The 57433-nt window shown below is 73.3% G+C and carries 49 protein-coding genes (2 of these 49 running past the window's edge); 29 read left to right on the plus strand and 20 right to left on the minus strand.

The annotated features are described in order from the left end of the window. Positions 1-988, minus strand: the 5' portion of a protein-coding gene (locus J5Y05_RS01225) for an LLM class flavin-dependent oxidoreductase (RefSeq protein WP_210869603.1). The gene continues 131 nt to the left of window position 1, outside the view; only the first 988 of its 1119 coding nucleotides appear in the window; its start codon is at positions 986-988; its stop codon lies off the left edge, out of view. A 369-nt stretch (positions 989-1357) separates the two neighbouring features. On the opposite strand from J5Y05_RS01225, the gene J5Y05_RS01230 reads away from it, so the two are divergent. From J5Y05_RS01230 to J5Y05_RS01240, 3 genes are read left to right on the plus strand one after another with little or no spacing between them, the layout of a single operon-like run. Continuing rightward, complete coding sequence (locus J5Y05_RS01230; protein ID WP_210867841.1) at positions 1358-1693, plus strand: BatC protein; 336 nt, start codon at positions 1358-1360, stop codon at positions 1691-1693. Next, complete coding sequence (locus J5Y05_RS01235) at positions 1690-2904, plus strand: JmjC domain-containing protein (protein WP_210867842.1); 1215 nt, start codon at positions 1690-1692, stop codon at positions 2902-2904. Before J5Y05_RS01230 ends, J5Y05_RS01235 begins: the two co-directional genes overlap by 4 nt. Further along, complete coding sequence (locus J5Y05_RS01240) at positions 2901-3806, plus strand: ferredoxin family protein (RefSeq protein ID WP_210867843.1); 906 nt, start codon at positions 2901-2903, stop codon at positions 3804-3806. Before J5Y05_RS01235 ends, J5Y05_RS01240 begins: the two co-directional genes overlap by 4 nt. 24 nt (positions 3807-3830) lie before the next feature. Here J5Y05_RS01240 and J5Y05_RS01245 read toward each other — a convergent pair whose 3' ends face one another. Then, on the minus strand, positions 3831-4724 hold the full coding sequence (locus J5Y05_RS01245; RefSeq protein WP_210867844.1) for an alpha/beta fold hydrolase: 894 nt from the start codon (positions 4722-4724) through the stop codon (positions 3831-3833). 252 nt (positions 4725-4976) lie between these two features. Next, entirely contained in the window at positions 4977-7340 is a 2364-nt protein-coding gene (locus tag J5Y05_RS01250) for an ATP-binding protein (protein WP_210867845.1), read from the minus strand. A gap of 461 nt (positions 7341-7801) precedes the next feature. Between J5Y05_RS01250 and J5Y05_RS01255 the strand changes: the two genes are divergently transcribed. The 3 genes from J5Y05_RS01255 to J5Y05_RS01265 all read left to right on the plus strand — a co-directional run bounded on the left by J5Y05_RS01255 (position 7802) and on the right by J5Y05_RS01265 (position 10691). After that, complete coding sequence (locus tag J5Y05_RS01255; protein WP_210867846.1) at positions 7802-8374, plus strand: flavin reductase family protein; 573 nt, start codon at positions 7802-7804, stop codon at positions 8372-8374. A gap of 38 nt (positions 8375-8412) precedes the next feature. After that, a complete protein-coding gene (locus J5Y05_RS01260; protein WP_210867847.1) occupies positions 8413-9987 on the plus strand; it encodes a 4-hydroxyphenylacetate 3-hydroxylase family protein in 1575 nt (524 codons plus the stop codon). An 80-nt stretch (positions 9988-10067) separates the two neighbouring features. Next, on the plus strand, positions 10068-10691 hold the full coding sequence (locus J5Y05_RS01265) for an adenylyltransferase/cytidyltransferase family protein (protein ID WP_210867848.1): 624 nt from the start codon (positions 10068-10070) through the stop codon (positions 10689-10691). Between the two features lie 92 nt (positions 10692-10783). Here J5Y05_RS01265 and J5Y05_RS01270 read toward each other — a convergent pair whose 3' ends face one another. The 6 genes from J5Y05_RS01270 to fdh form a co-directional block, all read right to left on the minus strand. Then, positions 10784-11560 carry an alpha/beta fold hydrolase gene (locus J5Y05_RS01270; protein WP_210867849.1) on the minus strand — a complete coding sequence of 259 codons (777 nt, stop codon included), beginning with the start codon at positions 11558-11560 and terminating at the stop codon, positions 10784-10786. A gap of 140 nt (positions 11561-11700) precedes the next feature. Next, positions 11701-11985, minus strand: coding sequence for a muconolactone Delta-isomerase (gene catC / locus J5Y05_RS01275; RefSeq protein WP_307853634.1), 285 nt, complete (start codon positions 11983-11985; stop codon positions 11701-11703). 6 nt (positions 11986-11991) lie between these two features. After that, positions 11992-12849 (minus strand): catechol 1,2-dioxygenase, encoded by an 858-nt coding sequence (gene catA / locus J5Y05_RS01280; RefSeq protein WP_210867851.1) that lies wholly within the window; start codon positions 12847-12849, stop codon positions 11992-11994. A 26-nt stretch (positions 12850-12875) separates the two neighbouring features. After that, the gene (locus J5Y05_RS01285) at positions 12876-13979 is read right to left on the minus strand and encodes a mandelate racemase/muconate lactonizing enzyme family protein (RefSeq protein ID WP_210867852.1); all 1104 of its coding nucleotides are present in this window, start codon (positions 13977-13979) and stop codon (positions 12876-12878) included. Next, the gene (locus J5Y05_RS01290; RefSeq protein ID WP_210867853.1) at positions 13976-14875 is read right to left on the minus strand and encodes a LysR substrate-binding domain-containing protein; all 900 of its coding nucleotides are present in this window, start codon (positions 14873-14875) and stop codon (positions 13976-13978) included. Before J5Y05_RS01290 ends, J5Y05_RS01285 begins: the two co-directional genes overlap by 4 nt. Before the next feature lie 160 nt (positions 14876-15035). After that, on the minus strand, positions 15036-18293 hold the full coding sequence (gene fdh / locus J5Y05_RS01295) for a formate dehydrogenase (RefSeq protein WP_210867854.1): 3258 nt from the start codon (positions 18291-18293) through the stop codon (positions 15036-15038). Between the two features lie 697 nt (positions 18294-18990). On the opposite strand from fdh, the gene J5Y05_RS01300 reads away from it, so the two are divergent. The 13 genes from J5Y05_RS01300 to J5Y05_RS01360 all read left to right on the plus strand — a co-directional run bounded on the left by J5Y05_RS01300 (position 18991) and on the right by J5Y05_RS01360 (position 32195). Beyond that, on the plus strand, positions 18991-19971 hold the full coding sequence (locus J5Y05_RS01300) for a hypothetical protein (RefSeq protein WP_210867855.1): 981 nt from the start codon (positions 18991-18993) through the stop codon (positions 19969-19971). Between the two features lie 351 nt (positions 19972-20322). Beyond that, a complete protein-coding gene (locus J5Y05_RS01305) occupies positions 20323-21231 on the plus strand; it encodes an ABC transporter ATP-binding protein (RefSeq protein WP_307853635.1) in 909 nt (302 codons plus the stop codon). Next, complete coding sequence (locus J5Y05_RS01310; RefSeq protein WP_210867857.1) at positions 21228-22028, plus strand: ABC transporter permease; 801 nt, start codon at positions 21228-21230, stop codon at positions 22026-22028. Before J5Y05_RS01305 ends, J5Y05_RS01310 begins: the two co-directional genes overlap by 4 nt. Positions 22029-22039: 11 nt before the next feature. Further along, positions 22040-22843: an ABC transporter permease gene (locus tag J5Y05_RS01315; RefSeq protein ID WP_210867858.1), complete on the plus strand. Its 804-nt coding sequence runs from the start codon at positions 22040-22042 to the stop codon at positions 22841-22843. Positions 22844-22871: 28 nt separating this feature from the next. Next, positions 22872-23699, plus strand: a complete 828-nt coding sequence (locus J5Y05_RS01320) for an amino acid kinase family protein (RefSeq protein ID WP_210867859.1) — start codon at positions 22872-22874, stop codon at positions 23697-23699. Continuing rightward, on the plus strand, positions 23699-24739 hold the full coding sequence (locus tag J5Y05_RS01325; protein WP_210867860.1) for a FomB family phosphonate monophosphate kinase: 1041 nt from the start codon (positions 23699-23701) through the stop codon (positions 24737-24739). Before J5Y05_RS01320 ends, J5Y05_RS01325 begins: the two co-directional genes overlap by 1 nt. Positions 24740-24756: 17 nt before the next feature. Beyond that, positions 24757-25629, plus strand: a complete 873-nt coding sequence (locus J5Y05_RS01330) for a TauD/TfdA family dioxygenase (protein WP_210867861.1) — start codon at positions 24757-24759, stop codon at positions 25627-25629. A 32-nt stretch (positions 25630-25661) separates the two neighbouring features. After that, entirely contained in the window at positions 25662-26774 is a 1113-nt protein-coding gene (locus J5Y05_RS01335; protein ID WP_210867862.1) for a glycerate kinase family protein, read from the plus strand. Further along, a complete protein-coding gene (locus tag J5Y05_RS01340) occupies positions 26771-27847 on the plus strand; it encodes an Ldh family oxidoreductase (RefSeq protein ID WP_210867863.1) in 1077 nt (358 codons plus the stop codon). Before J5Y05_RS01335 ends, J5Y05_RS01340 begins: the two co-directional genes overlap by 4 nt. 41 nt (positions 27848-27888) lie before the next feature. Next, entirely contained in the window at positions 27889-28743 is an 855-nt protein-coding gene (locus J5Y05_RS01345) for an isocitrate lyase/phosphoenolpyruvate mutase family protein (protein ID WP_210867864.1), read from the plus strand. After that, positions 28740-29903 carry a phosphonopyruvate decarboxylase gene (gene aepY, locus J5Y05_RS01350; protein ID WP_210867865.1) on the plus strand — a complete coding sequence of 388 codons (1164 nt, stop codon included), beginning with the start codon at positions 28740-28742 and terminating at the stop codon, positions 29901-29903. Before J5Y05_RS01345 ends, aepY begins: the two co-directional genes overlap by 4 nt. Before the next feature lie 19 nt (positions 29904-29922). Beyond that, positions 29923-31062 carry a phosphonoacetaldehyde reductase gene (locus J5Y05_RS01355; protein WP_210867866.1) on the plus strand — a complete coding sequence of 380 codons (1140 nt, stop codon included), beginning with the start codon at positions 29923-29925 and terminating at the stop codon, positions 31060-31062. 32 nt (positions 31063-31094) lie between these two features. Next, positions 31095-32195 (plus strand): pyridoxal-phosphate-dependent aminotransferase family protein, encoded by a 1101-nt coding sequence (locus J5Y05_RS01360; RefSeq protein ID WP_210867867.1) that lies wholly within the window; start codon positions 31095-31097, stop codon positions 32193-32195. 25 nt (positions 32196-32220) lie between these two features. Here J5Y05_RS01360 and J5Y05_RS01365 read toward each other — a convergent pair whose 3' ends face one another. Beyond that, the gene (locus tag J5Y05_RS01365) at positions 32221-32964 is read right to left on the minus strand and encodes a metallophosphoesterase (protein ID WP_210867868.1); all 744 of its coding nucleotides are present in this window, start codon (positions 32962-32964) and stop codon (positions 32221-32223) included. Between the two features lie 1497 nt (positions 32965-34461). On the opposite strand from J5Y05_RS01365, the gene J5Y05_RS01370 reads away from it, so the two are divergent. From J5Y05_RS01370 to J5Y05_RS01410, 9 genes are all read left to right on the plus strand, one after another. Next, positions 34462-35304, plus strand: coding sequence for a polyphosphate polymerase domain-containing protein (locus tag J5Y05_RS01370; protein ID WP_210867869.1), 843 nt, complete (start codon positions 34462-34464; stop codon positions 35302-35304). After that, on the plus strand, positions 35301-35984 hold the full coding sequence (locus J5Y05_RS01375; protein ID WP_210867870.1) for a DUF4956 domain-containing protein: 684 nt from the start codon (positions 35301-35303) through the stop codon (positions 35982-35984). Before J5Y05_RS01370 ends, J5Y05_RS01375 begins: the two co-directional genes overlap by 4 nt. Beyond that, a complete protein-coding gene (locus J5Y05_RS01380; RefSeq protein WP_210867871.1) occupies positions 35984-37531 on the plus strand; it encodes a CotH kinase family protein in 1548 nt (515 codons plus the stop codon). Before J5Y05_RS01375 ends, J5Y05_RS01380 begins: the two co-directional genes overlap by 1 nt. Positions 37532-37691: 160 nt before the next feature. After that, positions 37692-38444, plus strand: a complete 753-nt coding sequence (locus tag J5Y05_RS01385; protein WP_210867872.1) for a response regulator transcription factor — start codon at positions 37692-37694, stop codon at positions 38442-38444. Further along, positions 38441-39991: a sensor histidine kinase gene (locus J5Y05_RS01390; protein WP_210867873.1), complete on the plus strand. Its 1551-nt coding sequence runs from the start codon at positions 38441-38443 to the stop codon at positions 39989-39991. The genes J5Y05_RS01385 and J5Y05_RS01390 overlap by 4 nt, the downstream gene beginning before the upstream one ends. A 94-nt stretch (positions 39992-40085) precedes the next feature. Then, positions 40086-40259 (plus strand): hypothetical protein, encoded by a 174-nt coding sequence (locus tag J5Y05_RS01395; RefSeq protein ID WP_210867874.1) that lies wholly within the window; start codon positions 40086-40088, stop codon positions 40257-40259. Positions 40260-40383: 124 nt separating this feature from the next. Further along, a complete protein-coding gene (locus tag J5Y05_RS01400; protein ID WP_210867875.1) occupies positions 40384-41856 on the plus strand; it encodes a hypothetical protein in 1473 nt (490 codons plus the stop codon). 82 nt (positions 41857-41938) lie between these two features. Further along, on the plus strand, positions 41939-42601 hold the full coding sequence (locus J5Y05_RS01405) for a phosphoribosyltransferase (protein WP_210867876.1): 663 nt from the start codon (positions 41939-41941) through the stop codon (positions 42599-42601). 232 nt (positions 42602-42833) lie between these two features. Continuing rightward, positions 42834-43490 carry an NADPH-dependent F420 reductase gene (locus J5Y05_RS01410; RefSeq protein WP_210867877.1) on the plus strand — a complete coding sequence of 219 codons (657 nt, stop codon included), beginning with the start codon at positions 42834-42836 and terminating at the stop codon, positions 43488-43490. Positions 43491-43578: 88 nt separating this feature from the next. Here J5Y05_RS01410 and J5Y05_RS01415 read toward each other — a convergent pair whose 3' ends face one another. Together J5Y05_RS01415 and J5Y05_RS01420 are read right to left on the minus strand one after the other, a co-directional pair. Continuing rightward, complete coding sequence (locus J5Y05_RS01415; RefSeq protein WP_210867878.1) at positions 43579-43794, minus strand: hypothetical protein; 216 nt, start codon at positions 43792-43794, stop codon at positions 43579-43581. Positions 43795-43914: 120 nt separating this feature from the next. Continuing rightward, a complete protein-coding gene (locus J5Y05_RS01420; RefSeq protein ID WP_210867879.1) occupies positions 43915-44337 on the minus strand; it encodes a YunG family protein in 423 nt (140 codons plus the stop codon). A 269-nt stretch (positions 44338-44606) separates the two neighbouring features. On the opposite strand from J5Y05_RS01420, the gene J5Y05_RS01425 reads away from it, so the two are divergent. After that, positions 44607-45803 (plus strand): acyltransferase family protein, encoded by a 1197-nt coding sequence (locus tag J5Y05_RS01425; RefSeq protein WP_307853636.1) that lies wholly within the window; start codon positions 44607-44609, stop codon positions 45801-45803. A 36-nt stretch (positions 45804-45839) separates the two neighbouring features. Here the strand turns inward: J5Y05_RS01425 and J5Y05_RS01430 are convergent, their stop codons facing one another. The 8 genes from J5Y05_RS01430 to J5Y05_RS01465 form a co-directional block, all read right to left on the minus strand. Next, positions 45840-47156, minus strand: a complete 1317-nt coding sequence (locus J5Y05_RS01430) for an amidohydrolase (RefSeq protein WP_210867880.1) — start codon at positions 47154-47156, stop codon at positions 45840-45842. Between the two features lie 254 nt (positions 47157-47410). Next, a complete protein-coding gene (locus J5Y05_RS01435) occupies positions 47411-49378 on the minus strand; it encodes a TOMM precursor leader peptide-binding protein (protein ID WP_210867881.1) in 1968 nt (655 codons plus the stop codon). Next, the gene (locus J5Y05_RS01440) at positions 49375-50130 is read right to left on the minus strand and encodes an ABC transporter permease (RefSeq protein ID WP_210867882.1); all 756 of its coding nucleotides are present in this window, start codon (positions 50128-50130) and stop codon (positions 49375-49377) included. Before J5Y05_RS01440 ends, J5Y05_RS01435 begins: the two co-directional genes overlap by 4 nt. After that, positions 50127-51095, minus strand: a complete 969-nt coding sequence (locus J5Y05_RS01445) for an ABC transporter ATP-binding protein (RefSeq protein ID WP_210867883.1) — start codon at positions 51093-51095, stop codon at positions 50127-50129. The genes J5Y05_RS01440 and J5Y05_RS01445 overlap by 4 nt, the downstream gene beginning before the upstream one ends. Positions 51096-51140: 45 nt before the next feature. After that, positions 51141-52457: a metalloprotease gene (locus J5Y05_RS01450; RefSeq protein WP_247613990.1), complete on the minus strand. Its 1317-nt coding sequence runs from the start codon at positions 52455-52457 to the stop codon at positions 51141-51143. Then, a complete protein-coding gene (locus J5Y05_RS01455) occupies positions 52454-53581 on the minus strand; it encodes a lantibiotic dehydratase C-terminal domain-containing protein (RefSeq protein ID WP_210867884.1) in 1128 nt (375 codons plus the stop codon). The genes J5Y05_RS01450 and J5Y05_RS01455 overlap by 4 nt, the downstream gene beginning before the upstream one ends. Then, the gene (locus J5Y05_RS01460; RefSeq protein ID WP_210867885.1) at positions 53569-56406 is read right to left on the minus strand and encodes a lantibiotic dehydratase; all 2838 of its coding nucleotides are present in this window, start codon (positions 56404-56406) and stop codon (positions 53569-53571) included. Before J5Y05_RS01460 ends, J5Y05_RS01455 begins: the two co-directional genes overlap by 13 nt. A gap of 17 nt (positions 56407-56423) precedes the next feature. Beyond that, positions 56424-57433, minus strand: partial view of a nitroreductase family protein gene (locus tag J5Y05_RS01465; protein ID WP_210867886.1) — the 3' portion only. Its footprint extends 625 nt past the window's final position; only the last 1010 of its 1635 coding nucleotides appear in the window; the start codon falls outside the window, past its right edge; its stop codon occupies positions 56424-56426.

Consider the following 57433-nt stretch of genomic DNA (forward strand, 5'->3'; position numbering starts at 1 on the left):
CGGGCACGACCTCCTCGCCGAGCAGGTCGAGCTGTTCCAGGACGGTCTTCAGCGGCAGCCCGGCGTGGTCGATCAGGAAGAGCTGGCGCTGGTAGTCGCCGGCGTACTCGCGGAAGCCCAGGGTGCGTTCGACGACCTGCGCCGGGGAGCCGACCGTCAGGGGCGTGAGCGCGCTGAAGTCCTCCAGCGACGGTCCGTGCCCGTACACCGGCGCGTTGTCGAAGTACGGGCGGAACTCGTTCACCGCGTCCTGGCTGTTGCGCCGCATGAAGACCTGTCCGCCGAGGCCCACGACGGCCTGCCGGGCGCTCCCGTGCCCGTAGTGCTCGAAGCGCTGCCGGTACAGCTCCACCAGGCGCCGGGTGTGGGAGGCGGGCCAGAAGATGTGGTTGGCGAAGAACCCGTCGCCGAAGTGGGCGGCGAGTTCGGCGACCGCCGGGGTCCGGATGGAGGCGTGCCACACGAAGGGCGGGACGTCGTCCAACGGGCGCGGGGCGAGGGTGAATCCCTGGAGGGGGCTCCTGAACGTCCCTTCCCAGTCGACCACTTCCTCGCGCCACAGCCTCCGCAGCAGCCCGTAGTTCTCGACGGTCAGCGGCATCGCCTGGCGGATGTCCTGCCCGAACCACGGGTAGACCGGGCCGGTGTTGCCACGGCCCAGCATCAGGTCGGCGCGTCCGCCCGACAGGTGCTGGAGCACCGAGAAGTCCTCCGCGATCTTCACCGGGTCGTTGGTGGTGATCAGCGTCGTCGCCGTGGAGAGCACGATCCGCTCGGTCAGCGCGGCGATGTGGCCGAGCAGCGTGGTCGGTGAGGACGGGACGAACGGCGGGTTGTGGTGCTCGCCGGTGGCGAAGACGTCCAGGCCGACTTCCTCGGCCTTCCGCGCGATGGCCACGGTGTCCGAGATGCGCCGCGCTTCGCCGGGGGTGGTGCCCGTCGTGGGGTCGGTGGTGACGTCCCCGACGGTGAACACGCCGAACTGCATTGCGGGTGCCGGGCTGGGTGCCATGAGGGGTCTCTCCCGATCACACGAGCGACCGCGCCACCCGCTCCGTCCGGGCGCCGCGCTTCCCCCTGGTGTGCTGGTGCCTGCACGGCCACCGTCCCGCGCCGGGTGCCGTCCCGCAACCGCGGGGGTACGGGAACGCGGCGGTGGCGAGGGACCCGCGCGGGCCACGCCGGGCGGGGCGCCCCACCAGGGCGTTCCCTCTCGGATCGAGACTTTCCGCCGACGGTACTAGCCTGGCGAAAAGGGATGGACGGGGCATAGCCGGCCATGTCCGGGTGTTCGCACCCGGACCTCGCCCCGTCCTGGCCTCAGCCCAGTCAGTCGACGCGATGCGCGGGAGGAACCATGCCTGACCCCGAGCAGGACCCGAACCGGCAGGAAGGCCCGGCCGACGGCGGAGCCGCGGGCACCCCCGGTGTCCACGACGGCGGTGCGGACGGCGCGGCGGAGGGCCCCGCCGACGGTGGCGCGGCCGGTACCCCCGGTGTGCACGACGGTGGCGCGGACGGCGCGGCGGAGGGCCCGGCGGACGGCGGAGCCGCGGGCACCCCCGGTGTGCACGATGGTGGCGCGGACGGCGCGGCGGAGGGCCCGGCCGACGGCGGAGCCGCAGGCACCCCCGGTGTCCACGACGGCGGAGCCGACGGCAGCGCGGACGACGACCCCGGCAACCGCTCTTGACGTCCCCGTCCCACCCGCGGGACCCCGGCACCACCACGGACGCCGGGGTCCTGCGGGACCGCCTGACCCGCCGGCCCCGCGAGGAGTTCGCCCGCGAGGTCTGGGGCCGGACGGCGCTGCTCACCCGCCGCGCGAGCGACTTCACCGACCTCTTCTCCGCCCGCGCCGTGGACGAACTGATCGCGCGCCGGGGACTGCGCGCCCCCTTCCTCCGCGTCGCCAAGGACGGCGCCACCCTCCCCGAGGCGTCCTACACCTCCCCCGCCGGCGTCGGCGCGACCATCGCCGACCAGCTCGACGACACCCTGCTGTGGCGGGAGTTCGCCGACGGCGCCACCCTCGTGCTTCAGGCACTGCACCGCACCTGGGCCCCCGTCGCCGGCCTCGTCCGCGCGCTCGGCGCGGAGCTGGGCCACCCGGTGCAGGCCAACGCCTACGTCACCCCGCCGCAGAACCGCGGGTTCGACGACCACTACGACGTCCACGACGTCTTCGTCCTCCAGATCGAGGGCACCAAGCGCTGGCTCGTCCACCGGCCCGTCCACCCCGACCCGCTGCGCGACGAACCCTGGACCGGGCGCCGTACCGCGGTCGCCGAGGCCGCGCAGGGCCCGCCCCACATCGACGCCGTACTGGAGCCCGGCGACGTCCTCTACCTGCCCCGGGGATGGCTGCACGCCGCGCGGGCCCAGGGCGAGGTCTCCCTCCACCTGACCCTCGGCGTCCACGGCTGGACCCGCCACGCCCTCGCCGAACACCTGGCACGCGCCGCGCTGGCCGCGCTGCGCGACGACCCCTGGGCGCGCGGCACGCTCCCCCTCGGCGTCGACGACCCCGCCGACGAGATCGCCGCGGTCCGCGAGCGCCTCGCCGAGGCCGTCGCCCAGGCCGACCCGGCCCCGCTCTTCCACCGCGCGCGCCGGCGGCAGGGGCGCCCCGCGCCGCTCGGCCCGCTGGCCCAGCTCGCGGCCGTCGACGCCCTCGGGCCCGACTCGCCGGTCCGGCTCAGGCCGGCCCTGGAAGCCCGGCTGGACGGTACGCGGCTGACCACGCGGGTCGGCTGGCTGGACTTCCCGCAGGACGAACTCCCCTCGGTCGCCCGCCTGTTGGACGGTACGGTCCACACCGCCGGGGACCTCGGTCTCCCGCTCGCCGCCCGGCTGCTGCGCGCGGGTGTCCTGGTGCCGGCGCCCGGTGATCCGCCCTGGTGACCGCGGCGCGTCGCTTCTTCTGCGCCGACGCCGCCGAGGCCCGCGGCGACCCGCTCCTCGGCACGGCACCGTACGGCGTGGTCTGGGTGCTGCTGGAGTACCGGGGCGGCTGGCCGGCCAACGGCTTCGACGGGCTCGCCCTGGACCCGGGCGCCAAGGCCCTGCTCTACTCCGCCGCGCAGGCGGTGCGGGCCCGCATCCTGCTGGTCAGACGGCACGGGCGGGAGCGGCCGGAGGGGCCACAGGGGCCGAACCGCTGGGCCGTCCTGCGCCACGACCGCTCCGGCGCCCACCGCCAGCAGTGGGGCACCTGGCGCCGCGACGAGGACCTGGCCCGGGTCGCCGAGGCCCTGGGCCGCCCCGGCGGGCTCGGCCACCCGCCCGTCGTCCTGGTCTGCACCCACGGCCGCCACGACACGTGCTGCGCCGTACGGGGCCGGCCCGTGGTGCGCGCTCTGAGCGAGCGGTGGCCCGACCTGGTGTGGGAGTGCACGCACATCGGCGGCGACCGCTTCGCCGCCAACGTCGTCGTCGCACCGGACGGCACCTACTACGGGCGCCTCGACGCCGACTCCTCCCTCGCCGTGGTCGAAGAGCACCTGGCCGGCCGCATCGGCCCAGACCACCTGCGGGGATACACCGACCTGTCCCCGCCCCACCAGGCGGCCGTCACCGCCGTGCTCAGGCGCTTCGGCCCGGCGGGGCGGCACGACTACGCCGTCACCGCGACCACCCGCGTCGGCGACCACTGGCGGGTCCGCGTCACCGGCAGTCCGCCCCGGCCGGCGGCCGTCGACGTCGAGGTGCGGGCCCACCGCACGCCCCCGCACCGGCTGACCTGCAACGGCCCGGCGAAGAGCGCGGCAGTCGTCTACGAGATCGTGTCGCTCGGCGTCCCCTGACGCCCCGTGGCCGGGGAGGCCGGGCTACTCGCCGGCGGCCTCGGCCACGACCCGCTCGACGGCCGCCTGGGCCAGATCGGGCCGGTCGACGTGGATGTGGTGGCCGCTGCGCTCGGCCATGCTCAGGGTGCTCCGGTCGGAGAGCGCGCGCCACTGCTTCTGGCCGTCCGCCCACATGTCCTCCAGCCCGGGACCGTACTCGGGGACGGAGTCGAACTGGTGCTCGTGCCGGAGGATCTCCACGGGGATGTCCCCGGCCGGGCGCACCTTCTCGTCGTCGACGACGAGCTTCTCCGGGTTCTCGCCCTGGTTCATCGCCAGTGTCTGCGCGCGCAGTTCGGCGCCGGGGCCCTCGGCGGTCTCGGGGATCACCTTCGAGACACCGGCGGTCAGCTCCGGGATGGTGGCGTCCAGCAGGACCAGCCCCTTGACGCGGTCCTGGTGGTCGGGGGCGTACCGGGCGGCGATCAGCCCGCCCAGCGAGTGGGCGGCCAGGACGACCGGGCCGTCGCCGGCGGTGCGGTCGAGGACCTCCGTCAGGACCTTCTCCGCGTCCTCCATCCGCTGCCGTCCGTCGGGCTTGTCGCTCTTGCCCTCGCCGGGCCGGTCGTACGAGCAGACGCGGGCCTTCTCGCTCAGCTTCTTCTGGAGGCCGGCCATGGTGTCGAGTCCGTCGCCCGCGCCGGGCATCAGGACGACGACCGGCTCGCCGTCTTCGCCGCCGCCGGTGCAGGAGACGTTGACCGCGTAGCCGCCGGCCTGGATCTTCTGAGTCCCGGTGATCAGACCGTCCCGGGCGCTCGCGCCGACGGCCGGCCGCGGTTTCGGGTCGGTGATGTCCTCGCAGCCCACGAGGCCGGCACCGGCCAGGCCACAGCAGAGCGCGGCCACGGCGGTCGCTTTGATCGAGCGGATCACGGGGTCCTCCAGGAGGGACGGACGGCGTCCCGGCGGCGAGGGCCCGTTCGGCGGGCCCGGCCGGGGCGCGGCTGGCACTCCTAGACGCTAGGGAGCGGGCCACGCGAAAACGTCAACCCCCGGGAGGACACCCAGTAGCTCGCAGGGGTGACGAGTACGCCCCGGGAGGGTGGGCCGGCGGCCGGGTGGCCCCGGGTCCTGGCGGGGCCCGCCACGGAGGACGCCCCGCCGTTCCCGCCGCCCGGGACCCGGTCAGCGGGCCGGTGTCCCGTGGGCCTGGGCCTGGGCGGTGGACTCGTCCAGGGAGACGGTCCAGGAGGCGACCTGGGTGCGCGAGGCGAAGCCGAGCTTGTTCAGGATGCGCTCCACGTGCCCGTCGACCGTCCGGGTCGAGATCACCAGGGCCTCGGCGATCGCCCGGTTGCTGAGCCCCGTGGCGATCAGCCGCGCGACCTCCAGCTCCCGGTCGGTGAGCGGGCAGCTCCGGGCGATCCGGGGCACGGCGGAGGGCTTCGCGGCGGCGGCCGTCTCCAGGGCCAGCTCGATCGCCTCCGCCTTGGTCAGATGGGCCAGGCGCCGGGTCACCTCGTCGACCCGCTCGGTGCCCAGCGCCTCGGCGACCTGGCGGGCCATGCGCCGGGACTCGGCGGTGATGTGCGGGCCGAAGGCGTCGATGGAGGTGCCGAGCCGGTGCCACACCGCCCCCGCGGCGGCCCCGAGCAGCGCGGCGTTGTCCGCGTGCCCGTTGGACATGGCGATCCACGACGTCAGCTCCAGCACCAGGGCGGTGCAGACGCCGTCGGTGAAGTCGCGCTGGATCTCCAGCGCCGCCGTCGCGGCCCGTTTGGCGGCCGGCATGTCCCCGGTGCGCCAGTGCTGGAGGCCGCTGATCCACAGGGCGTAGGCGTGGTTCCAGCGCTCCCCGTGCCGGGTGCTCACGGCGAGTACCTCGCGGCAGGTCTCCAGGGCGTTGCCGGCCGGCTCCTGGAAGTTGCGCGCCATGGCGAGCTGGAACTGCGCGGTGAGCACCGCCGCGGTGCCGCCGAGCGCCCGGTGCCCGTCCACGGCCCGGTGGTACAGCTCGATCGCGGCGGGCAGGTTGCCGCTGAAGAGGTGGTACAGGGCACGCCAGTTGGCCGCGTGCGCGCTCAGCTCGGGGTCGTCCAGCACCTCGGCCACGTGCTCCAGTTCCGCGAGCCGGGCGGCGGCGGCCTCCCGGTCGCCCTGGAGCAGCGTCGCCCAGACCGCCACCCACAGCACCGAGCCCCGTTCGACGGTGTCGCCGTCCAGCATGCTCAGGATGCGGTCCAGCCGGCGGCGTCCCTCGCTGAGCGAGCCGCCGACGATCCAGTGGTAGCAGAGCAGGGCCGCGAGCCGGCCGCCCGCGGGGCGCTCCTCCGGCGTGGCGAGGGACCACTCCAGGACGGCGAGGAGGTTGGTGTGGTCCCGCCGCATCGCGGCGAGCATCTCGTGCTGCCCGGGACCGCACCACTCCTCGACCATCGCGCGGGCGCGGTGGAGGTAGTGGTCGCGCATCCGGCGCCGCAGCACCGGCAGCCCGCCGATCCGGCCCAGCCGTTCGGCGCCGTACTCGCGTACGGTCATGAGCTGCCGGTAGCGGACCTGCTCGCCAAAGTGGTCGGCGATCACGATCGACTTGGCGACGAGGCGGTCGAGGACGTCGACGACGCGCTCGGCGGCGAGGTCCCCGTATCCGCAGACCTCCTCCACCGCCCGCAGGTCGCAGCCGCCGGGGAAGACCGACATGCGCGCCCACAGCAGGCGTTCGTCCTCGGAGCACAGCTCGTGGCTCCAGTCGATCAGCGCGCGCAGCGTCTGCTGCCGCGGGCGGGCCACGCGGCTGCCGCCGGTGAGCAGGTCGAAGCGGTGGTCCAGCCGCTCGACGACCTGTCCGACGGAGAGCGTGCGCAGGCGGATGGCGGCGAGTTCGATGGCGAGGGGCATCCCGTCGAGCCGCTCGCACAGGTGCCGGACGGCGGCGCGGTTGGCGTCGGTGACGGCGAAGTCGGGGGCGACGCTGCGCGCCCGGTCGACCAGCAACTGGACGGCCTCGCTGTGGTCGACGCTCGCCGCGTCGTGCAGTTGGTCGGCGGTGGGCACCGACAGTGGCGGGATCACGGTGACCAGCTCGCCCGCGATGCCGAGCGGTTCGCGGCTGGTGGCGAGGACGCGCAGGCCGGGTGCCGTCTCCAGGAGTACGGCGAGGAGTTCGGCGGTGGTCGGCAGCACGTGTTCGCAGTTGTCCACGACCAGCAGCACCTGCTGGGTCCGTACGTGGTCGACGAGTTGCTGGGTCGCCGAGCGGTTCGACTGGTCCAGCACGGTCAGCGCCGAGGTGAAGGCGGAGGCCACCTCGCGCTGGTCGTCGAGGCTGGCGAGCTGGACGACCTGGGTGCCGTCCCGGAACGCCTTGCGGACCCGGTCGGCGGTCACCAGGGCGAGCCGGGTCTTGCCGATGCCGCCGGGTCCGGTGAGCGTGACGAGCCGCGAGGCCGACAGGTTCCGGCGCACGTCGGCGATCTCCCGCCGCCGGCCCACGAAACTGGTGAGGCCGCCGGCGCCGACCAGACAACCGCGTCCACTCTCGTCGTGCATCGTCTTCGACGTCCTTGCTTCGAGCCGTTGCGCCGGCTCCGACGCTATGCCGAAGGTCCCGCCCTGCCAAGGTCGCGTACCCGACCGAAAGGGCGTTTCCCCCGGTCAGCGCCATGATCCATACTCCCGTGACCTCGGCCCATATCGCCTGCGACTCAATTCGACCGCCTGTGCGAATACGGGGGTACCCGCGAGCGCGGAGGGGGTGGCCAAGGGGGTCATCTCACCCGAGACCGGGACCGGACCCGTGTCCAGGCTTCTGTCACCACGAACGCGGTCCGGTGCCGTGGCGGGCATGCCACCGGACCGCGTGCCACATCCTCGACAGGCAGGAGCGGGGCAATGACCCATCCGAGGACGAGCCGCCCGGCGCGGACGTACGGCACACGCCGCACCGGCCTCCCCCCGGTGCCCACGCGGCACCACACCCGGAAGACGCGAGGCACCCCGAGGCGGGCCACGTGAACCAGCGACGCCTGCGGGACGCCTTCGGCCGCTTCGCCACCGGCGTCACCGTCGTCACCTGCGCCACCTCGGACGGCGGACGGCACGGCGCCACCGTCAACGCCTTCACCGCCGTCTCCCTGGAACCGGCCCTGTGCCAGGTGACCCTGACCCGGCAGTCCAAGGCGTGCGGCCACCTGACGGACGCGCCCTTCGCGGTCAACATCCTCGCCGCCGACCAGATCGACACGGCCTGGCACTTCGCGGGCCGGCCCGCCCACCCCGGGCCGGAGTGGTCCGACGGCCCCCTCGGCCCCGTGCTGACGGGCGCCGCCGCGACCATCTCCTGCCGCCCCTGGCGCACCTACGACGGCGGCGACCACCTGATCGTCATCGGCGAGGTGGCCGAGGCCGAGGTCACCGACCGGGAACCGCTGCTGTTCCACGCCGGGACCTTCCGCCACCTGGGCCGGCGCGACGCGGGCACCCACTGGGGCGCCTGCCTGGACAGCCCCGAGAGCGGCTGGTTCACCGGCGCTCCCTCCTTCACCGCGATGCACGCGGACCGGGCCACGAGCCGCGCCTCGTGACCCCCTGTCCATCCACCCCGACACCAGCGAGGAACCACATGACCTCCCCCGACCCCCGCCCCGAGGCGGCCCCGCCCGCGGCGGACGCCCCCGTGACCCGCCCCCTGACCGGCGACGAGTACATCGAGTCCATCCGCGACGGACGGGAGGTGTGGGTCTACGGCGAGAAGGTCAAGGACGTCACCGAGCACCCGGCGTTCCGCAACTCGGTGCGCATGACCGCGCGGCTCTACGACGCCCTGCACGACCCGGCGAAGAAGCCGGTGCTCACCGTGCCCACCGACACCGGCAGCAACGGCTTCACCCACCCCTTCTTCCGCACCCCGCGCAGCCGCGAGGACCTGGTCGCCGACCGCGACGCCATCGCCGAGTGGGCCAGGATGACCTACGGATGGATGGGCCGCAGCCCCGACTACAAGGCCGCCTTCCTCGGCACCCTCGGCGCCGACAGCGAGTTCTACCAGCCCTTCGGCGACAACGCCCGGCGCTGGTACACGGAGTCGCAGGAGAAGGTCCTCTACTGGAACCACGCGATCATCAACCCGCCGGTGGACCGCGACCGCGACCCGGACGAGGTCAAGGACATCTTCGTCCACGTCGAGGAGGAGCGCGACGACGGCCTGGTCATCAGCGGCGCCAAGGTGGTCGCCACCGGTTCGGCCATCACGCACTACAACTTCATCGCGCACTACGGACTCCCCATCAAGAAGAAGGAGTTCGCGCTCGTCTGCACCGTCCCCATGGGCGCCCCCGGCATGAAGCTGATCAGCCGGCACTCCTACGCGATGAACGCCGACGTGATGGGCAGCCCGTTCGACTACCCGCTCTCCAGCCGCTTCGACGAGAACGACACCATCTTCATCCTCGACAAGGTGAAGATCCCCTGGGAGAACGTCTTCATCTACGGCGACGCCGAGAAGGCCAGCACGTTCTTCCCCGGCTCCGGCTTCCTGCACCGCTTCACCTTCCACGGCTGCACCCGCCTCGCGGTCAAGCTCGACTTCATCGCCGGTCTGCTGATGAAGGGCGTGGAGGTCACCGGCACCAAGGACTTCCGCGGCATCCAGACCCGGGTCGGCGAGGTCATCGCCTGGCGCAACCTCTTCTGGGGCCTCACCGACGCCATGGCGAACAACCCGGACTCCTGGAAGAACGGCGCCTTCCTGCCGAAGCTCGACTACGGGCTCGCCTACCGCTGGTTCATGACCCTGGGCTACCCCAGGGTCAAGGAGATCATCATGCAGGACCTGGGCAGCGGGCTGATCTACCTCAACTCCAACGCCAAGGACTTCTCCGTCCCCGAGGTCCGGCCGTACCTCGACAAGTACGTGCGCGGCTCCAACGGCTACGACTCCGTCGAGCGGGTCAAGCTGATGAAGCTGATCTGGGACTCCATCGGCAGCGAGTTCGGCGGCCGGCACGAGCTGTACGAGCGCAACTACTCGGGCAACCATGAGCAGGTGCGCGCCGAGATGCTCTTCACCGCCCAGGCATCCGGCACCGCCGACGCCATGAAGGGCTTCGCCGAGCAGTGCATGGCGGAGTACGACCTCGACGGCTGGACCGTGCCGGACCTGATCAACCCGGACGACGTGAGCATCCACCGCCGCTGACCCCTCCCGGCCGGGGCGGTGCCGCACACCGCCCCGGCCTTCCGCCGCCCCTGGGGGCGGCCTGTCCCTGGAGCCGCACGATGACCGTACGAACGACCCCGGCCCGCGCGGGCGCCCCGGCCACCGGCCCGGCGCCGGGCGCGGTGTGGACGGGGCTGGGCGACCTCCCGTCCGACTGGCCGGGGTGCGCCGTGACCGTGGGCGTCTTCGACGGGTTCCACCGCGGTCACACCGCGCTGGTCCGGCGGGTGCGCGAGCGGGCGGCCGAGCACGGGCTGCCGTCCGTGCTCCTCACCTTCGACCCGCACCCCCTCACCGTGACCCGTCCGGAACGCGCCCCGCGGCAACTGACCTCCCTGGAGGAACGGGTCCGCCTCGCCCACGGGCTGGGCGTCGACGCGGTGCTCGTGCTGCCCTTCACCACGGCGCTGGCCGCCGTGCCGGCCGACGAGTTCGCCGACCGGGTGCTCGCCGCCGGGCTCGGGGCGCGGGCCGTGGTGGTCGGCGAGGACTTCCGCTTCGGCGAGGGCGGCAGGGGTGACACCGCGCTGCTGGGCCGCCGGGGACGGCGGCTCGGCTTCACCGTGGACGCGGTGCCGCTCGTGGCCCGTGACGGGCACACCTGCTCGTCGACCCTGATCCGCGGCAAGCTCGCGGCGGGTGACCTCAGGGCGGTCGAGGAGTTGCTGGGCCGCCCCTGGTGAGGGCCCCCGCGCCGACGCCCCGCGCCCCGGACCGCTGTGGTCCGGGGCGCGGGGCGTCGCTGTGCGTACGGCCGGGCGGTCGCCCGGGGCGGTCAGCGGAAGTGGGCGGTGAGGACGGCGTCCAGGGCCTCGGGCCGCTCGACGGCGAGGTGGCCGCAGTCGACGACCTCCAGGGCGGCGCGCGGGATGGAGCCGGCCAGTTCCCGGGCGTGCTCCGGCGGGGTCGCCGTGTCCTCGCTGCCGCCGACCACCAGGGTGGGCGCGGTGATCCTGCCCAGGTCGGGCCGCAGGTCCAGCGCGGCGAGGGCGTCGCAGCAGGCCGCGTACCCCGCCGGGTCGGCCTGCGCGAGCGTGCCGAGCAGCCGGCGTCCGAAGGCGGTGTCCGCGGTGGCCGTGTCGGCGAACCAGCGCTCCGGGCTGGTGGCGAGCAGGGGCGCGGTGCCCTCGCGCCGGACGAGGTCCGCCCGCTGCCGCCAGGGCGCGGCCGGTCCGAAGTGCGCGGAGGAGCAGACGAGGGCGAGCGAGGCGACCCGCTCGGGGTGGAAGGCCGCGAGGTGGGTGCCGAGGGCTCCGCCGAGCGAGATGCCCGCGTAGTGGAAGCGGTCCCAGCCCTGCCTGTCCGCGAGGCCGAGCACCAGCGCGGCCAGGTCCCGGACCGTGGTCCGGCCGGGCGCGGGGTCGGGCAGTGCGGCGGTGGGGGAGCCGCCGTGTCCGGGCAGGTCGAACCGGAGGACGCGGAACGTACGGGCCAGGGAGGCCAGTTGGGGTTCCCAGACCGCCGACGAGGTGCCCAGGGAGGGGCCGAGGATCAGCGGCGGCGCGTCGGCGGGGCCGGCCAGGTCGTGGTGGAGCGGGGGAGCGGGGGACACGGTTCTCCCGGAACGGAACGGAACGGAAAGGGAGGGAACGGGACGGCGTCGCGGGTGCGCCGACGCCGACGCCGACGCCGATGCCGGGGACGGAGGTGACCGTCCCCGGCATCGAGGGCCGCGGTGTGCGGATCAGCGGCTCACGCCGCGGCCAGGTCGGAGGGGTGGCGGGCCAGCGGGGTGACCTCGATCCGCAGGTAGGGGAAGAGGGGGAGCCGCCACAGGAGGGCGTGCAGCGCCTCGTTGTCGGCCACGTCGAAGACGCTGATGTTGGCGTACTGCCCGACACAGCGCCAGATGTGCACCCACTCCCCGGACTCCTGGAGTTCCCGGCAGTACGCCTTCTCGCGTGCCACCAGCTCCTGCCTGACCTCGGGGTCGAGGTCACGCGGGATGTCGACGTCCATGCGCACGGCGAAGAGCACGGCCGATCACGCCCTGTCGAGGACGAAGTCGTACGTGACCTCCCGGCCCGTGCCGCCGGCGACCGGGGTCGGGTCGAGGATCAGCTCTGGCTTGACGGCGGAGGCGATGTCGTCGCCCACGTACTCGCCGCCGCGGAAGTAGAGCTGCGTGGTGATGAGCTGGTAGCCCGGTGCCGAGACCTTCAGGTGCAGGTGGGCGGGGCGCCAGGAGTGCCAGCCGGCCGCCCGGATGAGGCTGCCGCAGGCGCCGTCGGTGGGGATCTGGTAGGGGGCGGGCTGGATGGTGTGAATCCTGAAGTGGCCGGTGGCGTCGACGGGGACCGTGCCGCGCAGGTTCCACTCGGGCAGGTTCGGCGCGAACTGGGAGTAGTAGCCCTCGTCGTCCGCCTGCCAGATCTCCACCGTGGCGTCCGGCAGCGGCCTCCCGTCCACGGCGGTGACCTGGCCCTGGAAGAGCAGCGGGGTACCCGCCTCGTCCTCGCGCATCGGCAGCGTGGCGGGGTCGCCGGGGAGTTCGGGCGCGTCCGGCACGTAGTACGGGCCCTCGATGGTGCCCTTGGTGCCCTCGCGGGACTCGTTGGCGACCTCCTCGACGACGTGCTCCAGCCACACGTCGAGGAAGAGCGGCCACTCGCCGTCCTTGCCGACCCGGATGAGCCAGGACTTGAGGGCGTCGTACTCGGCGTAGGTGAGCTGGTGGCGGCGGATGATGTCGTGGGCGGCGGTGAGGAGTTCGGTGACGAGGGTGTCGACGCGCCCGGTCCCGACGGCGGCCGTCTCCTCGCGCCGCCTGGTGCGGAAGCGCTCGGTGGCGGCGGCTCCGGAGGCGGCGGCCGTGGCCTGCTCGGTGATGATGTCGCTCATGATCGTCCCGTCTTCTGAGAGGTGGGTCAGCGGTCCTGGCGGTAGCGCGCCAGCTTGTCGGGGTCGATGTCGATGCCGAGGCCGGCACCCTCGCGGACCCGCAGGGTGCCGTTCTCGATGGACAGCGGCTCGGTGAGGAGGTCGTCCGTCATGCCGAGGAAGTTGGAGAGTTCGCCCGCGTGGCGGGAGCTGGCCCGGTGGGCGGCGCCGAAGGCGGCCGAGCACAACGTGCCTATCTGGCCGTCGATCTGATTGCCCATCACCACCTCGACGCCCAGGCCCTCGCACTCGTGCAGGATGCGCTGGGAGGCGGTGAAACCGGTGCGGGCGGTCTTGATGCTGATGGCGGTGGCGGAGCCGCCGAGGAGTTCGCGGGTCACCTCGCCGGTGCGGGTGGCGCTCTCGTCGGCGATGAAGAGCACCGGGCTCTGCGCGACCAGCCAGCGGCGGCCCAGCACGTCGTCGGCGGGGCACAGCTCCTCGGCGAAGGTCAGCCCTAGGTCGGCCATCTCCCGCAGGGCGCGGGCGGATTCGGAGACCGTCCAGCCCCGGTTGCCGTCGATGTACAGCTCCACGTCGGGGCCGAGCGCCTCGCGCAGCGCCCGGCAGGCGGCCACGTCCTCGCGGTAGGGGCGGCGGCCGACCTTCACCTTGAAGGTGGTGACGCCGTACGCCGACCGCATGTGCTCGGCCTCGGCGACCATCTCCGGGGCGGGGGCGAAGCCCACCATGTGGCTGACCCGCACGCGGTCGGTGTAGCCGCCGAGCAGCGCGGAGACCGGGAGGCCGGCGGCCTGGCCGAGGATGTCCCACAGGGCCATGTCGAGGGCGGCCTTCGCGGCCGGGTTGCCGACGGTGCGGTCGAGGCGTTCGTGCACCGCCTCGCGCTCCAGCGGTGTCATGCCGAGGAGCTGCGGGGTGAAGATCTTCTCGATCACGGCGATGATCGACTCCTGCGTCTCGCCGTAGGTGTACGGCCGCGGCGGTGCCTCGGCGGTGCCGACCAGCCCCTCGTCGGTGTGCACCCGGACCAGCACGTGGTCGGCGGTGTGCACCTCGCCGCTGGCGAACTTCAGCGGGCGGGCGTAGGGGATGGCGAAGGGGATGGTCTCCACCTGGACGATCTTCATGCCGGTCCTTCGAGAAACAGGTCGTTCTGCTCCAGCACCGTGAGGAGGCTGTGCAGCAGGGGGGATTCGTCGTCCTCGCGCCAGGCCAGGGCCAGGGGGATGGACAGCGCGTCCTCGATGTCCTTGCACAGCACGCCCTCGCGGGGTGCGGCACGGATGGAGTCGGGCAGGACGGCGATGCCGAGCCCGGCGGCCACCAGCGCCAGCGCGGCGGAGGTCTCGGTGACCTCGTAGGCGCGGTGTGGGTAGAAGCCGCTGGTCAGGCAGGCGCGGACGACGGCGTCGTTGACGACGGAGCCGAGCGTGGCGGCGTACATGATGAAGTCCTCGTGCCGCAGTTCGTCGATCCGTACGGTGTCCGCACCGGCCAGCCGGTGCCGTTCGGGGACGACGGCGACCAGCGCCTCGTTGTCCAGGGGGCGGTGGGCGATGCCGTCCAGGCGGACCGGCGGCCGGAGGACGCCGATGTCGAGGCGGCGCTCGATCAGCCCCGACTCCTGTGCGGGCGTGAGCATCTCGGTGTGCACCTCCAGCATCACTTGGGGCATTTCGCGCTTCATCAGCCGTGCGAGGATGGGCAGTTGTCGGTACGCGGCGGACCCGGTCAGGCCGATCCGCAGCACCCCCTCGGCACCGGAGGCGAAGCGCCCCACCCGTGCGACCGCCTCGTCGACGGCCTTGAGGATGCGCTGCGCGTCGGTGCGGAAGACCTCGCCGGCTCCGGTCAGGGAGACCTGGCGGGTCGTCCGGCGCAGGAGTTCCACGCCCAGCTCCTTCTCCAGCCGGCGGATCGCCTGGGAGAGCGGGGGCTGAGCCATGTGCAACTGTTCCGCGGCCTTGCCGAAATGGCGGGTCTCGGCGACGGCCACGAAATACCGGAGGTGCCTGAGTTCCATCGGGTAGCCCCTTTCCTGTGATCGGGGCCCTCGAATACGCCACAGCGTAGGAGAGGCTCCCATACGGCACAAATACCTGATTGCAGGGTATTGAGACCGTGGGAGTATCAATAGATCTGTGCGGGAACGGCTCCGCGCCGGCCCGGCTCCGCGGGCGCCGTCAGGGCTCCGTGCCCGTGTCGGCGTCGATGCCGGCCCGTGCCCGGTAGGCGCGGACCAGGTCCACCGCCGCCGGGCCCCTCGGCCGGCGGCCCGGCCGGATGTCCACCGCGAACGCCTTGGCCTCCTGGATGTGGGTGTTCGGGTCCAGGGACAGGTGCAGCAGCTCGTTGGCGGCGTCACCCGTGGTGTAGCCGTTCGGGCCCCAGTGGTAGGGCAGCCCGACCTGGTGCAGCCGGCGGCCCTGCACGGTCAGGGAGGCCACCCGGTCGGTGACCAGCACCCGTGCCTCGATCACCGCGCGGGCGCTGACGATCGTCGCCCACCCGGTGTGCTCCAGCCCCCGTTCGGCGGCCAGCTCGGGGGAGACCTCGCAGAAGAACTCCGGTTGCAGCTCGGCGAGATAGGGCTGCCAGCGCGACATGCCGCCCGCGGTGTGGTGCTCGGTGAGCCGGTACGTGGTGGCGACGTGGGGGAAGACGTCCGAGCCCGGTTCCGTGCCGCTGGGCTGGTAGCGGTTGTCCGGGTGCGGGGGCGGCAGGTGGCGCACCGGGTTGCGCTGCTGCCCGTACAGCAGGTTCGGGAACGGCGAGTCCTGCGGCTCGTAGTGGGCGGGCAGCGGGCCGTCGGTGAGGCCGGAGGGCGCGTAGAGCCACGCCTTGCCGTCCGCCTGCATGATGAACGCGTCCGTCCCGCCCAGCGCCTCGGGCCCCTTCGCGTCCGGCGGCGGTACGTGGCCGGGGGCCTTGTCGGCCTTGAAGTCGGGGATGTCGTGGCCGGTCCACTCCGCGCGCTCCTCGTCCCACCACACCAGCGACTTGCGCGCGCTCCAGGGCCGGCCGTCGGCGTCGGCGGAGGCCCGGTTGTAGAGGATGCGCCGGTTGTCGGGCCAGGCCCAGCCCCACTCCTTCGCCACCCAGTCCTGTTCCTCGCCGGGCCGGCGGCGGGCCGACTGGTTGACGCCGTCGGCGTACACCCCGCAGTAGATCCAGCAGCCGCAGGAGGTGGAGCCGTCGTCGGCGAGCTGTTCGTAGGAGGACAGGGGGTTCCCGGCGGCGTCACGGCCGTTGATCTCGGCGAGGACGGCCTCGGCGTCCGGCTCGGCGTGGACGCCGTGCGTCGGATAGTCCCAGGTCAGATCGAGCAGCGGCCGGTCCATCGGATCGCGGGACGCGGCGAGCTTCTCCCGGACGAGACGACCGAGGTGGTACGTGAACCACAGGTCGCTGCGGGCCTCGCCGGGCGGTGGGACCGCCTGGTGGTGCCATTGCAGCAGCCGCTGGGTGTTGGTGAAGGAGCCGTCCTTCTCGGTGTGCGCGGCGGCCGGCAGGAAGAAGACCTCGGTGCCGATGTCCTCGGTGCGCAGCTCGCCCGTCTCGATCTCCGGGCCGTCCTTCCACCAGGTGGCCGACTCGATCAGGGAGAAGTCCCGTACGACGAGCCAGTCCAGGTTGGCCATGCCGAGCCGCTGGAGCTTGGCGTTGGCCGAGCCGACCGCCGGGTTCTCGCCCATCAGGAAGTAGCCCTTGCAGGAGCCCTCCAGTTGGGCCATGACCGTCTCGTACGTCGAGTGGGAGCCGGTGAGCCGCGGCAGGTAGTCGAAGCAGAAGTCGTTCTCCTCGGTCGCCGCCGGGCCCCAGTACGCCTTGAGCAGGCTGACCAGGTAGGAGCGCATGTCGCCCCAGTAGCCCTTGCGGGTCGCCTCGGCCTCGACGAAGGCGTCCAGGTCCTGCCGCTGGTGCGCGTGCGGCATCGGGATGTAGCCGGGCAGCAGGTTGAACAGGGTCGGGATGTCCGTCGAGCCCTGGATGGAGGCGTGGCCGCGCAGTGCGAGGATGCCGCCGCCGGGCCGGCCGATGTTGCCGAGGAGGCTCTGCAGGACGCAGGCCGCGCGGATGTACTGCACGCCCACCGTGTGCTGGGTCCAGCCGACCGCGTAGGCGAACGCCGTGGTGCGCTCGCGGCCGGAGTTCTCCGTCAGCAGCTCGCACACCTGCCGGAAGAGGTCCTGCGGCACGCCGCAGACCTCCTCGACGACCTCGGGCGTGTAGCGGGCGTAGTGCCGTTTGAGGACCTGGAAGACGCAGCGCGGGTGGGTCAGCGTCTCGTCGCGCTCGGGTGCGCCCGTGCCGATGTCGGCGCCGCCGGAGCCGTGGGACTCGCCGCGCGCAGCGTCCGAGACGGAGCCCTCCGTGCCGGCGCGCTCGGGCTCCTGGTCGCGTTCGCCGGAGGCGGCCCGCATCCGCGTGCCCTCGTACTGCCAGGTGGCCGTGGAGTAGTGGCGGCCGTCCGGGTCGAGGCCGGAGAAGACGCCGTCCAGGTCCTCGGGGCCGCGGTAGTCCTCCCGCAGGATGACGGGCCCGTTGGTGTACGCCACGACGTAGTCGTGGAAGTACCGTCCGCTGGTCAGGACGTGGTTGACCAGCCCGCCGAGGAAGGCGATGTCCGAGCCCGCGCGCAGTGGCACGTGCACGTCGGACAGGGCGCTGGTGCGGGTGAAGCGCGGGTCGATGTGGACCACCTTGGCGCCCCGCGCCTTGGCCTCCATCACCCACTGGAAGCCCACCGGATGGCACTCGGCCATGTTGGAGCCCTGGATGACGACGCAGTCGGCGTTCTGCAGGTCCTGCTGGAAGGTGGTCGCGCCGCCGCGGCCGAACGAGGTTCCCAGACCGGGAACGGTGGAGGAGTGTCAAATACGCGCCTGGTTCTCGATCTGCACGGCTCCCAGCGCGGTGAAGAGCTTCTTGATCAGGTAGTTCTCCTCGTTGTCGAGGGTGGCCCCGCCGAGGCTGGCGATGCCCATGGTGCGCCGGGTGCGGGCCGCGTCGACCTCCCACTGCCAGCCCGCGCGCCGTGCCTCGATCACCCGGTCGGCGATCATGTCCATCGCCGTGTCCAGGCCGAGCCGCTCCCACCCGGTGCCGTGCGGGCGCCGGTAGAGGACCTGGTGCTCGCGGGCCCCGCCGGTGGTGAGCTGGAGGGTGGCCGAGCCCTTGGGGCAGAGCCGGCCGCGCGAGATGGGGGAGTCGGGGTCGCCCTCGATCTGGGTGACGCGCCCGTCCTCGACGTAGACGTTCTGGCCGCAGCCCACCGCGCAGTACGGGCAGATCGACTTGACCACCCGGTCGGCGGAGGCGACCCGGGGGGTGAGCCGCGCGCTGGGCCCGCTCTTGGCGGCGGCCCCGCGGCCCAGGGGGTCGGTCCCCTTGAGCTGGCGGTAGACCGGCCAGGAGTCGATCCAGGTGCGTACGCCCATCGCCTCTTCCCTTTCCGCGCCGCGGTCCCGGGTGCCGGTGTGGTCCGGTGTGGTCCGGTGTGCCGCTCCACGTGCCCGTTTCCGGCCGCTCCACTCCTTCGGCCCGGCGCCCGACTCTCGCGCGCCGCCGCCTCTCGTGCTCCGCCGCCTGCGCGGCGGCCCTGCCCGCAGTCTGACGCGGCCGGGCCGGACCGGCATCCGGGGGAGCCCCTCGTACCGGCCGGCGCGGGGCGGGTCCGGAACCGGGCGTACCCCTCGCACCGGCCCGTTTGCGGCGTATCGCGCGCAACCGCGATGAAATGGCGCCCACGCCCTTTGTCAAGGCTTTGAAATGGGCGCGCTATGGGCAAGTGGGATCTTTCTCCGCATTCTCCGGGGCTATTCGGCCGCCTACTTCGGGATCTGATCGCTACTCGGCGGTAACCCTTGACGGGGTATCAGGCGGCTGCTTTTATTCAGCGAACAACGGGAACCTTGAATCCTCGGCACGACCGAGTGGTTTGGGGTGCGCCCGGACGGGGAAGAGAGTCGCAGCATTCAAATTCGGGGGAATGCGTTGATCGGCGAAGCTGGAACACGTCCTGCCGCATCGTTATTTCCGGTCGTCGAACCGGTCGGATTCGAGAAGATACATTTCGAGACGGCAGAGGCGGCGCTGCGGGAAGCCGGCCTGTGGGACTTATGTCACGGCGCGATCATGGCCGGCAGCCTTTCCGTCGGACTGGGCACCGAGACCTCCGACGTCGATCTCTTCGTCTTCGTCGACGAGGTGACCGGCGGCAGAAAGCATCCGGTGCGCGAGGGCATCCGGGTGGACATCGAACAGATCACGGTCCGCGACATCCGTGAACTGGCCCGCGGATTCCGCTCCTTCACCGCGACCGGCACGGACCGGACGCAGACGACCCTGGACGAGGACACCCTCAAACTGGTCGTGCGCACCCGGCTGGGCTCCGTCCTCAAGCCCGGCGCGCCGGTCGACGAGATCCGGCGGGACCTGGTGCCGGACGTCCTGCGCAAGGTGCTGATGACCCGCAACCTCGTCGACCTCGGAGCCTTCGTGGAGGACGCCTACGGCGCCCTGCGGATCGACGACCTCCCCACCGCCTACTGCGCCTCCGGCATCGCCCTCGACATGGCCGCCGACGCCCTGCTCGCCGCCTGCGGCGATGTGTACGTCTCCGAGAAACTGCGGCTGCGCAAGCTGATCAGGGAACCCCGGCTCACCGCCTTCACCAGGCATTACTGGCAGACCCGGCACGCCGGCGTCCCCGCCGACGCGGACCCCGCGCGACTGCGCGAACTGATCCACGCGCGGCTGTGGCTGATCGGAGGCATCGGCTGCGCCTGCGTGCTCTCCTACTGGGACGGCGAGCCCGAGGGCGAGGTTCCGGTCCCCGTCGTCGGCGGTCCGGGACCGACGCGCAACCCCTTCCTGGTCCCCGTCCGGTACGCCGACGGCTGCGGACTCACCCGGCCCAACTCCGCCTTCGACGTCTCCGAGGACGCCCTCGGCCTGTGGTCCCTGCTCGACGGCAGACCGGTCGACGCCGTGGTCGGCGCCCTCGCCGGGAAGGCGGGCGTCGTCGCCGGTGACGAGGTGCGCCAGGAGATCCGCGCGGCCCTGGAGCAATTCCGTGAGATGGGCCTGCTGTATTCCGGCTTTGCCGACGTGTGAGCCTTTTCCACCAGACTTCCGTCGTGGGTGACGCCTGCGTCCGTCACGACGGAATGCAAGGAATTCCACGAGCGAAAGGGGGTGTTGAGCATGTTCAAGATCGTGATCAAGGAGTCGACCACCAAGGCCGTCAAGGCCAACTGAGTCGGAACAGCTCGGCAATGATGGCGCCTGGCCGCCGGCTGCCGGTGGCCAGGCGTCGTCCCGCGCCTTTCTGCGGGGCGGCGGGAGCATGGGTACGGAGGACGGGAAACAATGGCCGCTGTCGAGGTGGAGAACCTGACTCGCAGCTATACGGCTGCACGCTCCGCATCGCTTTTCACCAAGGCGAGAGGAGAAGCGAGGCAGGCGGTGAAGGGAATCTCCTTCGACATCGGCGAGGGGGAATTGTTCGGCCTGCTCGGCCCCAACGGCGCCGGCAAGTCCACCACGATCAAGATACTGGCCACCCTGCTGCTGCCCACCAGCGGCCGGGCCCGGGTGCTCGGCCACGACGTCGCCACCGAGCCCACCGCCGTACGCCGCCGCATCGGCTACGTGGCCGGCGGTGACCGCGGCCTCTACGAACGGCTCTCCGCCCGGGACAACCTGCGCTACTTCGCCGAACTCCACGGCATCACCGGCCCCAGGCAGCGCCGCCGGATCGCCGAACTGCTCGAACTGGTCGATCTCACCGACCGGTCCGACGACAAGGTGGAGGGCTTCTCGCGCGGGATGCGCCAGCGCCTGCACATCGCCCGGGGCATGCTCAACGAACCCCGGGTGCTCTTCCTCGACGAGCCCACGATCGGACTCGACCCGCAGGCCGCGCGCGATCTGCGCGCCACCGCCGCCGCCCTGTCCGCCCAGGGCACCACCGTGCTCCTGACCACGCACTACATGCACGAGGCCGACGAGCTGTGCGCCCGGATCGGCGTGATCGTCGAAGGCCGCCTGGTCGCCCTCGACACACCGGCCGCCCTCAAGAAGGGCGTCTCCGACCGCACCGTCATCACCGTCGAGGTCCGTGACCTCACCGACCGCCACGAGGCCGAGGTCCGCGCCCTCGGCGAGGTGCTCAGCCTCGCCGTCACCCGGGGCCCGGCCACGCAGGTGCTGGAGGTCCAGTGCGCCGACACCGGTGACGCCATGCCCGGCCTCCTCGGCGTGCTCGGGTCCGCCGCGGTGAGCCGGGTCGACACCCGCGAACCGAGCCTGGAGGACGCCTACGTCGCCCTGGTGTCGCGCTCCCGGGCCGCGAGGGCGGAGGCGGACCGGTGACGGCCCCGGCGACCCCGGGCGCGGCCGGGCACCTGCGGGCCCTGCTGGTCTGCTCCGCCTTCCAACTGCGCCTGCTGCTCCAGTACAAGTTCTACGTCGTCGCGGTCTTCGTGCAGCCCCTCGCCTTCGCGCTGATCCAGTTCGTCATGGTCGGCCACCGGCAGGAGACCTCCGCCCTGGCGGCGGTGTCGGTGCAGACCGGGCTGATCGGCATGTGGACCGCGACGCTCTTCGGCTCCGGAGGGGGACTGAGCCGCGAGCGCAGGTTCGGCACCCTGGAGCCGGTCGCCGTCACCCCCTCCCCGCTCGCGGTCGGCATCCTCGCCATCAACCTGGCGACCGCGGTGATGGGCATCATCTCCATGGCGGTGACCCTGGCCCTGGGCGCCGTCTTCTTCGACATGCCCTTCGTGCCCCGGCGGCCCGCCCTCTTCGCCGCCGCCCTGGTCGTCGCCGTACTGGCCAACGCCTGCCTGGGCTTCCTCATGTCCAACGCGTTCGTCCTCTACCGCAACGCCCTGGTCCTGACCAACCTGCTCGAATACCCGGTCTGGGTCCTCACCGGCCTGATGGTGCCCGTCTCCTTCCTGCCGCAGTGGTGCAGGCCGTTCAGCGAGGTGCTGTCCATGACCTGGGCCGCCCGCGCCCTGAACCACTCCATGACCGGCGAGGGAGCCCCGGTCACCGAGATTCTCTGGTGTGCCGTGACCGGCGCCGCCTGCCTCCTGGTGGCGCTGCTGTTCCTGCGGACCGTGCACGACGCGGTACGCCGCCGCGCCACGCTGAGCCTGGTGTGAGGAGAAGCAGTATGCGGACCATGCGGAGCCTCGCCGGCGGCCTGCGCCTGACGCTGGTGGGAGGCTTCCTCTCCTACCGGGCGCTCATCACCTTCCTCACCCCGGCGCTCTTCTTCGTGATGATGATCGCCACCCCGCTCTTCCAGATCATCACGTTCTCCCTGCTCGGCCGGTACAGCAAGGCGGAGACCGCGGACTTCTACGTCGTGGGCACCGCGATCCAGGCATCCGCGATGGCCGGCATCTACGGCGCCTCCCAGGCCGTCGCCAACGAACGGGCCTTCGGCACCCTCGCCCAGATGCTCATCAGCCCCGCCGCCCGTTTCTGGATCATGCTCGGCCGGCTCATCCCCACCTGTGTCAACGGGATCGTGGTCGCCGTCTTCGGCGTCTTCGCCGGATGGGCGCTGCTGGGGCTGCGGCTCGGCGCCGGCGACCTGGCCCCGATCGGGCTCGCGGCGGTCTGCGCCTCGGCGTCCTGCGCCGGACTCGGCCTGGTCATCGGGGCGTTGGGGCTGCGCTTCAGCGACATGTACTTCATCACCAACGCGGTGCACCTCGTGCTGCTGATCGCGACCGGGGCCGTCATCCCCCTCGCGCTCCTGCCGGAGTGGGTCAGGGCGCTCTCGCGGCTCCTGCCGATGTCCCACTCGATCGCCATGGCCCAGGACGTGGTGGCCGGCCGCTCCTTCTCGGCACTCCACAGCGTCGGAGCCGAACTCCTCCTCGCGGCCTGCTACTTCGGCGTCGCCCTGGCGGCGCTCGCGCGATCGGAACGACAGAGCAGGCGGCACAGCACGCTGGAACTGGTCTGAGGACCCGGGACGGGAAGGACACGCCACGATGCCCACGCACACCGACGCGCCGCTGCTGATCCTCAAGATCGGAGGCAGCCTGTTCTCCGACAAGTCCAGGCCCGGCAGCCTGGACGAGAAGGCGTTCGACGCGCTGGTCCGGCTGGTGGCCGACCTCCACCAGGCGCACCGCGGGCGGCTGTTGCTGGTCACCGGCGGCGGGGCCTTCGGGCACGGGGCCCTGCGGGGCCTGGACCCCGGCGACCCGTTCGCGCCGCTGCCCTTCGTCGACGCCACCGCCGGCGTCCGCTGGAGATGGGTCACCCGCCTCACCGACCGGGGCGTGCGCGCCCTGCCGCTCCAGCTCGGCGCGTTCAGCCGCGTCGACCCCGGCGACCCGACCGGGATAGCGGCCTGCGCCGAACCGCTCGCCTCGCTGCTGGCGGCGGGCGTCCTGCCGGTGCTGTCCGGGGACTGCCTGATCCGGCCCGACGGCGCCCTGGAGGCGTTCTCCAGCGACCGCACCCCCGAGGTGCTCATCCGCGCCCTGGGCGCCGCCCGCGTCGTCATGCTCACCGACGTGCCGGGGCTCCTGACCGGCGGGCCCGGCAGCGACCGGGTGCTCGGCTTCGTCGACGCCCTCGACCCCGCACCCGCCTACGCCCACGTGTGGAAGGAGAGCGAGTGGGACGTCTCCGGCGCCATGCAGGGCAAGCTCGACGCCCTCGTCGCGTGCGCGCGCCAGGGCGCCGACTGCTTCATCATGCGCGGCCGGCCGGACGCCGTCGACCTGCGCGTGCTCCTCACCCCGCCCGCCGAATGGCCCGCGTCGACGCCCCGTACCCGCGTCGCCCTGCCGAGCAAGGAGATCCCCTGATGCCGGTGAGCACCGAGCAGACCGCGGTGGACGCCGCCGGCTTCGCCGGCCGCGACGTCACCGTGCGCTCCAGCGCCGTACTCGACCTCAACGTGGTCAAGGTCCGGCTGATGAGCAACCAGGAGGACTTCGCCGGCTTCTCCTACTTCTCCGCCTTCGCGGACCCCGCGACGGAGGCGGACTTCGAGATCGTCTGCGTGGACCTCGACCGCGACCCGTACGACACCGAACCGCTCGCCGCCGCCTCCGACCGGACCTTCCGCGCCAAGCGTTTCCGGACCGGTTTCTACCTCGTCCACTTCTTCGGCGCCCCGGCCTACCTGATCACGCGTGGCCGCCGCTTCCACGTCTTCGGACACCGCCTGGAGAAGACGGTCTGGCCCTACTTCGTGAAGTACATCCTCACCATGCACGCCGTCGACCACGGCATGCTGCACCTGAAGTCCGCGGGCTTCGCCCACGACGACGGCTCCGCCACCCTCCTGGTGGGGCGGCAGGGCGGCGGCAAGACCGTCTTCCTCGCCCAGGCGTGCCTCGCCGGGGCCGACTTCCTCGCCAACACCCACGTCCTGGTCGACGACGGCGTCGCCCACGGCGTGCACACGGCGATGCGCATCCGCGCCGACGCCTGCTTCGGCGACCTGATCAAGGCCCACGACCTCACCCCGCACATCGAGAGCGGCGACCACGTCGTCAGCCCGCACGACCTCTTCGAGGGACGCACCACACCCCGGGCCCCGGTGCGCAACATCGTCCTCGCCGACTTCGACCCGTCACGGCCGCGGGGACTGGAGGAGACGACTCCGCAGGCCATGACGGCCTTCCTCACGCAGTTCTCCTCCGCCCTGACCATGTACGGCCTCAAGGACGACCTGTACGACCACTGCGGCAAGGACCTGGAGACGTACACCCGCGCCCACGAGGCGATGGCCCGGAGGCTCTCCCGCCTCGTCCACGGCGCCCGCCTCTTCCGGGCCAACGTGGACATGCTCGACGCCCGCACCCGTGACGACACCCTGGCCCGGCTGGCCGGACGGTGAGCAAAGGAGACACGCCCATGCGTCCCTTCGATTCCGCGCGCATCGACCTCGATGCCGACCTCGTCCACGCCCTGGCGGCGGAGCCGGGAGGGGAGACCGCCCTGCCGGCCGGGTTCGCGGCGGACCTCGCCGCCGCCGTCGACCGGCACGTGCGCAAGGGGCCGGGCTTCCTCGTCCTCGCCGGCTTCGAGCGGCTGGCCGAGCAGGAGGACCGGCTCCGACGCGCCTTCCTCGCCGCCTCCCGCCTCTTCGGCGAACTGTCCCCGCAGAACGGCCGGGGCGAACTCCTCAGGGAGGTACGCGACCGGGGCACCCGGATCGGCGAGGGGCGCACCGCCCGCTACTCCGACTCCCGGTTCGGCGGCAGCCTGCACACCGACGGCGCCGAGGCACCCCTCCCGGTGCCCGAGTACTTCGCCCTGCTCTGCGTCCGGCAGGCCGCCCGGGGCGGCGCCCTCCAGGTCATCCACGTCCGGGACCTGACGGAACGGCTGGCGCGGCGGCCCGGCGTGCTCGACACCCTGCGCGGCCCCTTCCACTTCGACCGCCGAGGCGACGAGAGCCCCGGCGAGGGCCCCACCACCCCGAAGCCGGTCCTCTTCGACGACGGCGAGGGCGGCCTCGGCGTCACCTACCTGCGCCAGTACATCGAGGCGGGCCACGCCCACCCCGGCGTGCCCGGCCTCACCGCCGCCCAGAGCGCCGCCCTGGACGCCCTCGACGAGCTCCTCGCCGACCCCTCGCTGATCACCGAGGACGTGCAACGCCCCGGCGAACTCGTCCTCTTCGACAACCACCGGCTCCTGCACGGCCGCACCGAGTTCACCGACCACACCGACGCCGACCGCTCCCGGCTCCTGTTCCGCACCTGGATACGCCGGGCGGCCTGACCCCGGCCCGCCCACGCACCCGAGGACCCGCCATGCGTGCTGTCATCGTTCCCAACTGCCTGCGGGGCAGCCTCCCCGCGGACGCCGTCGCCGACGCGCTGGCCCGAGGCGTACGCGCCGCTCTGCCCACGGCGGAGATCCACACGGTGCCCGCGGCCGACGGCGGTGACGACAGCCTGAGCCACTGGCTCCGGCACGTGACCGCCGACCGGATCACCACCAAGGTGCCGGGCCCCCTCGGCGGCCTGGTCGACGCCGCCTGGGCCCTGGGCGAGGACGGCACCGCGTTCATCGAGATGGCCGAGGCCAGCGGCCTGCGCCACGTGCCCGACGCGGCGCGCGACCCGCTGTCCGCCACCACCCACGGCACCGGCCGCCTCATCCGGCACGCCCTGGACCTGGGCGCCCGCACCGTGGTCGTGGGCGCCGGCGGCAGCGCCACCCTGGACCTGGGCGCCGGCGCGCTGGAGGAACTGGGCGTCCGCTTCCTGGACGACCGGGGCCGCCGCCTCGCCGCCGCACCGCGCACCCTCGACCGGGTCGCCACCGCCGACTTCACCGGCCTCGACGCGCGGCTGCGCCACACCCGCCTCAGAGTCCTCAGCGACGTCCGTACCCCCGTACGCGAGAACGTCCTGCGCTACGGGCCGCAGAAGGGCATCGACCCCTCGATGACCGGACGCTTCACCGCCCTCCTGGAACGGCTGGCCGCCGCCCTGGGCCCCGCCGGCGACGGACTGCTCGACCTCCCCTGGCGGGGCGCCGGCGGAGGCACCGCCGCCGCCCTGCACGTGCTGGGCGCCACGGTCGGCTCCGGCAGCGAGCACTTCCTCGACCTCGCCGGGGTGCCCGGCCTGCTGCGCGGAGCCGACCTCGTCCTGACCGCCGAGGGACGGGTGGACCGCGGCTCCCTGGAAGGCAAGCTCCCGCTGGCGGTGGCCCGCCTCGCCGCCCGCGCCTCGGTGCCCTGCGCCGTCATCACCGCCGGCAACCTGCTCGCCCCCGGCGACCTGCCGCCCGGCACCCGGTGCCTGCTGCTCGCGGGATGCACCCCCGCCGACGCCGAGGCCACCGAACGCGCCCTCGTCACCGCGGGCCGCACCGCCGCGCTCGACCTCACCCCCGCCACCGGAGGGACGACATGAAGATCGGACACGAGCGGCTCGGCGCCTTCGTGCGCGAGGCGATGAGCAGAGCGGGCAGCCGGCCCGAGGACGCCGAGAAGGTCGCCCGCGTCCTCGTCGCGGCCGACCTCAACGGCGTCGACAGCCACGGCGTCGCCCGGCTGCGCCGGTACGTGGAAGGCATCCGCGACGGCACCATCGCCGCCGACGCCACCCCCACCACCGTCACCGACTTCCCCGCCGGAGCCGTCGTCGACGCCGGCAACGGCCTCGGCCAGCCCGCCATGCTCCACGCCGTCCACCTCGCCGTCGAGAAGGCCCGCGCGACCGCCGTCGCCACGGTCACGGTGCGGCGCTCCAACCACTTCGGCATCGCCGGCCACTACGCCGCCCTCGCCGCCCGCGAGGGCATGCTCGCCCTGGTGACGACCAACGCCTCACCCCAGGTCGCCCCCACCCACGGAGCCGAGCCCATGTTCGGCACCAACCCGCTGGCGATCGCCCTCCCCACCCACCCGACCCGCCCCTACCTCTACGACGCGGCCACCAGCGCCGTCCCCCGGGGCAAGCTGGAACGCCTGGAACGCGAGGGCCGGCCCATGCTGCCCGGCTGGGCCGTCGACCCCGACGGGCGCACCGAGACGGACATCCCCCGCCTGGTCAAGGGCCTCAAGGCCCGCGAGGGTTACGCGCTGCTGCCGCTGGGCGGCGCCGGGGAGGACCACGGCGGACACAAGGGCTACGGCCTCGGACTCCTCGCCGACCTGCTGTGCGGCCCGCTCGCCGGCGCCTCCTGGGGACGGCACGTGTACGGACCGGACGGCGCCGGCCTCGGCCACTTCGTGTTCTGCGTACGCGTGGACGCCTTCATGGACCTCGACGCCTTCCGCGCGGAGACGGCCCGCATGTTCGAGGAACTGCGGTCGGCGAGGAAGGCCGAAGGGCAGGACCGCATCTACATACCCGGCGAGAAGGAGTACGAGACCGCCGACGCCCGCCGGGCCGACGGCATACCGCTGCGGCCCTCCGTGGTGAGTGACCTCGCCGACATCGCCGAGACGCTCGGCCTGCCCTTTCCCGGACACCGGCCATAGACGGCCGCTGTGGAGACACGGATCGGAACTCGAGGACTGACATGGGTACTTCCGCACGCCTGAGACGAATACTGGAGGCCCCGGGCGCGGCCCGCGCCGCCGGAGCGCAGGACGCGCTGACCGCCAGACTCGTCGAGGAGGCCGGGTTCGACGTCGTCTGGGCGTCGAGTTTCGTCACCTCGGCCAGCCGCGGGCTGCCCGACATGAGCCTGCTGACCATGACGGACTACCTCCAGGCCGCCCAGTGGATGGCGCGCGCCACCCCGCTCCCGGTGCTCGCCGACTGCGACACCGGCTTCGGCAACCGGCTCAACGTGGCCCTCACCGTGCGCAGTCACGAGGAGGCCGGCGTCGCGGGCATCTGCATCGAGGACAAGGTCTTCCCCAAGCGGAACAGCTTCATGAGTTCCGGGCAGCGGCTGGAGGACAGGGAGGAGTTCGCCGCCCGTGTCGGCGTCGCCAAAGAGGCCCAGCGCTCACCCGACTTCGTCGTCGTGGCCCGCACCGAGGCGCTGATCGCCGGTTCCGGAATGGACGACGCCATCGGCCGGGCACGGGCCTACGAGGCGGCGGGAGCCGACGCGATCCTGATCCACTCCAAGTACGAACGCCCCGACGAGATCGAGGAGTTCCTACGGCGCTGGAAGGGGTCGGTGCCGGTGGTGGCCGTACCGACCACCTACTACACGTGGAACATCGAGGAGGCGTCCCGCGCCGGGGTCTCGCTCGTCATCTACGCCAACCAGACCATGCGGGCCTCCGTCCAGGCGGTCCGGGACGTCCTGCTGAGGATCAGGGCCGAGGGCGACTCGGCCTCCAGCGAACCGGACATGGCCCCGGTGAAGGAGATCTTCCGCCTCACCGAGGCCGACACCTGGAACGCGATCGACGCATGATCGACGCCAAGGTCTTCCGCGACGAACTCGCCCACCGATCGGTCGGCTTCTGGACCGGGGTGCCCTGCTCCTTCTTCCAGGGGCCGATCGGCCTGCTGGAACGCTCCGGCGACCGGTACGTGCCGGCGGCCAACGAGGGCGCCGCCCTCGCCATGGCCGCCGGCGCCGAACTGGCCGGCACCCGCGCCGTCGTGATGCTGCAGAACTCCGGCTTCGGGAACCTGCTCAACCCGCTCACCTCCCTGATCATGACCTTCGACATCCCCGTCCTCGTCTTCATGAGCCTGCGCGGCTGGCCCGACCCCGACCGCGACGAGCCGCAGCACCGCGTGATGGGCTCCCGCCAGCACGCCCTGCTCGACGCGCTCGGCGTGGACACCTGGACCATGCCTGCGGACGAGGACGGATTCCGCGCCGTCCTCGACGAGGCCGAGCACAGCCGCCGCGAGGGCAGACCCGCCGTCGTCCTGGTCCCGAAGAACTCGGTCGGCACCGTGCCCGCCACCGCCGCCGTGCCCGCCCCCACCGCCGGGGACACCCCCGCCGCCGGGGACGCCACCGGCGGCTTCGACCGCCGCGCCGCCCTGGCGGCCCTCGCCCCCCACCTCGGCGACGCGGCCGTCTACGCCACCACGGGCTACATCAGCCGCGAACTCCACTCCCTGGCACACCGCCCGGAGAACTTCTACATGCAGGGGTCCATGGGCCACGCCCTGAGCCTGGGCATCGGCACCGCCCTGTCCCGGCCCACCCGGCGGGTCGTCGTGGTGGACGGCGACGGCGCGGCCCTGATGCACCTCGGCTCCGCCGCCGTCGCCGGAGCCGCCGCCCCCGGCAACCTGACCCACGTCGTCCTCGACAACGGCTGCTACGAGTCGACCGGCGGACAGCACGCGCCGGCCTCCGTCGACTGGGCCGGGCTGGGCCGGGCACTGGGCTACCGCACCGCCGGAACGGCCGCCTCCGCCGAGGAGACCGGCGCGGCGATGCGACGCGTCCGGGACCTGCCCGGCCCGCACCTGCTGGCCGTCACCGTCAGCCCCGGCACCGACGTGCCGCCCCGGGTCACCTCCCGGCGCACCCCGGCGGAACTGCGCCGGGACTTCGAGGCCGCGCTCGCCCGGGACCGGACACGGGACGGGACCACGTATGGCGGGTGAGCCGAGGGGACCGCAGACCGTGGCCGCCCCCACCACGACCCTGATCGACGGCCCCGGGGCCTCGGACCAACTGGCCCGCGTCATCGGCGAGTACGACGCCGACCGGGTCCTGGTCGTGGCCAGCGCGGGCACACTGCGCCGCGCCGCGCCGCTGCTGCGGTGGGACGTCCCGCACGTCCGGGTCTTCTCCGGTTTCCGCTCCAACCCCGACCTGGAGCAGGTCCTGCGCGGCTGCGCGGTACGCGACGCCCACCGTCCCGAACTGGTCGTCGGCGTCGGCGGCGGCTCGGCCATGGACGTGGCCAAGATGGTCCGCTGCCTGCCCGGCGAGCGCGCCCCCGCCCTCGACGCCCTGCGCGGCCGGGCGGACCTGCACGAGCACTCCGGCGTCCCCCTGGTCCTCGTACCGACCACGGCGGGGACGGGCAGCGAGGTCACCCAGTTCGCCACGGTCTTCGCCGACGGCATCAAGCACTCCCTCGACCGGCCCGAGGTCCGCGCGACCGTCTCCGTGATCGACCCCGACCTGACCCGGACCTGCCCCTGGGAGGTGAGCGTCAGTTGCGCCTTCGACGCCCTCGCCCACGCACTGGAGTCGTACTGGTCGGTGCACTCCACACCCCGCTCCCGCGCCCTCGCCGCCGAGGCCGCGTCCGGCATCGCCCGGGTGCTCGGCACCGCCTCCCGCTCGCTCACCGTGGCCGACCGGCACGACCTCAGCCGGCTGGCGACGGTGGCCGGACACGCCATCGACATCACCCGTACGACCGTCGGCCACGCCTTCGCCTACCCCCTGACCGCCCGCTTCGGCGTACCCCACGGACTGGCCGCGCTCCTCGGCCTCTCCTGGCTCCTCCCGGCCGGCGTCGAGGCCGCCGCCGAACCGCACCTGTGCCGGGACCCGCGCGGCCCCGGCTTCCTCGCGGCACGCCTGGACGAGATGGCCGGCTTCCTCGGCGCCCCGGACCCCGGCGGGCTCGGCCCGGCGCTGCGCGAACTCATCGTCCGCGCGGGCTTCCCCCCGGAGCTGGGCGCCTACGGACCGACGGCCGGGGACGTGCCGGCGATCCTCGGCGACGTCCTGCGCTCCTCCCGCTCCTCGAACACCCCCGTCGCCCTGCCGCCCGACACCGCCGCCCGGCTGGCGGCCTGCCTGTGACCCGTACCCCACCCGCAGAAGGGACGCCGACCGTGGAGAACGTCCGCACGAGCGGGCCGCTGCCCGTGCCCGAGCCCGTGGGCGCCGCATCGGTCCGCGGCATCGTCAGCCACCGCGGCGAGGGCTTCCGGCGGCTCCTCGGGGACGTGACCGACGGGCTGCGCCCGTTCTTCGGCACCACCGGCGCCGTGCTGCCCTTCACCTGCTCGGGCACGGGCGGGATGGAGGCCGCGGTGGTCAACTGCGTCGCCCCCGGCGAGCGGGTCCTCGCCCTGTGCGCCGGGTACTTCGGCGAACGGTTCGCGGCCGTCGCCCGCGCCCACGGGGCCGAGGTCACCGAGCACCGGGTGCCGTGGGGACGGGCCCTGGACCCGGCGGAGGTACGGGGCGTGCTGCGCGCCGCCGGACCGTTCCGGGCCGTGCTCGTCACCCACAACGAGACGTCCACGGGGGTGCTGAACCCCCTGCGCGAGGTGTGCGAGGCCGTCCGGGAGGAGAGCGACGCCCTGATCCTCGTCGACGGGGTCTCCAGCGTCGGCGCGATCCCCGTCGAGATGGACGCCTGGGGCGCCGACGTGGTGGTCACCGTCACCCAGAAGGCGCTGCTCGCCCAGCCGGGGATCAGTCCGGTGGCCGCCGGCGAACGGGCCCTGGCCGCCGCCCGGGGGCGCGGGGGGCCCCGCTACTACTTCGACTTCCCCCGCATGGCCGACGCCGTGACGGAGGGGACCACCACCTACACCCCGGCGGTGTCGGTGCTCCAGGGGCTGGACGCCGCGGTCCGCCTCCTGCGGGAGGAGGGGCCGGAGAACGTCTTCCGGCGCCACCGCCACGCCGCCCGGCACCTGCGCCGGCGGCTCACCGGCCTCGGCCTGAGCCCGCTCGTCGCCCCGGAAGACGCCTCGCCCACGGTCACGGCGGTGCGCCTGCCCGCCGGGGTGCCGGCCGACGCGGTCCGCGGCCGGCTGGAACGGGAACACGGCGTCCTGGTGGCGGGCGGGCGCGGCCCCTGGAAGGCGGACACCGTACGCATCGGGCACATGGGCGTCTTCCGGGAAGACCAACTGGACGCCGCCGCCGAGGCGTTGGCGGAGACCGTCGGCCACCTGGCCGCCGCCCCGGCCGCGCGGTGACCGACGCGGCGGGCGGCCCACGTTCTCAGAGCACGACGCGGAAGTGCGTGGTCAGCCGGTGGTCGTCGTCCAGGACGTGGTAGGCGAGGCCCGGAGGCTGGTCGCGGTCGGCGGGCTCGCCGCCCTCCCAGGGCAGGCGCAGCGTCCAGGTGACCGCCGGGGAGACGATCACCGGGCGCCCGGCGAAGGCGGACGCCGCGGCGGTGTGGGCGTGGCCGGTGAGGAGGGCGACCACACGCGGATGCGCGTCGAGCAGCGCGGCGAGGTCCCCGGCCTCCCGGAGCGGCCAGGCGTCGGGCAGCGGGTGGTGGACCGTGACCGGCGGATGGTGGAAGGCGAGCAGTGCGGGGGTGCCGTCCGCCAGACCGGAGAGGGTGGCGTCGATCCAGTCGAGGGTCTCCGGCGCGAGGCGCCCCTCGTCGCGGCCGGGGACGGTGCTGTCGCACATGAGGATCACGGCGCCGGGCACGTGGTGGGCCCGGTTGACGGGCCCGTCGCCGGGGGGCTCGGAGAGCAGGACGGTGCGGTAGGCCGACCGATCGTCGTGGTTGCCGGGGCAGAGGAACACCGGGAACGGCGCCTTCAGGAGGCGCGCGGCCTCCTCGTACTCCGCCTCCTCGCCGTGGTCGGCGATGTCCCCGGTCACCAGGACCGCGTCCGGCCGGCGGGGCAGCGCGCGCAGGTGGTTCATGACCTGCTCGGCGCGGCGGGCGGCCCGCTCGCTCCCGTCCAGGTGCAGATCGCTGATCTGGGCGAGCAGCAGCGTCATGACGTCACCCCGTAACCTCCGCTGGACCCACTCGCCGCCGACCGGTACCGGGTCTCGAACAACACCCCGGTCCCTGACGGGAGTTCCCCGACTCACCCCGGCGACTCTAGGCGCCGACCCAGCCAGTGATCAAGACACCCCCAGCCAACCGGCACAGCACACGCAGAGCCTCCCCCGGCCCCTCACAGGGCCCACCCCACCGCGGCCAGCGCCCCCTTCCGGCGACACGGCCGGGCCGCCGGCCCCTTTCCAGAGCAGTCCACGACGGGTAAGTCTCTCTGGCGCGCGATGGATGAGCGGTCGCTTCCCCCGAATGATCCGGTCGATGGCCCCGAGATCAATTCCTGGGTGGACGACCGGGGTGAAGCTGGTCATGTCGAATTTACTTGACGGCAGTGCTGCCGGGCTTGAATTGGTGATGTCGGTCAGTCGTTCATGACCGGATACATGAGGACTTCATCAAGGAATTCTCGGACACCGCGTTCCGGTATGACCGCCCGAGCGGCACATCTCTGCTCGTTGTGGTTCTTGACGATGTCCGCAATCCGTTCAGAGGCAGCTTGCTCGATGAGGACATCGAACTCGCTCGCAACGCGCGCAGGCGAACACGATTGACTTCGGTCGCAAGTTCCTGGCGCAAACCACGATGAGCGACCAGTCGCCGCCGGCCCACGCGGTGGGCAGTGTCAGGTTGGCCAGATGTGGGGGCTTCTTGCAGGGGCAGCGCGGCGTGCGAGTGCGACGGGGTCGTGGTCGGGAATGTGGTCGGCCGGTTCCCTCGGGGGATTCCGTGGGCACAGGTGAGGGACAGGTCGGCGGCGTTCACATTCTGGCTGTGTAAGACGTGGGTGATGCATGTGAGTGTGTCGAACATGGCGAATTCCCTTCCATAGTGCCGGGTACCTCCTGGGTGTGGTCATATCAACGCCGAACGGGGGCGGGTGATAGGGGCTCCGGGGAGCGCAACGGCTGACCGGGGTGCTTCATGGGGGCGGGTCACTGGGTGGGGCTGTTGGCTCTGCCGGCCTGGGTGACCTGGGCAAAGGGTCGTTGGCCTGTTTGCGTGTCGGGGTGGTGAGGGGCGTGCTGCGGGGCGTGCCGGCCTCGGCGGGATCGACGTGAATGGGGTGGTGGAAGCCGGGCGGGCTTTCGTGGTGGGGGTGGGGATCGTATGTCCCGGGTTGCGGTGGTCCGGTTCTATCGCGGTGTATCTGGTGCCGTCGCCGGTATGGGCTGTCCCCGGATTCCGGGGGGAGAGTCGTGGGGCGAGTGGTTGTTTTTCCGTCACTTCGAATACTCCTGGAATTCACCCGTGATTCTCATGGGCTCCTCATGCGCCGTTGGTTGCGTGTGCGAGGCCGGTTGGTCCGCGACGTATGAGCGAGGAGGCGCGTGGTGTTCCTGTCGAAGGCAGCCGTGGCGCGTGAGGGGCAGGATGGGGAGGTTCGGGCGGCCGGGGCCGGGGCCGGGGCTGGGGGGAGCGCGGAGTCGTCGCATGTGGCCAGTCGGCTGCACGCGTTCAACCGGTTCGAGCTGAAGTACCTCGTCCCGGTGGAGCAGGCCGCCGAGATCCGTGACGAGCTGGCCGGGCGGATGGACCGGGACCCGCACAGCCCCGTCGGTGGGTACGGCGTGTGGAGCCTGTACTACGACACGCCTCAACTCCGTTTCTACTGGGAGAAGATCGAGGGGCTGAAGTTCCGCCGCAAGCTGCGCATCCGCCACTACGGCAACCTCGACGGAGTCACCGACGAGTCCCCGGTGTGCGTGGAGATCAAGCAGCGCGTCAACCGGGTTACGCAGAAGCGCCGCATCACCCTCTCCTACGGCGTCGCGCGGCAACTCTGCGACGGGCGACGGGTGGTGGACCACTCGGCGAGGGAGACCGCCTTCGTCCAGGAGGTCCTGGAGTTGATCACGCGGCTGAACCTCCAGGCGACCGTGATCACCGGGTACCAGCGCGAAGCCCTGGTCGGGCGGGACGCGGACACCGGGCTGCGGGTCACCTTCGACCGGCGGGTCCGCGGCCGGGACCGGGACTTCCACTTCGGCATCGAGACGCCGGAGAACCGCTTCACGATCCCGCCGCACCTGTCGGTCATGGAGGTCAAGGTCAACGAGCGCACCCCGCACTGGATCACCGACCTGGCCGCGCGGCGCAATCTCCACCTCGTCCGGATCTCCAAGTACGTGCAGTCCATCGAGGCGTTCGGCCTGGCCCCGCGCTCGGTCTTCCACGTCAACGAGGCGGACTTTCCGCCACCCACCCCCACTGAAGAACAGCCGCCGGAACAGCGGCCGGCGCGGTACGACGCGTCGACGAAGGCAGGAGCACAGTGAACTTCGATCTCGAACTACAGGAACTCAGTGGCACGTTCAGCGTGGCCGATGTCGTGGCGGCGATGGCGCTGTCCTTCGTCCTGTCGGCGCTGATCGGTTACGTGTACCGGTACACGCACCGCAACGTCTCCTACAGCCAGTCCTACGTGCAGACGCTGGTCATCGTCGGCATGATCGTCGCCCTGATCATGCTGGTCGTCGGGTCCAACCTGGCGCGTGCGTTCTCGCTGGTCGGAGCCTTGTCGGTGGTCCGCTTCCGCAACGCGGTCAAGGAGACCCGGGACGTCGGCTTCGTCTTCCTGGCCATGGCGATCGGCATGGCCTGCGGTGCCCGCTTCTACACGCTGGCCGCGGTCGGCGCCGTCGTGATCTGCGTCGTCATCATCGTCATGTACAAGTTCAACTGGTTCGTGCTGAACGTGCAGCGCCAGGTCGTCAAGGTCCAGGTCCCCGCCGGGGACGACTACACGCCGCAGATCCGTGACGTACTCATCAAGTACACCAGCGAGTTCGAGCTGGTCAGCACGGAGACGATCCGGGGCGGAGCGCTCAGCGAGGTCTTCTACACGGTCCGCCTGAAGAAGGGCGCCGAGCCCGCCGACCTGGTCAGCGCGCTCCAGGAACGGACGTCCGGGCAGCGGGTCACCGTGTTGACCGGTTACGACACGACGGACCTGTGATGAGTGGCGGGACCTCCGCGCGGCGCGGGCGGCGGCTGCGGGACCGGCTGCCCGTCCGGCTGCGGCACCACTGGAAGCCTGCCGCGGTGCTGGGCGTCGGGCTCGCCGCGATGGTCGTCTTCCTCGGCGACGTGCGGATCTCCCCGTACGTCACGTCGTCCTCCCGGGTCGAGGCGGACCCCATCACCGACGACGTCGGCGGAACGGTGGACCTGTACGACACCTCGGTGGCACACACGCTCCAGATCACCTATGAGCAGACCGACTTCGACAAGATGATGAAGGAGTTCCGCGAGGACGGGACCAAGGAGTACATCAAGGCCGACCTGGTCGTCGACGGTGTGTACCTCAACGACGTCGGCATCCGTCTCAAGGGCAACTCCACCCTGATGTCCCTGCGGGGCGGCAGAGGAATGCCCGGTGGGGGACGGGGGCTGCCCGACGGTGCCCCGACGGGTGCGGTGCGTGCCCCCGGCGGTGCCACCGAGGGCGGTGCCCCCGGCGAAACCGGCCAACGCGGAGGCGGCGGCATGGGCGGGATGGTGCAGTACGACCTCTCCGCCGACAAGCCCGAGGAACTGCCCTGGCTCGTCAAGATCGATGAGTACGTCGAGGGCCGTGCCTACCAGGGCGAGCGGGAGATCTCGCTGCGCCCCGGCAGCAAGGGGCAGGTGCCGCTCAACGAGGCGCTGGCGCTGTCCCTGACCGGGCTGAGCGGGCAGAAGGCCGAGCGGTACGGCTTCACCGAGCTGACCGTGAACAACCGGCCCGCCGCCACCCGCCTCATGGTCGAGGCCCCGGACACCGACTACGCCGACGACGTGGGCGACGGCAACGGGGTGCTGTACAAGGCCAAGGCGGGCGGCAGCTTCGCCTACCGCGGCGACGACCCCACCGACTACGAGAGTTCCTTCAAGCAGCTCAACAAGAAGGGCAGCCAGGACCTCGAACCGGTCATGAAGCTCATCAAATGGGTCAACAACGCCTCGGACGAGGAGTTCGCCCGCGACCTCGGCAAATACGTCGACGTCGAGTCGTTCGCCGAGTACCTGGCCTCGCAGAACCTGCTGCTGAACTTCGACGACATGGCGGGACCGGGCAAGAACTACCTGCTCTGGTACGACCTGGACACCAAGAAGTTCTCCGTCCTGGGCTGGGACTACAACCTGACCTTCAGCGGGGACGCCACGGCCGGACCGGAGGACGAGATCGGCATGGGCGGCGGCCTGCCCGGTGCCCGGCCCGAGGGCTTGCCCCAGGGCGCGGCCGACACCGAAGGGCGCGGGCCGGGTGCCATGGAGCACGTCCTGAAGACCAGGTTCCTCGCCTCCGACGCCTTCGACGGCGTGTACCAGGAGGCGTACCGCGAGCTGTACCGGAAGTTCTACGGCTCGGGCGCGGCGGCGGAGAACCTGGAGGCCGTCGCGGAGCAGGCCCGTGCCGCGGGCGCCGGCTCCGAGGAGCTGGAGTCGTCGGTCACCCGGCTCCGGCAGACCGTCACCGACCGCACCGCAGCCCTGGCCGAGAACAAGGAGGTGACCGGCTGAGGACTCCGGCATTCCGGCCCGCCCTCCCCGAAGCGGCGCCCGGAATGCCGGAACGTCCCTTTTCCTGAGGTAACCGCCCCTTCCTCCACAGGTTCCCTGGCTACCATCGCGCCCCACCGCACCGGCCCGCCCCGCCCGTCGTACCCCGAGGTGCCAGAACGTGATCGACCAGCACACCCCCGCGCGCCCGCCCGCCGCCGGACACACCGTCCTCGTGGTGGAGGACGATGCCAGCATCCGTACCCTGCTCACCTCCGCGCTCGGCGCGGCCGGCTACACCGTCGCGAGCGCGGCCGACGGGCAGGAGGCCATGTTCCGGGCCGGCGCCACCCGGCCCGACCTGATCGTCCTGGACGTCATGCTCCCGGACACCGACGGCTTCCGGGTCATCCGCGACCTGCGCGCCCAGGGCGTCTACACCCCCGTGCTCTTCCTCACCGCCCGCTCCGGCGTCGAGGACCGCATCATCGGCCTCAGCTCCGGCGGCGACGACTACGTCACCAAGCCCTTCCACGTCCAGGAGGTGCTGCTGCGCATCCGCGCCATCCTGCGCCGAGGCAGCGCACCCCCCTCCGCCACGGGCGCCCGCCCGCCGCTGCGCCACGCCGACCTCACCCTGGACGAGACGACCCGCGAAGTCCGCCGCGCGGACCGCCTCCTGAGCCTGTCGCCGACCGAATTCCGGCTGCTGGCCTGCCTGTTGGCTCAGCCAGAGCGCGTACTGGAGAAGTCCGAGATCCTCCAGCAGGTCTGGCGCTACGACTTCTCCGGCGACAGCCGCATCGTCGACACCTACATCAAGAACCTGCGCCGCAAGATCGACCGCGATCCGCCCGCCCTGATCCACACGGTGCGCGGGGTCGGCTACTGCCTGCGGCTGCCGCGCGACGAGAACCGCCCGACCGCCCCGTGAGGTGGCCCCGCCGGCTGCGCCCGCGCTCGCTGCGCAGCCGCCTCGTCCTGATCGCCGGGCTGCTGGCCACCAGCGCGGTCCTGCTGTGCCAGTTCGCCGGCCTGACCGTGCTGCGCGGCTGGCTGACGGCCCAGGTCGACGACCGGCTCTCCCACTTCCGGCCCCCCGACGTCGTCTACGAGGACATCGCCGCCGGTGGCGTACCACGGCCGCCGGAGCCGGACCACGCGCTGCCCTCCGACTACCGCGTCTTCTTCTACGACGAGGACGGGAACCTGCTGCCCGCCTCCCTGGGCAGTGTCGACGCCACCGGCCCCCGTCTGCCGCGGCGGGTCGCCGACCTCGACCTGTCCGCCGGACGCCCGAGCACCGTACCGGCCCGGGGTGACACCGGGTCCGGCTGGCGCGTCATCGTCCACCCCGGGCCCGGCCGCGCCCAGGCGGTCGTCGCCCTGCCCCTGGACACCGTGGACGGCGCCACCGCCAAACTCCTCTGGCTGAGCCTCGGCCTCGGCGCGGCCGTCGCCGCCGGGGTCGTCGTCCTCGGCAACGGCGCCGTACGCCTCGGGCTGCGCCCGCTCACCCGCGTCGAGCACACCGCCCAGCACATCACCGCGGGCGCCCTGGAACTCAACGTGCCCGTGGCGGACCCGGACACCGAGGTCGGCCGCCTCGGCCTGGCCCTCAACACCATGCTCGACCGCCTGCGCGCCTCCCTGCGCCGCACCGCCACCTCCGAAGCGCGGCTGCGCCACTTCATGGCGGACGCCGGCCACGAACTGCGTACCCCGCTCACCGCCGTGCAGGGTTTCGCCGAACTCCTCCTCGCCGAACCGGACATGCCCGACCGCCGCCGTCGGGAAGCGCACGTCCTGATCGCCCGCAACGCCGAGCGCATGAGCCGTCTCGTCGACGACCTGTTCCTCCTCGCCAAGCTGGGCGACACCCCCGTACCGCACCGCGAGCCCGTCGACCTGCTCTCCCTGGCCGCGGACGCCATCGCCACCACCGCGGTACGCCATCCCGGCCGCGCCGTCACCCTGGAGCCGCTCGCGGGCCACCCGGGCGGCCCCGAACGCGGCCTGGACATCGTCGAGGCGCCCGGCGATCCCCACCAACTCGCCCAGATCCTCGGGAACCTGCTCTCCAACGCCTGCGTCCACACGCCCGCCGACAGCGGCGTCCGCGTCCGGGTCGGCGCCGCGCGCACGCCCGTCGGCCGAAGCGCCCTCGGCGGCGGGCCGCCGCTGCCGCCCGGCACGCCCGTCTGCGTCGTCGAGGTCGCGGACGACGGCCCCGGCATCCGGCCCGACGAGGCCCCGCACGTCTTCGACCGCTTCTACCGCGCCGCGCCCCTCGGTCAGGGGGCCGCGCCGGGGTGCGAGCCCGGTTCCGGCCTCGGCCTCGCCATCGCCGCCGCCATCGCCACGGCGCACGGCGGACGCCTCGAACTGGACAACCACCCCGGCGAGGGCTGCGCCTTCCGCCTCCTCCTGCCCGACTCGGCGGCGGTGGGGGGCGGCGACGGGGAGGAAGTCCTCAGATGACGGCGGGGTAGTGGCCGGCCGGTGAGATGCAGTGGGCTCCGATGCCGCTTCGGCCCCTCCCGGCATGCCGACCGTGGGGGGTACCATCCCGGCGGTGTCGGCGATCGTCCACGCCCAGGCTTCCCCCGGAGTGATCATGCCGACCGAACGCCCCGGCAGGACGGCGACGTGGGCGAAGGTCCTCGCCGCGTTCGTTCTCCTGGTCCTCATGCCCTTGGTGATCTTCTTCGTCGTCTCCTTCCGGGGGTCGGGCGCGTTCCCGTGGTGAGCGCGTTGGGGCGCTCACCCGTCGACTCGCGTCGGTCGGGCGGGAGTGGTCCGGTTGGGGAGATGGTGTGGTGGGGGGAAGGCGGGGGCTGGGGCGGTGGGGGAGGGGCTTCTAGCATGGGGTGGTGGCTTCCGGGGGAAGAGGGCTGCGGGCGGCACAGGTCGTCTGCCTGGTCGGTCTGATCGGGCTGTACCTCTTCTCGGCGTTCGCCGATGTGCAGGGGCGGGCGAGGACCGAGCTGTCGGTGGCCATCGCCGTACTCACCACCGTGTTCTCCCTGTTGAACCGGCCGGTGCTGAGGCCGCCGGAGGGGCGTGGCGTAGCGCGGTCCGGGTTCGTCGCGTTCGCCGGGCGGCTGGGGATCGTGGTCGTCTGGATCGTCCAGGCGGGCCTGTTCGGCTTCTCCGGCTTTCTCGTCTCCGCCAACTTCCAGGAGGAGCCCGGGTTTCACGGCCGGGTCGCGCTGATCGCCGCCGTCGGACAGGTGCTGGCGTTCGTCGCGCTGTGCGCCCGGAGCATGGCGGGGTTCCGGCCCGACTGGGGTTTCCGCTTCACCGTGTTCGGCGTCCTGCGCCATCTGGTCGACCGGGCCGTCCTGGTGGTGCTCGCCGGGTACGCCAGCACCCTGCCGCAGGTCGCCGAGACCGCCGTCGCCTGGGTGCCGGAGCATCTGCACGACCGGGTCTCCGGGCTGCTGCCGGGATGGCTCGCCTGGCCGGTGACGATCGCCGCGTGCGCCGTCTGGTTCGTCGGCGTCCTCGTCGTCGAGAGCCTGGTGCAGCGGCTGGTCGCCTCCGGGCTCGGCCCCGACAACTCCCTCGGCGCCTGGCTCGGCGACCACACCCCCGTCTCCTACCGCCGCACCGACACCGACGTCACCTTCGACTTCGACTTCCTGCTGGTCCGCCTCTACTACTACAACAGCACGCTCGGCTGGGCGTTCCTCGGCAGGGTGCTGATCGAGATGCGGTACAGCAGCAGCTTCGGGCCCCGCTCCCGGCCACCGACCCGGCGCCGGATCGCCAAGGGGCGACGGTACGAACGGCCTCTGGCCGAGGGGGAGATGGACCGGCTGCGGGAGGAGATCGCCGGCGCTGCCGTGGCGGCGGCCCCCGGGGAATGGCGGCTGCTGCTCCTGGAGTACCGGGCCGCCGGGCGGTACGAGGAGGCGCAGGTGCGGGTCGACCCCCGGGACCGGTGGGCCCGCGGCTGGGACCCGCCCGCCCCGGAGGACCCCGAGGCGGACACCGACGCGGAACCGGGGGAGGAGAGCGAGGGAGAGGGGGCGTCCGGGGTGCCGGTCGACCTGCCCGGGTTCGCCGGGCTGCCCGCCCTGCGGAGGTGGCGCGAGGCGAGCTACACCGCCGAGAACGGCGTCGCCCACGTCCTCGTCGTCAGCGTCGAGAAGATCGATCCGACCGCGTACTCGTACTCCCCCGAGCACCCGTGGCGCACCGCCTCCTGGCAGGAGTACGACGCGCCCGGGTGGCGGCAGCCGCCGTCCGTCCGCGAGTACCGGCGTGACCTGCGCCGTTTCCCGACGGCGCGGGGGCGCCGGCCGTTCTGGCTGCGGAACCGGGTGAAGCGGATCGGCTGAGCCACACCTGACGACGCCCCTCCCGGCCCCTCGGTTTCGACGGCCGCCGGGAGGAAACCCCGTTCAGGGAGTGGAGGCAGCCATGCGATTCCCCCATCGCCGGGAGGCCGGCCAGGACCTCGCCCTCCGGCTCAGGGAAGCGGCGTCCGGCGGGGACCTCCCGCGTCCCGTCGTCCTCGCCCTGCCCCGGGGCGGCGTGCCCGTCGCCGCCGAGGTGGCCCGCGCGCTCGGGGCACCCCTCGACGTGCTCGTCGTCCGCAAGATCGGCGCCCCCGGCCGGCCCGAGGCGGGCGTCGGCGCGCTCGCCGGCGAAGACCCGCCGCTCTTCGACCGGCGGACCCTCGGACTGCTCGACCTCGACGAGGCCGACCTCGCGGCGGACGTGGCCCGCGAACGCGCGGAACTCCGGCGCCGCACCCTGCGCTACCGGGGCGAGCGGCCCGCCCCCGACGTACGGGACCGCACCGTGATCCTCGTCGACGACGGCCTCGCCACCGGCGTCACCGCCCGCGCCGCCCTGCGCCACCTGCGCCGCCAGGCGCCCGCCAGACTGATCCTCGCTGTGCCCGTCGGGGCCCCCGAGACCGTCGCCGCGCTGCGCCCGGAGGCCGACGACGTCCTCTGCCTCTCCCAGCCGCCGGACTTCGGCGCCGTCGGCCTCTGGTACGACGACTTCGGGCAGGTCACCGACGAGGAGGTCATCGCCCTCCTGGACGCGCACCGGCCCCCGGCCGGGGAACGGTGAGGGCGTACCGCCGGGCTGTTTGCCGCGTCCCCCACCGGGCTACCCGTGCCCGTGTGCGGCGGCGGCGCCCGGCCCCCAGGCCGTGACGTGCCGTGCCGTGCCGGGAGGCACCTCGGCCGACCGCAGAGCGACGGCAAAGTGACCGTAGGGCGACCGCAGAGTGACCGTAGAGCGGTCGCAGAGCGACCACAGAGCGACCGCGGGCCGACCACAGAGCGACCGCGGACCGACCATGGACCCCACCACCGAACGGAGTCACGGCATGCGTATAGGGATCATCGGGGCCGGCAGGATCGGCTCCACCCTCGCCCGGCGCTTCGCCGGCAACGGCCACGAGGTGCGGCTCGCCAACTCGCGCGGCCCGGACACCCTCGCCGGCCTCGTCGCGGGCATGGACGGCCCCGTGGAGGCGTCGACCGCCGATGACGCGGCCCGTTTCGGCGAGGTGGTGGTCGTCTCCATCCCCTACGGGCGCGTGGACGAGCTCCCGCACACCGGGCTCCGCGACAAGGTCCTCGTCGACACCTGCAACTACTATCCGCAGCGCGACGGGCACGACCCCGAGCTGGACGACGACTCCACCACCTCCAGCGAGAAGGTGCGCGCGGTGACCGGCGGGGACGTCGTGAAGGCGTTCAACGCGATCTACTGGGAGAACCTGCGCGACCACGGACGTCCCCCCGGCGACCCGGAGCGGATCGCCATCCCGGTCTCCGGCGACGACGAGGAGGCCAAGGCCGTCGTGGCGAGCCTCATCCAGGACATCGGCTTCGACGCGGTGGACGCCGGCGGGCTGGGCGGCGGCGGGCGCAAGCACCAGCCCGGGAGCGACGTGTACACGGCGGAACTGGACGCCGAGGAACTGGACGCGCGGTTGCGGACCGCCTGACCCGCGGGGACGGCTGACCCGCGGGGTCGGCTGACCCGCGGGGATGGCTGACCCGTGGTGAGCGGGTGGACCGCGGCCCGGCCCCGGGCTACTTCTCGTAGGTGGACAGCGCCAGCCCGAGGCCGAAGAAGGTCGGCGCCCACTCCCCGACGAAGATGCCCCAGCGGTCCGCCCGCTCCTCACCCTTCTTCTCGACGCCGCGCGAGGCGCACCAGGAGAGGACGGACAGGCCGATGGAGACGAACGCGGCGGTGTAGGCGTGCTCGGAGCGGATGCCGGACTCGTGCAGCTTCTTGACGATCACCAGTGACTCGCTTCCTGCGGGGAGGGGAGGTTTCCCTCCATCCGAGGGCAGGCGGGCGGCCCCGGCGACCGCGCGGGTCCGAACGGCCCAACCTGTCACCCGCCCCGCCCCCCTCGGCTCTCACCCCGCCGCCTCGCCCTGCCCCTCCCCGGGGAGGTGACCGAGGTGGGCGGCGACCCGCTCGCGCAGGCGGAGGTACTCCGCCCGGCGGCGGGGCGGCGGGCCCGGCGGGCGGCGCACGACGCGCGGTGCGGTGACGGTCTGGCCGTCGCGGAACTGCTCGCGGGTCAGGTCGAGTTCCACCCCGGACGGCAGCCGGTTCCACCAGTGGTGGCCGTGCTGTTCCGCGCCCTGGTACACCTCGCCGACGACGAGGTCGCCGCCGAAGACGTCGTGCACGAGGAGCGCCGTGATGTCGCACTGGCCCCACGCCGGGTTGCCGGGCTGCCACGGGGCGCGCGCGGCGTCGTCCGGCGAGCAGGTGTCGGCGGCCCAACCGGCCCGCAGGGCACGGTCGATGGTGAGAAGGTCCCAAGGTGGCATGACGGCACCCTCTCAGCCGGCACTGACAACGGGCGCCGACCCGCCCCGGTGGGTGCCCGCGCGAGGCCGGTGAACATCCCCACCGCGCCCCGCGTGAAGGGGACGTGAAGACACAGCCGTCCGCCCAGGACACGCCCGCGACACGCCGATTACCGCGCCTGACACGCCGGACGTCCGACCCGACACGCCGATCAGTCGCTCCGACACGCCGATCGACCGGCCCGGCACGCCGACTGCCCGCCCCACTGCGCCGATTACCCCGCCCTGGCGTGTCGCCCCGTGACACACGGCTGGCCTGGCTGGACGCGCTGCGCGGCATCGCGGCCCTGGTCGTCGTCTTCGACCACTCCTCGTACGTCTTCCTCGCGGAGTTCCGCAGGGAGCTGATGCCCGAGTTCAGCACGAGCCGCTACGGCATCATGGTCTTCTTCCTGGTCAGCGGCTACGTCATCCCCGCCTCGCTGGAACGGCGGGGCTGCGTCCGGACGTTCTGGATCGGGCGCCTGTTCCGCGTCTACCCGCTCTGGGCTGCCGTCGTCGGCGCGACCCTCGTCCTGGACCGGTGGGGCCTCGCGGAGGTCCGCGACTACGCCGGACACAGCGCCCTCGGTACGGCCGTCGCCCATCTGACCCTGCTGCAAGAGCTGTTGGCGACGCCCGGCCTCCTGCTCGTCCTGTGGACGCTCTCCTACGAGATGGCCTTCTACCTGCTGACCGTCGCCCTGTTCTCGGTCGGGCTGCACGAGCGGTCGGCGGCGACGGCGGGCACCTTGTCGGCGCTGGCGGCCGTGAGCGTCGCGGTGGGCTGGGCGCTGCCCGCCTCCGCGCTCTCCGCCGCGCTCGGCACGGACCGGGTGGTGGCCGTCGCCGCCGTCGCCCTGGTGGCCGCCGTCGGCTGCGCCTGCGCCAGGGCGCCCGTGGTCCGGGTGTCCGGGGCCGTGCTCGGCGGGGTGCTGGCCCTCGCCCTGGTCGCCTTCAACGGCACGGTCCCTCCCTGGGAGGGGCTGGTCATCCTCGCCCTGATGTTCCTCGGCACCGCCGTCCGGCGGGCGGAGCAGGGAGGGCGGGCCCGGCGGGCCGCGGTCGCCGCAGCCCTCCTCGTCGTGGTCTGCGCCGTCGGGAGCGCGTACGGGTACGGCGACAGCGTCCACGTCACCCGGCGCGGCTGGATTCTCGGCTTCCTGCTGGCGGTGGCCACCTTCGGGGCCGGACTGGCCTGGCGCCGGAGGCACACCCCGCGGTGGCTGGCCGGGCTCGGCACCGTCAGTTACTCGCTCTACCTGGTGCATCCGGTGCTGCTCGCCGTGGTCGTCGCCACCCACGGCCGCGAACGGCCGGACAGCCTCGTACGGACGGCCGCCTTCTACGCCGTACTGCTGCCCGTCTCCGTCCCGACCCACCGGGCGATCGAGGCACCGGCGCAGTCCTGGGGGCGACGGCTGGCCCACCGCGTCCGCGCGCCCTGACGAGCGGTGGACCGGCTCCCTCCGGCCGGGACCGGCTCACCCGGGCCCGGCGACCACCGGAGCCTCTCCGTCCCGTGCCGCATCGTCCCCCGCCGCCCCGTCCGGCCCCGCCCCCAGTCGGTCGAGGGCCGCCGCGGCCAGGGTGGCGACGGCCGGGCGGAGGGCGCCGGCGATGTGCGGGGCGAAGAACGGGGAGTGGTTCGGGTGGGGCACGGTGCCGGGGGCCGGGTCCGCCACGCCCAGCATCCAGTAGGCGAGGGGGATTCCGCTCCGGCCGTGCACCGCCGACCCGGCGTCGCCGAAGAGGGGGAAGTCCTCCGTGGCCGGGGAGCCGGGCCAGGACAGGACCCGCCCCGGGCCGAGCAGCGCGGCGTGGGCCCGCCGCAGCGCGTCGGTGGTGTGCGGGTCGCACCACAGGGCCGCCGCGCGGGAGGTGACGTTCACCTCGGGCTCCTCGGGGGCACCGGAGGCGGCGCTCTCGGCGGCGATGACCCGGCGCACCGTGTCGAGTGCCCGGTCGAGGGCCGTTTCACCGGCGGCGCGGACGGCGATGCCGAGGCCCGCGCGGTCGGGGATGACGTTGGCGGCGGTACCGGCGTGCAGGGTGCCCACGGTCAGGGTCACCCGGTCGGCGGGGGCGCTCTCGCGGGCCACGACGGAGTGGAGCCGGGTGACGAGGGAGGCCGCGGCGAGGACCGGGTCGACGGCGAGGTGCGGGGTGGCGGCGTGCCCGCCCCTCCCGTGCAGGACGACGTCGAGCACCGCGCCGGCCGCCGCCATCGGCGTCCCCTCGGGCGCGTGGGCGACGGTGCCGGCGGGGAGCGGGGCGGCGTGCTGGGCGAGGACGACGGCGGGGGCGGCGAAGCGTTCGTAGAGCCCGTCGCGCAGCATCGCCTCGGCCCCGGTGAGCGTCTCCTCGGCGGGCTGGCCGACCACGACGAGGGTGCCGCGCCACCGGCCGGAGAGGCGGGCGAGCAGGTCGGCGGCGGCCGCGGCGGCGGCGAGGTGGAGGTCGTGGCCGCAGGCGTGCATGGCGTCGGTGCGGCTGGCGTAGGGCAGTCCGGTGCGTTCGCGCAGCGGGAGGGCGTCGAGTTCGGCGCGGAGCCAGACCGCGGGGCCGTCGCCGTTGCGGAGCACGCCGACGACGCCGTGGCCGCCCACGCCGTGGGTGACCTCGCAGCCGGCCGCCGCGAGCCGGCGTCCGAAACGGTCGGCGGTGCGGGCCTCCAGGCCGGACGGCTCGGGGTGCGCGTGCAGGTCGAGGTAGAGGCCGAGGGCCGGGCGCAGGACCTCACCGGTACGGGCGAGGAGATGCGCCGCGCGGTCCGGGGCGGGCTCGGGAGGGTGGCTCATGGGCGGCTCCGGGGAGGGGACGAGCGGCCGGGCCTCCACCGCCGTACGGGGAGGCCCGGAAGGGGCACGTGGGCGCAGGGGGCCCACACGGTCACGGACTCACGGACATACGGCCCGACCGGCGTACGGACGGCCCGACTGGCGTACGAACAGCCCGGCCGCCGTACGAACAGCCCGGCCGGCGTACGGACACACGGCCCGGCCGGCGTACGGACGTACGCCCCGCCGGCGTACGGACACCCGCCCGCACGCCCTCACGGGAACGGATGGGGAGCCCAGTGGATCTCCGCCTCCGTGAGGTCGCGGTCCCGGTGGCCGCCGCGCCGCAGCGCGGTGCGCAGCCGGGGCATCAGCGGCGCCCGCTGCCGGTTCCAGCCGAAGTCGATCGGCAGCAGCCCCGGCACCACCGTGCCGACCGTGCGCAGCCCCATCCGCTCCTGCTCGGGCGAGGTCTGGTCGACGACGATGACGTCGTGCCCGGCGAGGACCAACTCGTCCACGACCAGGGCGACATCGTCACGCAGATCACCGGTGCGCGGGCGGCGCTCGCGCTCCCACTCCCCGTACACCTCGTCGAACGGCCGTGCCCGCGTGGGCTCCAGATAGGCGCGGGCGTAGGCGGACATGCGGGGCAGCCCGTAGAGCTGGGGGTGGTCCTTGAGGTGCCGTACCAGGGCGAAGTCGTCGGCCATGGCCTCCAGTTCGGCCCGGCGCTCGCCGGTCTGCCGGGCCAGGTGCGGGATGTAGCTGAGCACCTCGGACAGGGCGCCCTCGATCGCCGAGCGCGGGTCCAGGGAGGCCGCGGCGGCGAAGGACAGGGTGCCCGGACCGCCGTCGCGGCGGACGCCGACCACGGTGACGGCGGGGATCGCCAGGTCGACGCGGTTGTCGAAGGCGTGCACGTCGTAGCCCTGGAGCGCCGCCCGCTCGGCCATCGCGGCGGCCGTCGTGCCGCCGACGGTCGCCAGGTCGACGCGCGGGAGGCGGGCCGCGCCGTACCAGCCGTTGAGGAACGCGTCCCGCTCGACCAGTTCGAGCAGCCCGCCGAGGACCGCCTCCTCCAGACAGCCGCCGATGGCACAGCCGTTGGAGCACTCGAAGACGAAGTTGTCGCCGGCCGTCGGGATGCTGTAGTAGACCAGCCGCGACGGCACCAGGACCGGGCGTTCGTCGCGCAGCGACCAGCCCCAGTCCCAGGGGATGGGCCGGGCCGGGTCGAAGGGGTCGACGAGCGGGTCGTCCCGGTAGGTCTCGGCGCCGTACAGGCCGCACTCCGCCGGGTCGACGGCGTCGGCCCGCAGATCCTCGTACGAGCCGACGACCGGCGCGTGCCCGCCCCGGCGGCGGGTGCCCGCGTACCGCTCCAGGCCCTCCAGGAAGGCCAGTCGGCGGCTGGTGGCGAAGGAGTTCTCCTGCCCGCTCCAGGTGACGTCGTGGAGCCCCGCGTACCCCCGGACGAAGGCGCTGCCCGCCACCGGCGCGGTGGTGGAGGAGGTCACGTCGTTCCAGGTGCCCGCGCCGAGGGCGCCGCAGACCGGGTTGGCCAGGGCGTCGGTGGGCAGCGGGTGGGCGAAGGCGGAGCGCACCCGGTAGGTGCCGGGGTCCGGTTTCGGGCGCGCGGCGAGGGTGAGCGGCGGGACCTCCCGCGCCGCCCGGGGGCCGCTGCGGGGACCGCAGTCCGGGCAGAGCGGGTCGGCGAGCAGCGGGTACGTGCGCACCCCCAGCGTGGCCAGGTCCAGCCGGGTCACCTGGGGCAGGGCGCGGTCGGCCGGCAGTTCGGCGGGCGGCACCGGGCGGGGCCCGCGCAGCAGCGCCTCGCACAGCGCGGCCACCCCGTCCAGGACGTGGGCGGCCGGCAGCGGCCAGGCCCCGGCGGGGCGGGGGCCGTCGGGGCCCCCGGTCTCCAGGGCGTTGCGCTCGCTGCGGCTGCGCAAACGCTGCCAGCGCAGGGCGAGGCAGCGCCCGCAGGCGGGGGCGGAGCCGTCGCCGCCCCACGGGCCGAGCAGCACCGCCGAGGCGCTGATGTGCACCAGCGCCGCCGGACGCTCCGCCGCCCACGGATCGGGGGCACCCCCGCCCGCGCCGTCCCCGCCGCCCGCACCGACGGCGCCCACCGGCACGACCCGTGGGGCGTCGGCGCCGAAGCGGTCCTCCAGGTACGCCTGGACCGCGTCGCGGGCCTCCCGCATCGGGTGCGCGGGTGTCCGGGTCGCGGTGGTCATGAGGTCTTCGTCCAGCGGAAGAGGCGTGCCGCGAGCACGCCGAAGACCACGGCGAACGCGACGAGCCCGGCGCAGCCCACGCCGATGTCGGAGAGGTCGCCGCGGCCGACCAGGGCGGCCGAGACCGCGTCGTTGAGGTAGCGCAGCGGCAGTACCAGGGAGATCTTCTGGAGCCACTCCGGCATGGCGTCCAGCGGGAAGAACGACCCGGACAGGAACGCCATCGGCAGCATCAGGAAGTTGGCGATGGCCGCGACCGACTCGGGGGTGTCGGCGATGCTGCCGATGACGACGCCGAGCAGCAGGAAGGTGGTGATGCCGAGCACCAGGACGGGGAACAGCAGCGGCCAGCGGGAGTCGGGCACCAGGTCGAAGCCGGGCAGCATCGCCACCCCGACGAAGAGCACCGACTGGACCAGGCCCACGCCGAGCGCGAGGACGTAGCGCGAGCCGATGACGGAGGCGAGCGGGGCCGGCGACATGCGGATCATCCGCAGGATGTCGTCCGCGCGCCACTGCATCAGGGTGAAGCCGATGCCGAAGACGGCGGCGTTGGCCACGCCCCAGGAGAGCACGCCGGCGGCGGTGTAGGAGAGGTAGGAGAAGCCGCTCTCCTCGACGTCCCGGCCGCGGAAGACGAGACCGAAGACGACGAGGAAGATCAGCGGGAAGGCGAAGGTGAAGAAGACGGTGGTCTTGTCGCGGACCTGGGCGCGGTAGCCCGCCCCGGTCAGCGCGGTGTAGGCGCTCATGCCTGCTGCTCCTGGTTGTTCGAGGCGAGGGGGGCGTCGGTCTGCCGGGTGGTGATGTCGAGGTAGACGTCCTCCAGGCTCGGGGTGCGGGTCTGCACCCCGTCCAGACCGGTGAGGGGGTCGAGGGCGGCGAGGACGCGGCCGGTGGCGCGGGTCTCCAGGACGAGGTGGCCGCCCTGGACGCTGACGGAGTCCACGCCGGGCAGCGCGGCGGCCCGCTCCTCGTCGATCCGGCCGAGCGGGACCAGCAGGCGGCTGCCGGAGCCGAAGGTGCCGATCAGGCGCTGCGGTTCGTCGGTGACGACGAGCCGGCCGGAGACCAGGATGCCGACGCGGTCGCAGAGGGCCTCGGCCTCGTCCAGGTGGTGCGTGGTGTACACGATGGTCCGGCCGCGCGCCTTCAGGCCCCGCAGCACCTCCCACAGATCGCGGCGCCCGGCCGGGTCGAGCGCGGCGGTCGGCTCGTCGAGGAAGATCAGCTCGGGTCCGTGGACCAGCGCGGAGGCGATGGCGAGCCGCTGCCGCTGGCCGCCGGAGAGGCTGTCGACCCGGACGTCGTGCCGGTCGCCGAGCCCCACCGCCTCCAGCGTGGAGTCGACGGCGGCACGGTCGGCGCCGAACAGGGCGGCCACGGTGCGCAGGTGCTCGTGGACGGTGAGCCGGACGAAGAACGCCGAGGACTGGGTCTGTACGCCCATCCGGGGCAGCAGGCCGGTGTTGCGCGGCCAGGGGGACTCGCCGAAGACGGCGACCTCGCCGGAGTCGGCCTGCCGCAGCCCCTCCATGATCTCCACCAGGGTGGACTTGCCGGCGCCGTTCGGGCCGAGCAGCCCGAAGAACTCGCCGCGCCGGACGTCCAGGGACACCCCGTCGACGGCCCGCCGGCCGCCGTAACTCTTCGTCACGTCCCTTACGGAGACGGCCGGTTCGGAGTCGGTCCCGGCGGTGGGGGAGGTGGAGCTCATACGGGTACCTCATTCATGATCGCGTGGTCTTTCGGGTTCGGGGCGTCAGTCCAGGACGAGCAGGACGACGGCGGTGACGGAGCCGGCCGCGGCGAGCAGCACGAGGGCGGCGGCGGTGACGGCGTAGGACGTGTACAGGCGGCGGGCGCGCGGCGGGTAGGCGGCGACTGCGTCGCGTCCGCGCCGGCGCAGCGCGAGGTAGGTACGGGTCTCGGGGGCGAGGTTGGCGGTGTCGAGGGTGTGGCCGAGGATGCGGTAGCCGTCCAGCGGCGGCAGCGGCACCAGGTTGCTGAGGGCCTGGACGATGCCGACGAAGAGCATGCCGGTCAGGAGCGGCCGGACGGGGTCGGCCGGGTCGAGCGGCACCCACCACACCGCGAAGGGCAGCAGGAGCAGCAGGTTGGCGTAGGCGCCCGCGGCGGCGACCACCAGTTTGGCCCGACGGCCGGGCAGGAACAGGTAGTTGTCGACCGTGCAGTACATCATGAGCGCCGGGAAGCGCCAGCGCAGCCCGATTTCGGTGACCGTGCCGCCGTAGTGCCGGGCGGCGATGCCGTGGGCGAGTTCGTGCAGGCAGACGCTGATCCAGAGGAACACGGCGAACGGGACCAGCGCGAGCGGCCTGCCGAGCAGTTCCCGTGTCCCGTCGAGCAGCGCGGGCGGGTCGGCGAGGACGGCGCCGGTCATCACCAGCACGGCGGCCACCAGCGGGAGTTGGACCCAGGGGTGGAGCAGCGGGCGTAGCAGCCGGTGCAGGCGCCCGGCGGTGGCGTGCGCGTCGGCGACGGTGCGCCGACTGCCCTTCCAGAAGGTGTTGGCGCGGGCCGGCGGGGGCTCGGGCGGCGCCGGGTCGGGGGAGCCGGCGAGCAGGCCGCGGGTGCCGAGCAGCCCGAGCAGCCGGGTCCACTGCTCCTCGGGCAGCCGGCGGTGGAAGCGGTCCGCGTAGGCGGTCACGACGTCGTCGAGGGTGCGGTTGCCGTCGAGGCGGCTGATGACGAAGTGCTCCTTGGGGCCGACCTCGAACGCGGCGCCGCTCACCGGGTGCTTGATGAGGTGCACGGTGCGCGGTCCGCGCAGCAGGGGCGGGCCGATGAGCACGCCGGTGCGCAGGGCGGGGCGGTAGGCGCGCAGGGCGGCGGAGCGGTCGGGGGTGCGGTCGGCGGTGCGGAGGGCGGGTCGGTCGGCGGGGCCGTCGGCGGCCGGACCGTCGGGGCCCGCGGCGGCCCGGGGCGTGGTGTCCGGGCCGGTCGCCGGGGCGGAGGAGCCGTCGGGGGCGCTGTGGGAGGCACCGTCGGGGGCGCCGTCGGCGGCGGTCGCCGTGGTGGGCGTGGGGGCGGGGTCGGTGTGGCCGGTGGTGCTCATGAGGCGTTCCGTCCGGCGGCCGGCTCGCGCAGCACCCGGCCGAGGACGAAGGCGAGGTACGCCTCGTCCCGGATGGTCACGTGCAGCCGGTTGTTGGTCATGTGCATGTACGGCGAGAGCAGGCGGGGCAGCACCGCCGGCAGGTGGGTGACGGTGACCAGCGGCGCCGCGTCGGCGTCCTCGGTCCGCTGCTGTCCGCTGTCCTCGCGGGCCGGGCCCTCCCAGGCAGGGAAGGCCAGCTCACCCCGCTCCGTCAACTCCGCCACCCGCTCCCGGAGTTCGAGGCAGTGCTCGGCCCAGCGGCGCAGGAAGGCGGGCAGCCTGGACAGGTCGCCGCTCGCCACGGCCTGCCGCAACCGGGCGAAGCGCGCGCCGAGCGAGGGCGCCATCCGCTCGTAGGTCTTCTCGTACTCGGTGGAGCCGATGAAGCCGGTGCCGGGGAAGAGCCGGTGCCAGAAGGCGTAGTAGGAGTCCAGGTAGTCGGCGAGCCGTTCCTCCTCGGGCAGGAAGCAGCTCGCCATCACCATCATGAGCTGGGCGGAGGTGCCGAGCAGCACCGTGCGCAGGTGCAGGTTCATGCTCCGGTACGCCTCCAGGACCAGGTCGCTGGAGTGCCGGAAGTGCCATTCGGCGAGGTCGACGCCGGCCGGTCCGCCGTACTTGGCGTACTCGGGTGCGTAGACCTCGTGGGAGAAGGAGTTGTTGGGTCTCAGGTTCATGCGGCCGTCCGCGCCCATGTAGGCGTCCCGGTCCTCGCCGGGGAACTCGATGTCGAAGAGGGAGTTGTAGAAGTCCTTGAGGAACCCCGAGTCGACCTCGTAGAGGGCGGGGCGGGTGGTGAGGAAGGCGGTGATGGCGTCCTCGGCGCGGCGGCGCACCTCGGCCTCGGCGTCGGGGCCGCTCGGGCGCAGGCGGAGCCTTACGTGCGGGCCCTCCAGCCAGTAATTGATGAAGAAGTAGCCGGACAGCAGGCCGTCCTCGGTGAGCCGGTCGACCAGCGGGCGCACACAGTTTACCAGCAGGGGCTGGGGGTTGGCGGCGTAGAAGACGTGCAGCGCCAGCCAGGGCGAGGCGGTCTCGCCGGGGGCGGGCCGGAAGGCCGCGGGCTCGGTCAGTTCGGGCATGACGGTGCGACCTCCGGGGCGGAGTGCGGTGCGGGCGGGGGGAGTTGGCGACTGGTGTAGGTCTCGACGGCGAGTTCGGCGACGTGCCGGCCGTGGTGTGAGGTGAGGTGGAGTCCGTCCTCGGCGGGAAGCATCTCGCGGAAGGTCACCCGGTTGCCCGGCTCGCGTTCCACCAGCGCGTCGAAGACGGACAGGGAGAGCGGGCTGTCGAAGTCGAGGTGGACGGGCTTGGCGCCGGCCGGGCCCCGGCCGGGGCGGGAGACGGTGGCGAAGCAGCGGTCGGGCAGGCCGTGGGCGCGCTGCCAGCGGCGCAGCCCCAGGTAGTGCTCCTCCTCGCCGGAGCCCGGCGGGCGGACCGGCAGGGCCTCCGCGTCGGCCGTCCAACTCCGCCTGCTCACCACGACGTTGCCGTGCCGGACCCGGGGCCGGCGGGTCACGCCGTCCCGCGAGACGCCCTCAGGGACCCCGGCCCACACGTCGAAGGGGGCCATGGTGGAGGGGGAGAGCAGGAGCAGGGTACGGGGGATCTCCGGGAGCGCGATCGGCACGAGGTAGCCGAGGTAGACCGGGACGACCTCGCGGTCCAGGCGCCGGGAGCGCAGCACCAGGCGGCCGGCCCGCTCGTCGTGCTCGACGTACAGGTCGTCGAGGTGGATGCGGGCCTCGCCGGGCACGGTGCTGGTCTCGCCCGGACAGACGATCTGGTGGCCGGTGAGCCGTCCGTGCAGGTTGAGGTTGCTGCTGACCGGACCGCCGGTGACCTCCGCGAGCACGGCGCCCTCGGGGCAGCGGGCGGCCAGCTCCGCGCGCAGCGCCTCGGAGAGGCCGGACGGCGCCGCCCCCGCCCCGTCCACGGGCGCGGCCGGGCCGTCGTAGAGGTGGGTGAAGCGGCTGAAGGGGAAGGCCACTCCGCCGTAGGACTTGTTCAGCACGACCAGGGGACGGCCGCCGGGCGGGCGGGAAAGCTGGACGTGGTGGCTCTGCGGCACGAAGTGACCGCTCAGCGGGGCGAGTTCGGAGGTCGTGCCGGCAAGCAGCTCCGCCGGCAGCTCGATCTCCTCGCTCTCGCGGCCGGCGGCCTCCTCCCACAGGGCGCGCATGCCGGTGTGGAAGTGGCGGCGGGCCCGGTCGAGGGTCCGCATCTCCTCCTGGCCGAGCCAGTTCTCCTCCGGCAGGTAGGAGCCGTCCTCGGCGAAGGAGCCCCGCTTGGCGGTGAAGGACACGTACTGGTCGAAGAAGTCCTCGTGGAAGTCGTGGACCAGGCCCAGCAGATCGTCGCACCGCCCGCCCCGGCCGTACCGGGCGAGGAAGAAACCGAGCAGGGTGATCCGCTGCGGCAGGGTCAGGTCGAACAGCGGCAGGATGCCCTCGACCGCCCGCAGCGCCCGGCCGGTCTCCCCGCCCAGCACGGCGGGACCGCAGACCAGGTCGTCGCCCGCGCTGACGTCCTCGTACACCAGGGTCTGCGGCAGCGTCGGCTCCTCGGCCCCCACCTCGCGCTGGGCGTCGAGGAGTTGGGCGCGCAGGGTGCTCAGCAGCGCGCGGCGCTCGGCGACATCGGCCGCCGGGTACCGGGCGAGGCAGTCGGCGGGGCCGTCCAGCGCTCCGGCGAGGCGGTCGGCCCAGGGGACGTCGAGCGAGCGCAGGGCGGACCGGTAGGCGTCGAGGGGGTCGCGGTCGTGCACGTCCGGGCGGAGCACCGGCACCTGGACCATGCCGAGGTCGAGCAGGGCGGACGCGTACCGCTCGCACGCCTCGCGCCCGGCGTCGTGCTCGCTCTCCAGCCAGTCGACCAGTTCCCGGTGGCGCACCGGCGTCCCGCGCCCCCCGAGCCAGTCGAGGAGCCGTTCCAGGGTGCCGCTGCTGCGCAGGAAGAACAGCCGGTCGCGGACGGCGTCGAAGGTGACGGCGGCCCGGTCGTCGCCCGCGGTCGTCACGTGCCGTACGTAGCGGATGCGGTCGGCGTCGCGGCCCCAGCCCGGGGAGAGCACCACCGGCAGGTCCCGGCGCAGCCCCGGGGCAGCGGTGATCAGCTCGGTCAGCCGGGCCAGCGCCACCACGTTGAGCCGCACCCGGCTCACCCACCGCTCCCCGGCGTCGAGCGCGGCCGACTCGTCGGACGCCTCGCCCGCGAAGGTGCCGAGGCCGATGCCGGTGAAGGTGCTGAAGGGGCTGGTCTTCAGGGCCGTGCGGTACAGGTACGTCAGCGCCGAACGCTCGATCTTGCGCATCCGGTTGGCCGGTCGGGCACTGGCGTCGCGCAGGTAGGCGTCGAGCCGTCCGTCGAGCGCGGGGGAGGCGAGCAGCAGCCCGTGACGCAGCCGGTCGTCGGCCAGCACCTCGCGCAACGCACGCCTGCTCGCCCGCAGTTCGCCGTCCAGCAACCGCGCGCCCTCGGCCCGCAGTTCCTCCAGCCGGGCCCGGTCCCGCAGCCACTCGGCGGTGTGCTCGCCGGCCTCCGGGTCCAGCCCGGAGACGAGACCGACGGCGGCCTCCGGGTCGGCCGGGAGCCGGTTGTTGAAGACCTGCCGCCGCAGCGCGAGCAGCCCGCGGCGCACGGCGGCGCCGTCCCGCTCCTCGTCGGGTCCGCCGGCCGACTTGACCAGGGCGTGGAGCAGATCGCTGAGGTCCGCGCCGGCGGCCCGCAGCCGCTCCTCCTCGTCCAGGACGGTGTCGGCCCAGCGCCGGGTGCCGGGACAGCGCAGGGGGTGCACGGCCTCGACGGGCAGCCCGGCCGCGCGCAGCACGAACCGCCGGCCGACCTCCCAGTGGGCGTCGTCGGGGCGGGTGGGGGTGTCCGCCGGGGCGGAGTCTGTGGTGGTCATCGGTGTCCTCTTGGCCGTCAGGCGATCTCGTGGCGGAAGTCGGCGGGCGCCGGCCGTTCGTGGCCGAGGGCCATGACGAGCAGCGGGGCCTCGTCGCCGCCGTCCAGGGCGAGCCGTTCGACGAACGAGACGTTGTCGAAGCCGAGCGCCACCCCGGCGCCCAGGCCCACGGCGGCTGCCGCCAGGTAGAAGCTCTGGGAGACGGCCCCGGCGGTGCCGACGGCGAGCCGGTAGCCGCGGTCGCCGAGCGCGTCCAGCACCGCCGTGGTCCGCACGGTCGGCAGCAGGACCGCCCCGGCCTGCTCCAGGTTGTAGTTGGCCAGGAAGTAGTTCTCCTGGAGGAACGTGCCCTGCGCTCCGGCGGCGACCAGGCGCAGGTCGCCCCGGTCGGGGTCGTAGGCGTACGCGCCCGGCTCCACGCCCTCCACGTGGTTGACGAAGACGTACAGCCGGGCGAGGCGGATCTCGCCGGACGGGTCGGCGTCGCCGGCCAGCCGGGTCCGGGCGCAGGCCGCGAGCACCGCCGACAGCGGGCCGGTGCCGACCCGGCGCCGGGCGTCGAACCGGCCGAAGCTGGACCGGCGTTCGCGCAGCGTGCGGCGCAGACCGGTCCCGGGGAAGGCCGGTGCGGGCAGGGGCACGCGGACCCCGCCGCCGTCGTCGGGGAGCGCCGCGGCGGCGGCCAGCGCGCCGGGGGCGGGCCGGTCGGCGGCGCCCGCCAGGGTCGCGGCGTGCATGGCGCCGAGCGCGTCGAAGTCCCGGAGCGTCCGCGAGCGTTCGGCGTCCCGGTGCCGTACGGCGGGGTCGTGACCGGGCCGAGTGACCGGGAGCGCGGGCGCCTCGGCCCGTCCGCGCCGCTCCCAGCGCAGCGGCACCACCGCGAACACCGCCTCCTGCTCGCCCGGCACGCCCAGCAGCCCGTTCAGCCGGGGTTCGTCGAACCAGAGCACCGGCGCGATCCGCAGGCCCCGGGCGGCGGCCCAGACACGCCACGTCTGCACCAGGGTGCCGAGGTCGGTGCAGACCA

This window comes from Streptomyces tagetis (assembly GCF_018069565.1).
GTDB lineage: Bacteria > Actinomycetota > Actinomycetes > Streptomycetales > Streptomycetaceae > Streptomyces > Streptomyces tagetis.

Coding starts and splice junctions, on each gene's coding strand:
- J5Y05_RS01300 (WP_210867855.1), top strand. CDS start 18,991: ATGGCCGGCAGCCTTTCCGTCGGACTGGGCACCGAGACCTCCGACGTC.
- catA (WP_210867851.1), bottom strand. CDS start 12,849: ATGAGCGACATCATCACCGAGCAGGCCACGGCCGCCGCCTCCGGAGCC.
- J5Y05_RS01325 (WP_210867860.1), top strand. CDS start 23,699: ATGCCGGTGAGCACCGAGCAGACCGCGGTGGACGCCGCCGGCTTCGCC.
- J5Y05_RS01450 (WP_247613990.1), bottom strand. CDS start 52,457: ATGAGCACCACCGGCCACACCGACCCCGCCCCCACGCCCACCACGGCG.
- J5Y05_RS01405 (WP_210867876.1), top strand. CDS start 41,939: ATGCGATTCCCCCATCGCCGGGAGGCCGGCCAGGACCTCGCCCTCCGG.
- J5Y05_RS01430 (WP_210867880.1), bottom strand. CDS start 47,156: ATGAGCCACCCTCCCGAGCCCGCCCCGGACCGCGCGGCGCATCTCCTC.
- J5Y05_RS01440 (WP_210867882.1), bottom strand. CDS start 50,130: ATGAGCGCCTACACCGCGCTGACCGGGGCGGGCTACCGCGCCCAGGTC.
- J5Y05_RS01250 (WP_210867845.1), bottom strand. CDS start 7,340: ATGCACGACGAGAGTGGACGCGGTTGTCTGGTCGGCGCCGGCGGCCTC.
- J5Y05_RS01445 (WP_210867883.1), bottom strand. CDS start 51,095: ATGAGCTCCACCTCCCCCACCGCCGGGACCGACTCCGAACCGGCCGTC.
- J5Y05_RS01365 (WP_210867868.1), bottom strand. CDS start 32,964: ATGACGCTGCTGCTCGCCCAGATCAGCGATCTGCACCTGGACGGGAGC.
- J5Y05_RS01315 (WP_210867858.1), top strand. CDS start 22,040: ATGCGGACCATGCGGAGCCTCGCCGGCGGCCTGCGCCTGACGCTGGTG.
- J5Y05_RS01320 (WP_210867859.1), top strand. CDS start 22,872: ATGCCCACGCACACCGACGCGCCGCTGCTGATCCTCAAGATCGGAGGC.
- J5Y05_RS01285 (WP_210867852.1), bottom strand. CDS start 13,979: ATGAAGATCGTCCAGGTGGAGACCATCCCCTTCGCCATCCCCTACGCC.
- J5Y05_RS01380 (WP_210867871.1), top strand. CDS start 35,984: ATGAGTGGCGGGACCTCCGCGCGGCGCGGGCGGCGGCTGCGGGACCGG.
- J5Y05_RS01330 (WP_210867861.1), top strand. CDS start 24,757: ATGCGTCCCTTCGATTCCGCGCGCATCGACCTCGATGCCGACCTCGTC.
- J5Y05_RS01460 (WP_210867885.1), bottom strand. CDS start 56,406: ATGACCACCACAGACTCCGCCCCGGCGGACACCCCCACCCGCCCCGAC.
- J5Y05_RS01290 (WP_210867853.1), bottom strand. CDS start 14,875: ATGGAACTCAGGCACCTCCGGTATTTCGTGGCCGTCGCCGAGACCCGC.
- J5Y05_RS01420 (WP_210867879.1), bottom strand. CDS start 44,337: ATGCCACCTTGGGACCTTCTCACCATCGACCGTGCCCTGCGGGCCGGT.
- aepY (WP_210867865.1), top strand. CDS start 28,740: ATGATCGACGCCAAGGTCTTCCGCGACGAACTCGCCCACCGATCGGTC.
- J5Y05_RS01345 (WP_210867864.1), top strand. CDS start 27,889: ATGGGTACTTCCGCACGCCTGAGACGAATACTGGAGGCCCCGGGCGCG.
- J5Y05_RS01335 (WP_210867862.1), top strand. CDS start 25,662: ATGCGTGCTGTCATCGTTCCCAACTGCCTGCGGGGCAGCCTCCCCGCG.
- J5Y05_RS01340 (WP_210867863.1), top strand. CDS start 26,771: ATGAAGATCGGACACGAGCGGCTCGGCGCCTTCGTGCGCGAGGCGATG.
- J5Y05_RS01435 (WP_210867881.1), bottom strand. CDS start 49,378: ATGACCACCGCGACCCGGACACCCGCGCACCCGATGCGGGAGGCCCGC.
- J5Y05_RS01260 (WP_210867847.1), top strand. CDS start 8,413: ATGACCTCCCCCGACCCCCGCCCCGAGGCGGCCCCGCCCGCGGCGGAC.
- J5Y05_RS01455 (WP_210867884.1), bottom strand. CDS start 53,581: ATGCCCGAACTGACCGAGCCCGCGGCCTTCCGGCCCGCCCCCGGCGAG.
- J5Y05_RS01265 (WP_210867848.1), top strand. CDS start 10,068: ATGACCGTACGAACGACCCCGGCCCGCGCGGGCGCCCCGGCCACCGGC.
- J5Y05_RS01230 (WP_210867841.1), top strand. CDS start 1,358: ATGCCTGACCCCGAGCAGGACCCGAACCGGCAGGAAGGCCCGGCCGAC.
- J5Y05_RS01410 (WP_210867877.1), top strand. CDS start 42,834: ATGGACCCCACCACCGAACGGAGTCACGGCATGCGTATAGGGATCATC.